We start from the raw sequence: 57671 nt of genomic DNA on the forward strand, positions 1-57671 counted from the left end.
CAGCGGGGACGCTGCCAACGTCAGGCAAAGCGCCATCCATGTTAATTTCATGATGATTATTTCCTTATTTTTCCTGCAAGTTCGTCGGATGATCAGCAATGTCTGTTTTTTTCTTATCATGGGCAGAGCCACCTCGCTGCCAGCGATGATACTTCTCCAGCCATGCCAAGATGCGTTCTGGTTTGTTCGCCTGTTTCCATACCCCGGCTGTATATTTGTTCGCTTCGCTCATCGTCGGATAAGGGTGGACGGTCCCCAGAATTTTGTTCAGACCCAGGCCATACTTCATCGCCAGCGTAAACTCTGCAAGCAGCTCACCGGCCTGGTTCCCGACGATGGTCGCGCCGAGAATGGTATCTTTCCCTTTCGGGGTCAATACCTTAATAAAACCATAGTCTTCTCCGTCGGCAATTGCGCGATCTAAATCATCAATCCCGTAGCAGGTCACTTCGACTTCTGTGCCCTGATTGGCTGCTTCTTTCTCATTGAGCCCTACGCGCGCAACTTCGGGGGAGGTATAGGTGACGGCGGGCATCACGCGATAATCAGCCTTGAATTTTTTCAGCTTGCCAAAAAGGCCATTGACAGCCGCATACCATGCCTGATGGCCAGCGGCATGGGTCAGCTGAAATGGACCGGCGACATCACCCACAGCATAAATATTGGGATATTGCGTCTGCAGATACTCATTGACTGTGACGGTTCCGCGTTCGTTAACGCCGATACCCAGTGTTTCCAGCCCAAATCCACTGACATTCGCGACCCGGCCTAAGGCGAGAATCACGGTGTCAAACGTGATTTCATGACGTTCATCCAGGGGGCCTTCCAGGATGACAAACTGTGTCGTTTCTCCCTGAGCCGTTTTTCTGGTCCCAAATTTGGTGGCTTTTTGTTTCAGTCTGATCTCGACGCCATCCTTGATCAGGCTTTGATGTACCAGAGCCGCGGCATCAGCATCTTCACGAATCAGCAATTGATCGGCCATTTCAACCAGTGTGACCTGACTGCCCAGTCGCTGAAAACTCTGTGCCAGTTCACACCCAATCGGGCCGCCCCCCAGGACCAGAAGCTGTTTGGGTTGTTCCCTGATTGACCAGAGGGTATCTGACGTCAGATAGTTAATGTGTTCAATACCTTCAATTTGCGGAACAACAGGGCGGGCTCCGGTGGCGATGACAATGTTTCGGGTGGTTATGCGTTCGCCGTTTACTTCCACTTCCCACGGCGACAAAATTTGTGCTTCTCCCTGAATGCAGTTCACGCCGAGCTTGCTGTAGCGTTCTTCAGAATCGTGCGGTTCGATGTGTCGGATAACTTGATGTACACGTTGCATCACCGCAGTGAAATCGATCTGAGGTGTGTTTGTCTGAATGCCAAACTCGGGTGCCCGGGTAATGGTGTGCATGGTGTGAGCCGCGCGGATCAGGGCTTTTGAGGGGACACAGCCGGTATTCAGGCAGTCGCCGCCCATCCGGTGTTTTTCAATGAGTGTAACTTTTGCTTTCACGGCTGCAGCGATATAGGCGCTGACCAGACCGCCGGCGCCAGCACCGATCACCACCATATTCTGGTCGAATTGCGTCGGACGTTGCCAGTGCTGATAGATGCGGTGTTGCTGAATGACACCCATGATACCTTTCGCAATGAATGGAAAAATCCCCAACAGCACCAGAGAGATCAGGACCGGCAGTGAAATCAGGCCGGACAAAGATTCAATTTCTCCTAACTGGGTACCCGCGTTGAGGTAAACCATGGTTCCGGGCAGCATCCCCAACTGGCTGACCCAATAGAAAGTACGGCCACGCATCGGAGTCAGGCCCATCAGCAGGTTGACCAGAAAGAACGGAAAGACGGGAATTAAACGCAATGTAAAGAGATAAAAGGGACCATCTTTTTCAACACCCCGGTTCACAGCAGACAGGCGTCGTCCAAACTTGTGTTGTACCCAGTCATGCAGCAGGAAGCGGCTCGCCAGAAATGCGAGTGTCGCACCCAGCGAGCTGGCAAATGAAACGACCAGCAAACTCCACCAGAAACCAAACAGCGCCGCACCCAGTAAAGTCATGACCGCAGCGCCCGGGAAGGAAAGGGCAGCCAGTACAACATAAACTGCGAAAAATAGCGTACTCGACAGTAAGGGGTGCTCAATAATGCTTGCCTGCAGGGAATGCTGGTAGGCTTTTGCTTGTTCAAGCGTGAAATAGTTGCCCAGATCGAAAGCGAACCAGGCGATAAAGGCGGCGGCAATGAAAGCCAGTAACAAAGGTTTTTTGAATCGGTTCATCGGTGCTTATCTGCTTGGTGAGTGGGCTGATCGTGTTTGGTGTCGTTTTGTTTCGGTGCCGGTTGCTGACTTAGAGGAATCGAGCAGAATGCCTGCGAAGGGACATCCAAAGCGGTATTAAACTTTGCAGACAGGTTTTGGAAACTGACTAACGCTGTCAGCTCGACCAGAGCATCTTCGTCATACCACTGTTTCAGATCATCAATCATCTGCTGAGTTACACGATTACCGGTGACTGTCATTGCTTCGGTATAGGCCAGTACTGCTTTTTCCTGAGTATCAAACAGCGGACTTTCCTGCCATTGAGTCAGGGCTTGTATTTTTTCGACTGATTGGCAGCGTTGCGCCAGTCTCATGCCATTGGCATCGACACAAAACGCGCAGTCGTTGAGCTGAGAAACACGGACGCAGACAAGGGATCGCATCACATCAGACAACGGTGATCGTTTTCTGTCTAAGTAACCAAAGAAACTGGCCACGAGGTAAAACAAGACGGGTCGGCGTCCCCAAAGTAAAGCCGGATTCAGCGGCTGTCCGAAATGGCGTTTTTGCAGCCAGAGCAGGGGACGGATTAAAATGGAGTAGCGTTTTTTTGCCGGTACACGCACTGGAAGTTCTCCGGAGAAAGCGGTTTATCATACCGACCGTTCAGATCCGGACAAATTTCAGAAATGGGGGGATTGATTTAGCTTTTGTGATCAGTTGATTGAAAGTTGTACAGTACGCGCAACCGGCTGATTGGTGAGTGAGCTGCGAGTATTGGTATCCAGCACCAGATATGTACTGGCGATGAGCTGCAACAGGGCAAGCAGGATGGTTTTGCCAATGTGATAGTTTCGATACCAGTATTTACGGGCTTTGATTTTCAGGATCAGGCCCCAGCTAATCAGCAGAATGTTGATTACAGAGGCAACCAGGCAAGAGGGAAGCAGGTTACTTTCCGTGCCGGTTGGTGTGTGCGCAAAGATGAGCAGAACGGCAGAAGGAAGCAAACTGATAAAGACCAGGTAGCGCATCAGTTTTGGCCATTTGTGGAATTTATCTTTGAAAATTGTGTCAGTCTGGCCCGGAAACGGCGTAGATGAGCGCATATGACCTCCTTTCTGATGCAAAACATACATTCTAAAGGCGGCGAAGCTGAAGAAAAGTTAACTGATGGAATTGTTATTAATGTTTGTGAGGTTTGTCTGTTTTTTACACAGCCCTGACAGGGTGCCAGGGCTAAAGCAGGTTATTTAAAGCCAGTGCAAATCGCTGCACTGGCAAAATAATCTGAATACTTAGTGATGAGCGCCAGAATTGACTTCTAGTTTGGACAGGAGCTCATTTCGACGTTGTGGGGTAATCACAGACCAGTGTTTTCCACTGACTGCGCCTTCTAACGCCCAAAGCAAATCCAGACTCAATGACTCGTGATGAGATTCCTGCAGCGCCTGAAAAGCACCGATAGCACCAACTTCAAACAGCTGATCTACAGAGTTGATGCCTGCTTTCTTGAGCATACGCTCATTGGCAAGGCGAAGATTTGGCAGATCTTTAATGCGGTTAGGGCTAGCCTGCATTTTTTTCTCTTTGTCAGCCTGTGCTGCATTAAGAGAAACTTCAGCGTGCTCCAGAATGACTTCTGGGGTTTCCCACCAGTTTTCCGGAATGGCATAGTGTTTTGTGACGACAGGAAAACCGCGTTTTTGATAAACGTACGGTTTGAGGCCAGCTTGTTTAAAGGTTTCTTCATTTTTCGCGTTAGCGCGCAGATGCAGCTTGTCGCTAACAACCAGAGCAAACATCGTTTCACCTGCGAAAATGCCAAAACCGCCAAACATTGAGCGAGATTTAATCTGGCCAAATTTCTCAAATAAACGAATTGAATCTTTCAGTAGTGGTTTGTCCATGCTTCTTTTCTCGGTTAGAAATTTCAACAAAAGAAGTCACCAAACAACGGAGCGAGGATTCAATTGTGCATAAGATTATGAGTCTTTTGTCATAAGAATGACAAAAGTGTCCCATAAACTTCACTTCATCCATCGGCAACCCCGCTACCATGAGTAATAACTTTATCACTAAGTCATTGCTTTTAGGCCGGAAGCTTTGCGTCCCATCCTTTCAGATGGTTTGCCTTGTTCGTGACTGTTTAATCATATATCAATAAGACAAATTTGATATCGATCGCACAAAAAATTGTGATACTCTTCGCAATAAAAATCGTATAAATTTTACAGAAACTAACTGATTATCCCATCAATTCCTCTGTAGCGTAGTAATATTCCATATAAACATAGCCGATATGGGTGTTTATATCGGCTGTTTATCAATATATGTAGGTTAATATCGTTTTTTATGGATGTGTTATTTTTTTGACGGAACGGCGAACCACGAGCTCAGGATTGATCTCAAAAGTCTGAAATTCATGGTTTTTATCTTTCACGCGTTCCATCAGAATTTCCACCGCAGTCTTGCCTAAACGGCGTTTTGGCTGGTGGATTGTTGTCAGAGGCGGTGAAAAGTACGGGGCCAGATCAATATTGTCATAGCCAATAATTGAAATATCATTTGGTACATTGATCCCTGCTTGTTCAAATGTACTGATTAAGGCCATTGCCATAATGTCATTGAAGCAGAAAATAGCAGTTGGACGCTCTTTCATGGCAATAAAAGCATTGGCTGCATCTACGGCAGATTCACATTCGAAATCACCTTCAATGATCCAGTTTTCATTGACCGTCAGACCAGCTTCGCTCATGGCTTTATGGAAACCTTTCAGCCGCTCACGGCAGGTAGATTTATCTTTCTGGCCGGAAAGACAACCAATTTTAGTGTGTCCATTGTCAATAAAATGACGAGTGGCAAGATAACCGCCAAGTTCTGCATTATCCTGAATATTATCTGTTTTTGGGCGTGCAGGACCCCAGTCCATGATAACCATGGGCAGATCAGGCTGTCGCTCTAACTGTTCCAGCAGTTGATCATCCAGATCAGAACACATCACCAGCAGACCATCCACACGCTTTTCAGAAAGCATGCGCAGGTAATCCTTCTGTTTGGCCAGATTACCTTCGGTGTTGCATAAAATCAGCGTATAACCGGATTTATAGCAGTACTCTTCAACGCCATGCACCAACTCGGCAAAGAATGGGTTGGTCGATTTTGTCACCAGCATGCCGATGGTGCTGGTTGTATTACATTTCAGGCTGCGCGCGACGGCGCTTGGCGCGTAGTTCAATTCTTCAACTGCCGCCAACACTTTTTTCTGTGTTGCTTCCGCTACGAAGCGGGTTTTGTTGATCACGTGTGAGACTGTGGTAGTAGATACACCTGCCATACGTGCAACATCTTTAATGGTTGCCATAATTGTTCTTCTAGTCTTCAGGCCCTGATCAGGGTCTTTTCATATTTGCCAGACGCTAAAACGCCGCTTCTCTGCGAGGATAGCGGCGGGAAATGAGTGGCTCAGGCCGAGTGGTAACAATACCTTACACCGATATGAAGTCTGACTTTCTATTGCTATTTATTTCATCGGTTAATCGCTTGCGCTCACATTCTACAAGGACTCACGCACAGTGCAACGTTTCTCTTGAAATGTGAGGGGAATCTTGATGCAGCTCAAGAATACTGGCAACTTGAAAGTTGTTTCAGTCTTTACATTGTAAGTGCTGTGCAAGGGCAACGGCTCCGCGATGCCCTTGCAGGAGGTTCAGGCTGAAAGGACGATCGGAAAGTGCCCGCGGGGGTGAGATTCGATGATCACCGGGGAACCATAAACGGAGCTGATATTCTCGGTGGTCAGGGTATGCCAGGCATCACCGTCTGCTTGTATCTTCCCCTTATTCAGCAATACCAGTCTGTCTGCGTATTCAGCCGCAAGATTGAGGTCATGAATGACCAGGATGACGGCGGCTCCTTTACGGGCCATATCTTTTGCCAGTTTCAGGCAACTGTGCTGGTGGGCAAGATCTAAAGCTGAAGTCGGTTCGTCCAGCATCAGAATGCACTGGTCTTTAGCATTGCTGAGCTGAGCCAGTACACGGGCAAAATGAACACGTTGTTTCTCGCCGCCTGAGAGGGTGGGGTACTGACGCTGGCTCAGGTGACAGATCCCAACAGCCGTCATGCATTCCCGGGTAATTCGGAGACAATCTGTGCGCTTCAAACCAAGTGGCATACAGCCAAATTCAACGACCTCCTGCGCAGTAAAACCAAAAGACAGGCTGCTGTGCTGAGGAAGTACACCCAAGTGTTTGGCCAGCAGGGATGGCTGCCAGTCGCTGTGCTTTTGACCAAAATAGTATACATCACCTTTGGCACCAATTTCGCCGCAAAGCACTTTGAGTAAAGTACTTTTACCGGCACCATTCGGGCCGAGTAAAGCTGTTAACTCTCCGCTGCGGAAACTGATGTTCAGCTGATCCAGTAACGTTTTACCGCCAAGTTGTAGTGATAAACCCTCGGCTGAAAGCACCGGTGATTGCTGTTTTTCGTGCCGGGGGCGAAGGGGGCGAACGATATGATGAATCATTGTAAACGGCCTTTTTGTTTCAGTAGCAGAGCTATAAAGAACGGTGCTCCCAGTAAAGCGGTGATGATACCGACCGGCAGTTCGGCAGGTGCGGCAATAACACGGGCCAGCATGTCGGCAACCAGTAAGATAAGTGCCCCCAGTAAAGCCGAGAGTGGCAGTAATGTTTTGTGATTCGGGCCTGCCAGCATACGGCCGAGATGCGGCACAATCAGACCGACGAAGCCAATCACGCCGGATAAGGAGACAGCGACACCCACACCAGCGGCGCAAAATAAAATCAGCAATCGTTTTAAAGACTGGACCTGAATGCCGAGATGTTTTGCTTCTGCTTCGCCCAGTAATAAAGCGTTGAGTGCATTGGATCTGCGATCAAATTGCCAGAACAGGAATGCCAGGGCAGAAAATGCCAGCGTGATGCCCGGCCAGGTAGCACCCGCCAGAGAACCCATGGACCAGAGTGACAGGTCGCGCAGCGCCTGATCGTCCGCAAAGAAATTCAGCAGTCCCAGTGCCGCACCTGAGAGTGCACTGATTGCAACACCTGCCAGCAGCATCACCGTCACGGAAGTGCCGGTCTTATCTGTGCCAAGGGCGTATACGATCCAGGTTGTCAGGGCGCCGCCAAGAAAAGCAAAAACCGGTACTGTCCCCAGCGTTAAAAGTAATGGAAAAGATGCTGCCATTGAGCTGAACAGGACAATGGCCGAAGCGGCGCCAAGGCTTGCACCGCCAGCGACCCCGATAATGCCCGGATCGGCCAGCGGGTTTCGAAACAGTCCCTGCATGACCGTGCCACAGAGCGCCAGAACTGCACCAATCGCGATACACAGCAGTGTGCGTGGTAAACGGACTTGCTGAATGATGAGTGCAATGTGCGGTGCGACATGATCCTGTCCCGGAAGCAGTGACAGCCAGACATCGGCGTAACTGATCGACATGGGGCCGACAACGATGGAAGAGGCAATGGCAAGTAACAGCATGGCAAAAACGGCGGGCAGTAAGGCAGTGGCTGGCAAACGCTGTCTGGTAAAGGTACGGCTGCGGTTCAAAGTTGTTGTCATAAGTTTACTGGCCATACAGTGTCTGATTCAGCCGCTCTGCTTCTTCGAGAGTTTTGAGGTTTAACCCGCCGATGAGTGCGGTACCATCCACTGTGATAATGGTTTTGTTTTGGCCGGCAGGTGTTGCAGCAAGCAACGGCAGTGTTTTCAGCAAGCCATCTTTGCCGCCAATTGACTGACTGGTATGCGTGCTGAGTAGGATCACATCGGGTTGCATTTCAACCATTGCTTCTGATGACAGTGGCTTATAAGCATCAATTTGGATCGCGGCTGGATTTAAACCGCCTGCGAGCTGAATCAGGGTATTTGCTGTTGTGTTGCTGCCACCGACCATTGGCGCTCTTCCGCCGTGAATGGTCAGAAACAGGATACGTTTTCTGCTTTTCTGGTTTGCAAGTCGCTGCTCAATCACAGAAATCCGATGTTGAACCTCAGCGGCTAACACTTCTGCGTTTTGTGTTTTTCCGGTCAGCTGACCGACTTGTTGAATCCGTTGCATCAGATCAGCAATGGTTTCACCTGAGTTCAGAATATCGACCTGAATGCCGGCCTGACGTAACAGAGAGAGTACTGACTCCGGGCCCATTTCTTCGGAGCCCAAAAGGTGATCAGGGGCAAGGGCAATGATACTTTCGGCAGAGAGCTGCCGATGATATCCCAACTTTGGTATGTCATCATGAACATAGGACTTGCTGGTTATATCAACAGCGACAAGTTGATCTTCTGCCCCCATCGCATAAACGAGCTCCGTAATGCCTGAACCCGCACTAATCAATCGATCGCCTGCCCAGGCAGTCGCGGCAGTCAGAAGAAAAACAGCAGAAAGTGCCGCTCGTCTCATGATAACTCCTTGTTTTTTATTTTGGGAAATTCCAGTGTTATCACCGGATGAACTAAAACGAACAATATTCATTGCGTAGAAAAGACAGTCTTCGCCTTCCCAAACAAGTTATTGCATTATAGGAAGTGATAATTATTATCGCTTGAGCATATTATCCATGGCTTTCAAATAATATCAATTATCATTTGCAAAAGAGTAAATCTCTCCTTATCATTTTATGAAATAAGATTAATTCTCATTCATCCTATAGAGAGTGATGGATCAGGAAGGAGCGCAGCGCGTGTTTGAAAAATTCAGTCTTGCGGAATTGAAAACGAAAGTCGGCACTATGCTGGAAGAAAATCCAAATCTGCATGCGGTATTGATGGCTGAAACACTGGAAGTGACGGAAGGCGAGATCATCATGGCGTTACCTGATGAACTTGTCACGCGAATCGGCGGAAATCACGCACAGTCAATTCTGGAAATGCTTCCGGAGTGGGGCGTGATGACGACAATTGTGCATTCAATGGGGTCTATCTTTGAAGTGAAGGCGCCGTTTCCGAAAGGTAAAGAAGCCCGCGGTTTTTACAATTTGATGGGAAAACCAGGTGAGATGCATGGTCATCTGAAACTGGACCGGGTATCAGATGTCGTATTGGTGAGTAAACCGATGCGCGGAAATGAAAGTTACTTCATTGGTTTTCTGGCTGAAAACGGTGAATGTATTTTTAAGATTTATCTTGGCCGTGATGAGAAACGTCAGCTCATCCCTCAGCAGGTCGAGAAGTTTAATGCATTAAAGCAAGCTTTTGTTGGAGTAGAAGCGTCATGAGCCAAGAGAAACAAGAACGACTGCAAAATCGCCTGGGCCCACAGATCCAGGAATTTCGTGAAACTTGCCAGACACTGCAATTGGCAACGGTCGATGCAGACGGTAAGCCGAATGTCAGTTATGCGCCATTCGCTCTTCTTGAAGATGGTTACTATATTCTGATTTCCCGAATTGCTCGTCATGCGCGTAACCTGCTTGAAAACCCTCAGGTTTCGCTGATGATGATCGAAGATGAAGCAGAATCAAAAGCCATTTTTGCACGGATGAGACTAACATTTGAAGCGGATGTGGTGTTGGTTGAACGTCACACTGAGCGCTGGCAGGCTGGTATTGAAGCACTGAAAGTCCGGTTTGGTGAGATTGTGGATGGGCTGAGTGGGCTGGAAGATTTTAATCTGTTCCGTCTGGAGCCGACACAAGGGTTGTTCGTGAAAGGTTTTGGTCAGGCTTTCCAGGTGTCAGGAGATGACCTGGTCGATTTTGTTCATCTGACAGAAGGTCACCGACGGATGAATGAGGACCAGGGTGTGAAATCCGCTTAATTCGTTCTGAGGTAATAAAAAAACCGGGCATTCAAGTGTCCGGTTTTTTTATGTTTGCTTCCTGTCAGCGCGCAGATTTAATCGCGGATCCCTTCAGATGACTGAGCCAGAATCCGGGCTGTGATCGCTCTGACTTTCGGCAGGCTTTGCAGGCTGGTTTGAGCCAGTTGTTTCTGTTCTTCCAGAACATCTATCAGGATATCCGCCGTCGTCAGCGGATTGGCCAGTACGACGCGGAAGACTGTGGTGATGCGTCGGTCCCACTGTTCGGGCATGAGGCGGGTCCGAGAGACAAATGATTTTCCGGATTCGCGCTGACGTTTTTGAATGTACTGGGTTAAATCGTTCAGCGCCTCATGAATGGCCTGTTTGTCTTCGTCATTCGCAATTGCCAGTGCTTTCTGGGTTTCCTGAGGCACATACCTGTAGGTCAGCAGGCAAAGTTCCGGTTCCGAAATCAGTTCAAAATCGGCATCGGCCTGAATGAGCTCAGCAAAGTAACAGGCTTTTTCAATGCTGTTATTAATTAACAGTTCGTAACCCTGACGGCTGATGATATTCAGGCTGGCAAACAGCAACATTGCCATACCGCTTCGGGAACCTTCCAGCGTGTGGCTGCCGAGGTCTTTGGAACCTTTCCGGAGAATATATTCAGCATGATGTTCAATGGCGGACATCAGGGCCGGATTTTTGAAAATCACCATGCCTGCACCCATAGGGATGTACAGTTGTTTGTGAGCGTCAATGGTGACAGAGTCGGCGCGTTCAATTCCTTTCAGGAGCGTCCGGTATTTGTTTGACATCAACGTGGCGCCACCCCAGGCAGCATCAACGTGAAAATGACAATTATGAGCCAGCGCAATATCAGCCAGTTCGTCTAACGGATCGATATTACCGGTTTCTGTTGTGCCGGCAACGCCAATAATCGCAAATGGTTTGATATTTCTGGCTTTCAGAGATTCGATGTTGGCTTTCAGATCATCGGTGCAAATTTTGTTGTTCTCGTCGGTTTTGATCGCCACCAGACATTCCCGGCCAATACCCAGAACATCGGCCGCCTTTTTCAGCGAATAATGGCCGCGTTCTGAAACCAGAATTGCCAGGTCATCATAACCGTAGTGTTTCATGGCCCGGAACAAACCTTCCTGAGCAACACCTCTGAAATCGCCATCAGGTTTCAGTAAATTATTGCGGGCAACCCATAACGCAGTGATGTTTGCGATGGTTCCACCTGAACAAAAGGCACCTAAAGAGTGTTCAGCACTGTGCATCCAGCGTTGATAGAAGGCATCGGTTTCACCATAAATCAGGTTATGGAGGATACCTAATACCTGACGCTCCAGTGGCGTAAATGCTTTGGAGGTTTCAATTTTCACCAGATTCTGGTTCAGACCAATCATGATCTTAGAGAGTGGCATCAGGAAGTAGGGCAGTGCCGACGTCATGTGACCGATGAAGGTTGGTGCTGAAGTATGCACAGACTGTGCAACCAGTTTATTCAGCAGAAAATGCGTGTGATCTGATACAAAGCAGGGCTTTTCCGGCACTGAGGCGGAGGAAAAATCCTTTTCAATCTCTGTCAGCGGCTTTTCCTGCGCAGCAATGTGCGTTTGCAAAAAGGCATTGAGGTTTTCGGAGATCTCTTTTTCGATCCGGCCCAGAGTCGAATCGGGTGCTTCTGGCACGGTAAAGATACGGTGCAGGGTCTCAAGAGATGCTTCAGCTTGTCTGTTTTCCACTGCCATAATGAATTGTTACTTTTAGTTAACGTCGGCAAATCCAGCTAATGTACTGGAAATGTGCGTGATTGTCTTGGGAAAATTCGAAAACGACACCGGACGAGGATCGCCCGGCGTGAGGAAAAATCGACTATTTACACTCAGTCGAGGCAATAGCGCTCATTTGTTGGTTGTATTCTTTCAGAGGCTTATCAATGTCATCAGGGTGTGTAAGTAACTCAGCAAATGCACTGCGCAGTTCGTAATTTTTGGGATGAGGTGCGCCCTGGCGATCTTCAAAAACTTTTTTGGCGTAATCTCCCAGAGCACCTTTCTGTTCTGAAAGTGTTTTAATATCTTGCTGGCTCAGCTTCAGCCATGATTCGATCGACTGAGACAAATCAAGATGGCTTTCATCATGGGTCAGATACCAGTCTACCGCCTCACGTTTCAGTTCAAAGTGATGCGTTCTGCCTTCAAGAAACCAGTCACCGACCTCTTGCAGGTTCGGATCTTTTTGTACGGCAAGCTGAACAAGGTTTTGATACCAGCTCAGAGAAGCATCAACATACTTGTGGTATTTCTCGCTTTCACAACTTTCTGTGGCGGCGAATACAGAAGCGGGTAATAGGGCTAATGAAAGAGCAAGAGCTGAATACTTCATGGTTTTTCCTTGAATGATTTTTAGTAATACATACCGGCACAATTGACATAAAGTACCGTGACATCAGGATTATTTGTCAAATTGTAGCGGCAGAAGCAAGCGAAAGGAAAGAAATCTTACAAGGAAACATGACCCGAGTGTAAAGAGTATGAAACATGACTCAATTCTTTGTTCTTAAAGTTAAAAGTGTCAAAAAGTTCGGGTCCGCAGGCGGGTAAAAACAAAAAGAGGCCCGAAGGCCTCTTGTCATGGTTATGCTTTATTTTTCATGGCAACGGAGATGCAGTAGGCTGCGCCTCCCCAGGTGATCCCCAGACCAAACAGCATCATGATAATAGCACCAGCTGTCATACTTACACCTCACTTCCATTTTGTGGTTTAGAGCTCACATTGATGATAACGGCAACAACGAACATAGCTGCAACCAGGCCCCAACCCAGGATCAGCAGATCAGACATTGCATAACCGCCGTAGCCCTGGTCGACTGTGTTCAACAGGTTTTTACCCAGAATAATCGCCAGCATGATCGGGCTGATGAAACGGATACAGATTTCGAACCAGATACCAATAGAAAACTCAGAAATCTTGTTAACGTAAGCCCGGATATCAGACACTTTCAGCAGCCAGCCAATCACCAGCAGCTCCACCAGGCAGCTTGCCAGCAGGGCAACGTTATTAATGAAGTAGTCCACCAGGTCAAGCAGCAGCAAACCACCGTTTGTTGCAAAGGCCATTGAAATCAGGAAGCCCAGTCCGCAGACAACGGTAGAGGCTTTCTTGCGGGACCATTTCATCTTGTCGATAACTGCAGAAGTGACGGCTTCCAGAATCGAGATGTGTGAACTCAGACCTGCCACAACCAAAGCCAAGAAGAAAACCGGGCCCAGAATGTATGGTGCAGGCAGCAGGTTAATTGCTGCAGGAATGGTTACAAATGCCAGACCAACACCGGCAGACACAACCTCAGTCAGTGGTTTTGACTGTTCTTGTGCCATGTAGCCCAGAACGGAGAAGATCAGGATACCCGCAACCATAGAGAATCCGCAGTTGATCAGTACGGTCATAAAAGCGTTGTTACTGATGTCAGATTTCTCTGGCAGATAGCTGGAGTAGGCAATCATGATGGCGAAGCCGACACTCAGGGTAAAGAAGATCTGTCCGTAGGCAGCAGACCATACTTTGGCGTCCAGAATCTTGGTGAAATCAGGACGGAACAGGTAATTCAGACCATCCATTGCACCTTCAAGGAAAATGACTCGCGCAATCAGTGCCAGCACCATGATGAACAGCAGCGGCATCATGATTTTACTGGCGCGCTCAATCCCGCCTTTCACACCGGTAAAGATGGCAGCGAAAGCAATCCCCCATGCGATGACCATTGGGATGGCAATATGCAGTTGCAAACTTCCCAGTTTGCTTGGTGAGTTGTCTCCCAGTTTCAGGTATTCACTGAAGAAGAATGCATTGGTGTCAGTTCCCCAGCTTTGTGTAAAGGCAAAGCCCATATACGAAATGGCCCAGCCAATCACAGCGACGTAGTAAACTGCAATGACAGCGGCAATAAATACCTGGAACCAGCCCAGCCACTCAAGTTTGCCTCCCAGCTTGGCAAATGCCCTTGGCGCGGCACCACGCAGTTTATGACCCAGGCTGAATTCCATGATCATGAATGGAATCCCGGCGGTCAGCATGGCGAAAAGGTAAGGAATAAAAAATGCGCCACCACCATTCTCATAAGCCATATATGGGAAACGCCAGATATTCCCCAACCCGATAGCAGAACCCACAGCAGCCAGGATAAAACCGGCTCGGGTTCCCCATTGTTCGCGTTTCATAAGTATCTCCTTATGTACTGCTATTCTCTATGAAACAGCACTATTTAAGTTTTTTATTCTAAGTATTTACTTCCTGTTGCGCAGAATTTGGATTGAAACCCCACGCAGTTGAGTTGAGATTAACCACTGATACTTACTAGCGCAATAGACAGTAACTTTTGTGCTATTGGCATTACTCAGCCTTTATTGTGGGTATTTTCCTCCGTTTTGTGAGAATCGTAAGATGTTAAGGAAATGTATAGAAGATTTAACTATGCGCGTCTTCTTATTGAGTATTTTATTTTATTTAACAAATTGGTACCTATGACTAACAAATAGTCAAAAATTAGACTTTTGCAACATTGTCACTATCAAGTTCATACACAATAATCTTTAGTGTTTTTACTCAAAATACAAAACTGATCCCAAGATTGGCCTGGTAAAAGCTGAGCCAGTCATTATCTATATTGATTTCACAGTCCTGCGTGCCTGAGTCGGTCTTGCACCGGGTGCTTGTTTTTCCATCAACACGACTTGCCAGCCATCGAGCTTCCAAACGAATTCTGATATTTGGGTTAATAAAGAAGTCGGAACCGAAGAATCCGCCACCAGAGAGTAAAACATCTTGGTTTGACCAGCTGGCATCCGTCAGGGTGCCGCCAAGGCTCAGGCCGACAAAACTGGTCAGCTTTGAGACGATGCGGTAATGGCTGCTGGCCTGGAAATGAAAAAAGGTGAAGCTGTCGTCGCCGCTGAAATTTTTGGTGCTTGTTTTCAGGTGTTGGGTTGTGAAGCCAATCCGGCCGTTGAAATCTCTTTGTTTTCCGTAGTCGCTTTCAATTGTGATGCCGATAAGGTCTGATTTCTCAGGAGAGATTTTGATTCCTCCTTTAGCATCAATGTTGTCAGGAAATGTGTAGCCCCAGTAGGGTGTGATGTAAACAGGCTGACTCGTATTGGCTTGAGCCGCTGGGAGATAAAGCTGGCTGAAAATGACAATTAAAGGTAGTAAGTATTTGTTATATAAATACATTGATTCATCCTTATGCCAGTTGGGAGAATTGTGATTATCACCCTAAAACCATGTTTTCTAAATGGTCAAAGGTTCAAGGCGAGGCTACAATTTTTAAAACAGTTGCCGTTAGGGTGGCGAAATGTGGCCTCCGTAGCGGCAGTAAATTTGGAGTTTATATGAATCATCTAACCCCTGAATTTAAAATTGCTTTAGCCGTCGCATTCATCATTATGATAGTCCTTTTCGGATTCGGATTGACGGCAATCACGCATTAATCGATATCATCACTCTGTCTATTTTTTGACTCTTACTGCCGAGCTTTGCGCTTAAATAAGAGAATAGAGGGGAGTTTATGTTTTTGCAGAGTGAGTAAGACATATGAATCACTTGCCTTTTAGCCTCGGAGACTTAGATCTCAACCTGGTTGAAACTTTTGCCGCACAGTTAACAGGCGTAAAGAAGCGAAAAATTGCTGTCGTTGTTCAGGGCGGCGGTCAACGGGGTATTTTTACAGCAGGCGTCTTTGATGCATTTCTCGAAGCGGGTTTTGACCCGTTTGAACTTTATATTGGCACCTCTGCCGGTGCTTTAAACCTTTCGTCATATATCAGCCGTCAGCATAAGTTTGGCCATGACTTCATCACAAATCTGACGACTCAGAATGAGTTTTTTAATCTTTATCAGTATCTCAGCCAGCAAAAACCGATGAATCTGGACTGGGCTTTCAGTCAAATTGAACAGGACGGACATACGCCCCTCGACATTGCGACTGCCCGTCGGGTGTTAACTTATCGCCAGGCGCTGGCCTGCGCGACTCGCAAAGATACCTTGCAGGATATTTACCTGCCAATGTACCAAGAGAACTGGCGCGATGTGCTGCGGGCGACCTGTGCGATTCCCTTACTGTATAACTTGCCGGTGAACTTACACGATCTGGAGTGGGTTGATGGCGGAGTCAGTGCTGCAGTGCCTGTGCAGGAAGCATGGAAACGGGGCGCGGAACTGGTGATTGTCATCCGCACTGAGCCATTGCAACTGCCGCAGCAAACACCCGGGGTATTTGATGACTGGCGAGAACGGATTGAACAGGCACTGCCGGAATATATAGAGCGTTTCAGCCTGAATGAGTCTCTGGATAAAGTGAAGGCGATACGTCAGGATTTCACGGACCACTTTGAGCTCTGGAAAAGCATTTGGCGGGACAAAGAGCAGGCGGGGATTCAGGCCGCTGATGCGCTGAATCAGGAGCTTTCTGAGGATAAGAAAGCGGTGAATGGTTACCGCAAGTGGCTGAGCGGACTGAACGTGGAGCGTTTCCTGTCACTGACCGGTAAACGTTCGGAAGTGCTCGATATGCTCAATAAGTATTATCAGAGCTATAAAGCCGACAATGAATTTCTGATTCATCCGCCGGAATCGTTAAAGGTGATTCAGCTGGCTCCGGAAAAAAACCTGCAAAGTAAAGCATTGCTCAGCAGCCGTCAGGACCTTGATCTGGATTATCAGCAAGGCCGTCAGGTTGGTCGCGAATTTCTTGAGTGTTTTGCTGATCTCCTCAACCGGCACACGAGTGTCAGGTAAGTCTGCGCCACATCCGGGAACGCATGACACGACCCATGTCCTTCAATCACGAATAGAAGGGCATGGGTCAGTATGCTGAAGTTGCAGGCAGGACATTTCTTTTTCAATACGGCCGGAATCTACGACGCGGAAATTCAATAATGATGGAAAAGTCATCGTATAGCAGTGCGGACAGATAGTTTGAATTTCTGATCTCATTATCATCGTATCTTTTTGCAAAAGATTCGAACGGTAAACTCCCATTCTGAAAGCATGATATGAAGTCAACTCGCTGCATGACCACACCAGATGTGTCTGAAATGACAATATTTAGTGAAATCTGATACAGTGCGCTCGTTACTCTCATCCCAAATCATGGAGGATCAATGCAACAAGGTTTCTTTATCGGCGATATGTACTGTCAGCCGCATTTTTTTCAGGTGCCGCTGAATTATCAGCAACCCAATGGTGCCCGCATTCAGGTGTTTGCCCGGGAAGTGGTTGCCCGAGATAAGCAGCACTCAGATTTACCCTGGCTGGTTTACCTGCAAGGTGGGCCGGGTTTTCCATCTCCGCGCCCGGATGCCGAGAGCGGGTGGCTGAAACGGGCCTTGAAAACATACCGTGTGTTGCTTTTGGATCAGCGTGGTACAGGGCAAAGTCAGCCGGTTCATGCACAAACATTGTCGGATCTGACGGCGCTGGAGCAGGCAGAATACCTCAGTCATTTTCGTGCTGATAATATTGTGCGCGATGCGGAAGCCATCCGTGAAGCTTTGGGCGTAAAGCAGTGGTCGCTGTTAGGCCAGAGCTTTGGCGGTTTTTGTACGCTGCATTATCTGTCTTATTATCCTGAAAGTCTGACAAGGGCGTATGTGACCGGGGGGATCCCACCGGTTTCAGGTCATGCCGATGTGGTCTACAGGGCAACATATCGTCGCCTGTTGGATAAAAACGCTGCGTTTTTCCGACGTTTTCCTGATGCACAGGTGCTGTGTAACCGGATTGCAGATCATTTGCTGGGGAACGAGGTCAGGCTGCCCAATGGTCAGCGGTTTACGGTTGAACAGTTTCAGCTGATTGGGATTCATTTGGGCCGCAGCGGCGGTGATTTAGATTTGTATTATCAGCTGGAAAATGCCTTTGTTGATGTAAACGGGCAGTCTGAGCTGAGTTACAATTTCCTCAATGCCATGCTGGCTGAGCAGTCTTATCAGACCAATCCGATCTATGCGATTCTCCATGAATCTATTTATTGCCAGCATGAAGCGTCACGCTGGTCGGCGCATCGGGTACGGGGTGAATTTCCGCAGTGCCATTATCAGTCTGGCCGGGATTTCTGTTTTACCGGTGAAATGGTTTATCCGTGGATGTTTGAGCAGCTGGAAACCCTGAAGCCTCTGCAGGAAGCCGCCAACATGCTTGCTGAGAAGTCGGACTGGCCTGCTTTATATGATGCGAGCCAACTGGCCGCAAACAAAGTGCCGCTAGCCGCAGCGGTTTACGTCGAAGACATGTATGTAGAATTTGATTACAGTCGCCAGGTTCTGGCAAACATGCCGAACAGCCGGGCCTGGATGACCAATGAATATGAGCACAACGGTCTGCGCGCTGATGGCGAGCGGATTCTCGATACCCTGATTCGTATGACTCAGGAAATACAGGATTCGCCTCATCGTTAACAGCTGACCTGGCAGGCAAGGGCAGGCTGGTATTGATGTCCTTGTATCAACGTAGATTGAGGTTGTCTTTGATGATTTTGTTATGTTATAACAACTGATTGTCGTTGACTGACGACAGAAGTCATGGGTGATGGCTGTTTTAGTGTCATAATTTTAGATATTATCAGTACACATCCATACCAGCAGCGCATTGAAGTCAGTTGTGTGATGAGCTGAGTCGGTAGATAACTGAGCAATCATCCGTCGCCAGACCATGATTGTGTGAGAGGTAATAGAACAAGATGGTAAATGTAAGGGCCAGAGTCCCCTTTAAAGTCGGTGTAAACAGCCATATCCCTGCCGATATTCTCTCTTTTGAAGGCCTTGCTTCCGGTAAAGAGCACGTTGCTCTCGTCTTTCGAAATGCGGACAAACAGAACGCGACACCGTTGGTCAGAATGCACTCAGAATGTCTGACCGGAGATGTTTTTCATTCTTCCCGTTGTGACTGCGGTGAGCAGTTAGATGAAACCATTGAACGCATGGCTGAAGAAGGCGGTATTCTGCTATATCTTCGCCAGGAAGGGCGTGGTATCGGGCTGTATAACAAGATTGATGCCTACCTGCTGCAGAGTCAGGGCATGAATACGTATGAAGCGAATAATCACCTGGGCTTTGGCGATGACTTACGTGATTTCACGGAAGCTGCACAAATGCTGAAAGCGCTCGGTGTTGAATCGATTCGGCTGATCACCAATAACCCGAAAAAAATTCAGGATCTGGAAGCTTTAGGTATTTCGATCACTGAAGTGGTGGGAACGAAAGCGCACCTGAAAGAGGGGAATGAAAATTACCTGCGTGCCAAAGCAAGCCGCGGTAAACACCGTTTCCATTTTGACTGACTCTGATGATGACCACGTTGTGAACAGCGAGCTTCTGAGCTCGCTTTTTTTATCCTGAAATCCACTGGTTTTGGATTACTTTTTCTAATCCTAATCATAATAAACTATCGTGCTGACAAACTCAGTATTTACTTGTCGTTCTGCCGGGCTGCCTATAATATCCCGCTCGAAATGTTGTCATAACGGCGCTCGTGGACGATGGTGATTTCTGAATCCATCTCTCAATCTTCTTTCAGCCCAGCCGTTTTATGATGACCTGTATTTATCATTATCTCTTCGAATTCATGTAAGGAGTGAGGTTGTGAACGGGCAATCTTATTCTGCCGGTGTGGCAAAAATACTGTTCCTGATTATCATTCTGGCAGCGGTCGGGCAAATGACCCAAACCATGTACGTGCCGGCTATTCCTCAAATGGCAGCGGCCTTCACGGTGAAACCGGCATTCTTGCAGGCTGTCATGGCGGCTTACCTGATTCCTTATGGTTTATCTCAGTTTGTATACGGGCCATTGTCGGATCGGATCGGACGCAAGCCAGTGATGCTGGCAGGCATGAGCATTTTTATCGCAGGCACTTTAATGGCGCTCTTTGCGCCGACTTTTGAGGTGTTCCTGCTGGCAAGTTTTATTCAGGGAATGGGCACTGGTTGTGGCGGAGCGATGTGCCGGACCGTGACCCGTGACTGTTATGAAGGGGCAGAACTGCACCGGGTCAACAGTCTGGTCAGTATGGGGGTTATTTTCTCCCCGCTGATTGCTCCGGTGCTGGGCGGATATTTATCCGAATCTTTTGGCTGGTCTGCCAGTTACCTGTTCCTACTGGTTCTGGGAGCGGCGGTGACGTTGATCGTCCTGAGCCAGTTCACCGAGACACTACCAAAGGAAAAGCGTCGGGTTGAGCGTGTGACGACCAGCTATAAATATGTGCTTGGAAATCGCAAGTTTCAGGGGTATGTGCTTTGTCTGGTTGCAACCTTTGCAGGATTAGCGGTCTTTGAAGCGGCAGCGGGTGTTTTACTCGGTAACGTTTTGAAATTAGATCCAACCACGGTCAGCTGGTTGTTTGTGCTGCCTTTGCCGGGATATATGCTTGGCTCCTGGCTGTCTTCACAGCTGGTCAACCGTATGGGTCAGCAACGCGTGTTGTATCTGGGACTTGCCGCACTGAGCTTCGGGGCTCTGACCATTCTGTTGCCGGGTTTGGCAGGTATGGTGACAGTCAGTTCTCTGATTGGCGGTGCGTTCCTGTATTTTATTGGCTCGGGTGTGATTTTCCCGGTAACCACGACTGCTGCGGTTGAGCCATTCCCGTACCATGCCGGTACGGCGGGAGCGGTGCTCGGCGGTTTGCAAAACCTGGGCGCTGGTATCGCAGCATTGGTGGCATCCATGCTGAGTGCAAAAGATCAGTTCAGCCTGGGTGCGATTATGGTGGCAATGGTGATGGTTGCAGTGGCCAGCCTCATTTGGGTGAGGCGCAGCCCACAGGAAGAAACCCCGGTTCTGGTGTAACTCTGCCTGTCCGGAGAATTCCCGGACTCTGACTGAAATAAAAACGGCGCTGAAATCAGCGCCGTTTTTGTATGATTTGTTTCGGACTCAGTCGCGTTTCCACAAAATGTGGCAGAACTTATGATCCGGGTCGCGGCTGATGAGCAAACGGGCGAACACGTCATCCAGTTCGTCATTTGCTTCATTGACCAGACCGATGCGTACTTCAGCATATTCTTCGCCTTCAACGGGGAAGCCGACGTGTTCTGGCCAGTCACTGCCGGTTTCGACAACTTCGGCTGCACCACGGTCATCAAATTGTGCTGTAAACAGCAGGACATCGGCGGGTTCGAGGCTGTCTTGCGCCATTTCGAGAAAAATATCGTAAGCGGCTTCGATGACATCGTCGTATGAAATCAGTTCTGAATTATTCATGTATCGGTCAATCTTAGTTCATTGGAACGCGCAGTATAACAAGCTCCATGGGGGAAAGGCTATCTGCGAGAAAGATTGATCTGCGGACAGAACCGTGAAGGCGCTGCTGATTTCAGCGGTTGAATCGCTATATCCCCATCCCTGAACGACTTTCATGCTATGATGCTGGCAGATTGAGTTGTGATTCAGGAAACAGATTTTTGGCTTCTCTTCTTCCCATTCTTGATAATCGTCAACCGTTTCAACCGGTGTTTCAGCCTTGCCTTCATGAAATGCTCCAGCATCTCAAAGTGCTGTTTAAAGGCGTTTTGCACAGTGTGTATCTGTCGGGCAGTGTGGCCCGGCGGGAAGCTGTTCCAGGCAAATCTGATTTGAATTTGACACTGGTTCTCGAACGGCCGCTGACTGAGCAGGAAAGCAGCCGGTTACACAGCCTGAGCTGGCACATTGCCAGACGGCATAAAGCCGTGACCCGAATTGATATCAGACAGGCATTGCGCAGTGAAGTGTTGTCTCTGGAAGGGATATTTCAGTGGGGCATCTGGCTCCGGCACTGCTGCATCTGTATCAGTGGACAGGATTTATCAGACAGTTTTGGTGATTTTGAACCCAGCTGGGATGCGGCAAAATCCTTCAATGGTCCGCTCGAACCCATACTCACTGAGTACCGGCAGAAAATTACGAAAACCCGCGTGATGGCGCATTATCTTGACTACTGTGAATATATCGGAAAGAAAATGCTGTGGACCGGGTTCACGCTGGTCATGCACCGGGAAAAAACACTGGCACTGTCATTGAAAGACGCGACGGCCTGCTTTCTGAAAGTTTATCCGGACAAAGCTCTGGATGCAGAGCGGGCAGCCATGCTGGCAAATCGCACCCAGGTCCCTAAAAAAGCGACGCTCTTTTTGATGCAGCATTTTGGTCTATGGCTGGCCGAAGAGTGGCAGAAAATTGAACGTAAGATCGGCTGATCCAACAGACAGAACGCAGATGAATTCAAGTTTTACCCGCCAGAGCCAGCAAGATGCAGGTTTCGTACTGACCCGTCAAAGCAGAGATGTCCGCGGACAAACGCAAATTACACTCTGGGTAAAGACAGAGCAGGGCCCTTGTCAGCTGATTGTGGAAGCGGACAAACCGGTTTGTTTCATTTCAGCCACGGATCAGCCACGGGCACAGGAAGTTCTGGCGCAACAGAGTGTGATGGTCACCTGGCGAACCCTGGAGATGCAGAATTTTCAGCATCAGACCATGTCGGCCTGCTATACCCCGACGATCAGTGCCGGCTTGCAGGTGGGAACTTTGCTGGCTGCGGAAGGCATCCGGGTCTACGAAGATGATATTCGTCTGGCCGATCGCTATTTAATGGAACGCTTTATCCGGGGAGGAATTGCTTTTACGGGGCAGATGACCACCAGAAACGGGTATCGGGAATTTCATCAGGTGAAAGCCAAAGCGGCGGATCATCAGCCTTCGCTTTCAGTGGTGTCGCTGGATATCGAGTGTTCCGAAAAAGGCATTTTGTATTCCGTCGGTCTGCACAGTGACTCGGACAGCAGGGTGATCATGGTGGGTCAGCCCGCGAGCCCGGATGAATCTGCGCTGGCTTGGATTCAGTGGGTCAGTGATGAAAAGGCCTTACTGCTTGCGCTTCAGGATTGGTTTACGCAGTATGATCCGGATGTGATCATCGGCTGGAGTGTGATTGATTTTGACTTCCGTCTGCTGATGAAGCGGGCTGAGTGGCATAAACTGCCGTTTCGTATCGGCCGCGGTCAGCAGACCCCGCACTGGCGGCAGTCCAGCCAGAATCCGAATTCAGGCTTTATCTCGATTCCGGGCCGGGTTGTGATGGATGGCATTGATACCCTGAAGACCGCAACGTATAACTTCCGTTCCTGGTCGCTGGAATCTGTGTCTCAGGAGCTGCTGGGTGAAGGGAAAGCCATTCATAATGTGTACGACAGAATGGCTGAAATCAATCAGATGTTCCGTGAAGACAAAGTTTCACTGGCCCGTTACAACTTGCAGGACTGCAAACTGGTCACCCGGATATTTGAGAAAACCCATTTGCTGGCGTTTGCGATAGAACGAAGCCGTCTGACCGGGGTGGAGCTCGACAGAGTCGGAGGCTCTGTTGCAGCGTTTACCAATTTGTATCTGCCTCAACTGCATCGTGCCGGGTATGTGGCGCCGAATCTGGAAAGTGAAAACTGGATTGCGAGCCCTGGCGGCTATGTGATGGATTCCAAACCGGGCCTGTATGATTCCGTACTGGTGCTGGACTTTAAATCGCTGTATCCCTCCATTATCCGTACCTTCCGGATCGATCCGATGGGGCTGGTTGAAGGCTTGCTGCTGGAAGAAGGCAAGGCGGATGATCAGGCGATTGCCGGTTTCCGGGGCGGTCGTTTCCATCGTGAGAAACATTTCCTGCCGGAGATGATTGAAGCACTCTGGGCGGCCCGGGATCAGGCGAAACGTGACGGTGAAAAAGCATTTTCTCAGGCCATCAAAATCATCATGAATTCCTTCTATGGCGTGCTGGGTTCTTCCGGTTGCCGATTTTTCGATCATCGTCTGGCTTCTTCAATCACCATGCGGGGTCATGAGATCATGAAAATGACCCGTGAGCGCATCGAGGAACAAGGGTTTGAGGTGATTTATGGAGATACGGACTCAACCTTTGTGTCGCTGAAGAAAGCACACAGTGGTGAAGAAGCGGATGCGATTGGTCACAGGCTGGTGACGGAGATGAATCAATGGTGGACCGCGTATCTCAAAGAGACCTATCACCTGGAATCAGCGCTGGAACTGGAATATGAAACGCATTACCACAAATTTCTGATGCCAACGATCCGGGGACAGGAAACCGGCAGCAAAAAACGGTATGCCGGTCTTGTGATCCGGGATGGTGTGGAAGAAATGGTATTTAAGGGACTGGAAACGGTTCGCACCGACTGGACGCCGCTGGCGCAGGAATTTCAGCAGACGCTGTACCGTAAGGTTTTTCACCAGGAAGATGTCGAAGAATATGTACGCCAGTATGTTGAGCAGGCCGGGCAGGGACTGTTTGATGACAAGCTGATTTACCGTAAAAGGTTACGACGTCACTTATCTGAGTATCAAAAAAATGTCCCGCCTCATGTGCGTGCTGCACGCCGGGCCGATGAAGTAAATCAGCAACTGGGCCGACCGCTTCAGTATCAAACCGGCGGATGGATTGAATATGTGATCACAACGCATGGTCCTGAACCCGTGGAAGCCAGACAAAGTCCCATTGATTATGACCATTACATTGAGAAACAGCTCAAACCAATCGCGGACGGGATTCTGCCTTTTATCGGCCGGCATTTTGATGACATCATTGCCCCGCAGCTGGGGCTGTTCTAAATCAGATTTTCTTTGACCGCATACGCAGTCAGTTCAGCGGTAGAACTCATGTTGAGTTTATGTTTGATATTCTGGCGATGGGTTTCTACCGTACGGGTACTGATCCCCAGTTCCTGAGCGATCTTCTTACTGCTTTTACCTAAAGCAACCAGCCTGAGAATGGTTTCTTCCCGGCGGCTGAGCGCTGTGACTGCCATTGCGGCAGGCGCTGACTGTTCGATGGGCGCAGAAAACAACGTCTCAGCCACCAGACGACAAAAATAACTGCCTCCCTGATGAACGGCTTCAATTGCCTGGACCATTTCTTCCGCGGAGACTTCTTTGAGAATGTAACCGCTGGCCCCGGCCTGCATCACCTGAAGAATATACTCCCGGTTATCGTGCATGGTCAGGATCAGCACTTTGATGTCCGGATAATCGCGCCGGAAGAAACGGGTCGCTTCAATACCGTTCATTTCCGGCATGCTGATATCCATCAGAACGACATCAGGCCGGTGCCGGGCAGCCTGTTTCAGCGCTTCGGCGCCGTTTGCAGCGGTTGCCACGACTTCAATGTTGGTTTCGTTGTCCAGCCTGGCTTTAAAGCCTTCCATGACCACCTGGTGATCATCAACCAGTAACACCTGGATCTTTGCCATAACTTTCTATTCCCTGAAGCGGAAGGTTGACCAGAATTTCCGTGCCTTCACCGGGTTCACTGCTGATATCCAGTTCACCGCCCAGAAATTCCAGTCGCTCCCGCATATTACGAAGGCCAATGCCCTTGCCATTCATGGCTTGTTGAACATGAAAACCCACACCATGATCCCGGATGATAAACTGCAGGTTTTTCTGAATTACGGATAATGTCATCTCAATCCGGTCTGAGCGGGCATGCTTACTGATATTCACCAGAGATTCCTGTGCCACACGATACAGCGTTGTCATCACATCTGTGGGTAATGTCAGTGACCCGAGCTCCAGAGCGTGACTGACCTGAATGTCAGTCGATGCAGAAAAGTCATTCAGCAGATGCTCCAGTGCAGCGGCCAGCCCAATATCATCCAATGAACTGGGCCGTAAATTGTGTGAAATTCGTCTTAATTCGGAAATTGCCTGCAAAATAGCGTTTTCACTTAAAGCCCGGTGACTCAATGCCTGCTCAACATCAGACTGAGTCATTTTGTCTTTCAGTAACTCAAGGTGGCACTTTCCTGATACCAGCAGCTGATTGACGCCGTCATGCAGTTCCCGGGCAACGTGCTTTTTTTCCTCTTCCTGAAACATCACGGTTTTATGAGCCAGCTCTTTCAGCCGACTGTCGGCCAGCCGGTGTTCATGCAGGTTAATCGCAAGGGTTGTGATCAGAATGAGTAAAGTCGTGATGGCAACCAGCACGATCACGGAAATGAACGTCGTCCGGATATTGGCTTGTACGCTTTGTTCAACCCGTGTCATCTGGTGGGCAACATCTTCAATGTAGAGCCCTGTGCCCACCATCCAGTGCCATTTAGGCAGCCAGGCAGCATAGCTGAGTTTAGTGACAACCTGATCGCTTGATGGTTTATGCCACAGGTACTGATGAAAACCTCCGCCTGATTTGGCAGTGTTGATCAGTGCCCGAATCAGGTAATCCCCATTCTTATCCTGCAGATCCAACAGGTTTTTGCCGACCAGTTCAGGCAGAACCGGGTGCGCCAGATTGGTTCCGTTTTCGTGGTAGACGAAAAAGTAGCCATCGTCGCCGTAGCGGAGATCGTTCAGTATCCGTTTGACTTCGGTCTTGGCTTTTTCATCATCGGGTCCGGCGTTGTGATAGAGATGGTGGATGCTGTCGAGTGCCAGATCCACCGTATCTTTCAGAGCCTGCTCTTTTGCGGCAATCAGGTTTGCCCGAAACGTCGCGATTTCTTTCTGACCAAGAGATTGTGCCTGATGAATCGCGATCCAGCTGATGGCAGCACTGATCAGCAGTAAGGGGAGGAGCGTGAGAAGAATCAGCTTCACTTTCAGTGGCATGGTTACCAGCACCTGCTTGGTCAGCGGTTTTCGGGATGCCCTGAATGTTAACAATTTGTATACAGGAACAAAGAAAAAAGGTGGCACTTTGTGAGAAAAGTGCCAGCCAGCTCTATATTTGTCTGTTTTCATGGATGGTTACAGGCCGTAGAAGCCCGGGAAGAGCAACACTGTCGCTAAAATCAGGATCTGAATTGAAATAAAGGGCAATACGCCTTTGTAGATGTCCCGGGTCGATATGCCTTCAGGTGCCACGCCTTTCAGATAGAACAGACTGAAACCAAATGGCGGCGTCAGGAACGATGTTTGCAGGTTCATCGCAACCAGAATCGCGAACCAGAGCATGTTGATGCCCATGGTATCGGCGATGGGTGCCAGAATCGGCACGACGATAAAACAGATTTCAACAAAATCGATAAAGAAGCCCAGAATCAGAATGATCAGCATGGTGAGGATCAGGAAGCTCCATTGCTCACCCGGCAAAGCCATCATCCATTCTTCGACCAGATAATCCCCGCCGGTATAGGTAAAGGCCATGGAGAAGGCGGTCGCGCCCAGCAAGATACCAAAGACCATGGCGGTGACTTTAACGGTTTCGAATGCGCTGTCGTACAGCATGCGCCAGGAAAACTGGCGATAAAGGACGGAAAGAACGACTGCACCTATGCCACCCAGCGCTGCAGATTCAGTCGGGGTTGCAATACCTGCAAAGATGGAGCCCAGCACCACGATAATGAGCGCCAGCGGTGGCAGTACCGCTTTCAGGGCAATGAAGATTTCCTGCTGGCGGGATTGGTTGGGATCTCTGTCCATCGGACGTGCAGCTTCCGGATTCAGCCAGCTGTATATCACGATGTAAACAATATACGCCAAGACCAGCGCAATCCCGGGCCAGATCGCTGACTGAAACAGATCACCGACCGGAATACCCAGCACATCGCCTAACAGGATCAGCACAATCGATGGCGGAATGATTTGTCCCAGTGTCCCTGAAGCACAGATGGTTCCGGTTGCCAGTCCTTTGCTGTACTGATATTTCATCATGACCGGCAGAGAAATCAGACCCATGGCAACGACAGAAGCGCCGACAACCCCGGTTGAGGCTGCCAGCAAGGAGCCAACCAGTACCGTGGAAATCGCCAGTCCACCGCGCACGCTGCCAAAGAGTTTCCCCATGGATTCCAGCAATTGTTCGGCAAGGCGGGTTTTCTGCAAAACAAGGCCCATGAACACAAAAAGCGGTACGGCCATTAAGACCGTGTTTTGCATGATACTCATGATCCGAAAAGGCATGAAGGCAAAGATTTCAGGACCTTCAGCCCAGATCCCGAACAGCAGGGCAATCCCGCCAAAAGTAAATGCCACAGGAAAGCCCAGCAGAAGTGCAAACAGGGCGACGACGAACATAATAATACCAACCACGGAACACTCCTTATTTTGCGTGGGACAGGCTTGGGTTAACCAGGCGGTTGATGTTGTGGAGGATCATCCCGATCCCCGAGATCGCCATGAACAGGAAAGAAATGGGAATCATGCTTTTAATCAGCCATCGGAAGGGCAGGCCGCCCGGGTCGCCACTGGATTCACCGAGCGCATAGGACTCTTTGGCAAAATCAATGCCGTACCAGAACACCATCAGACAAAAAGGCAGCAGAAAGAAAACAGAGCCCAGCAAATCGATGATGGCGCAGGTTTTCGGACTGAAGCGCTCGTAGAACACATCCACACGCACGTGTCCGCCGGCTTTGAGTGCAAAGGGAACACCCAGCAAGAAAACCGCGGAGAATAAATGCCATTCCATTTCCTGCATTGCGATAGAAACGGAATTAAAGACATAACGCATGATCACATCATAAAAGACGTTGAACATCAGAATGATAAATAAGGTGCTGGCAATCCAGCCAAGCAGATCGGAAAACCGGTTGATGATTTTCTCAAAGGCTAACAGGCTTCGCATAAGGACTCCGTTGCGAGGCAACATATCTGAAAAAGACAAATGCGCCGGAACTTCCGGCGCATCGACTCGTATTATTCCTGTTGAGCCTGACTGTCGAGGTAAGCTTTATCGGCAATCAGGGTCCATTCACGGGCTTTCTTCAGATAAGCCGCTTGTGATTCCAGGATTTCTTTCGCCAGCGGATCTTTTGCTGCCTGCTCAGCCAGCAGCTCGTCATTGGCTTTGCGGATTGCCGCCATGACATCATCCGGGAAGTGCATCACCTTGATATTCGGATATTCTTTTTTCATGGTTGACCAGTTTTCTGCACTGGCATGGGTGTTCAGAATATACATATCGTAGGCAGACAGGCGCATCGCAACGCGCAGAATTTCCTGAAGATCTTCTGGCAGGCGCTCCCAAGAGCGTTTGTTGACTAAGAATTGCAGCTCAGTGGCCGGTTCATGCCAGCCGGTGTAGTAATAAGGGGCGATTTTGTGAAAACCCATTCGCAGGTCCAGACCCGGGCCGACCCACTCCAGCGCATCAATGGTACGACGCTCCAGTGCTGTATAGAGCTCACCGGGGGCGATATTGGTCGGGCTGGCTCCCAGTTTGGCCAGAACTTCACCCGCAAAACCAGGAATACGCATTTTCAGACCTTTCAGGTCATCAACGGATTTGATTTCTTTCTGGAACCATCCCCCCATCTGAACGCCCGTGTTTCCGCCGGGGAACGACAGCAGATTGTGCGGGCCGTATACCTTTTCCATCAGTTCCATACCACCGCCGTGGTAGAACCAGGCGTACTGTTCAGCGGCAACCATACCGAATGGCATCGTGGAGAAATAAAGGGTGTTCGGTACTTTGCCTTTCCAGTAATAAGAAGCGGAGTGGCCGATGTCATACTGACCGGCTTTGACCATATCAAACACACCGAACGGCGCTTTGTGTTTGTTCGCGGAATCAATCCGGATCTGCAGGCGGCCATTGGACATTTTCTCAGCCATTGCCGCCATCGCTTTGGTGGTATCCCCGAAAATCGGGAAGTTTGCACCCCAGGTTTCAGCCAGTTTCAGGCGATAGACTTTTTCTGCGGAATAAGCGGCGGTACTGGAAAGTAAAACCGCAACAGTGCCGGCGGCAACCAGCGCGTTGCGTACAGTGCGTTTTACCAGACTCATGTTTCACGTCCTCATTTTTATTGTGATAGCGGGATAAACCCTATGCATTCAAAGCATTAAACAAAGGATAGGCGTGAACAAGCGCAATAACACGGAGGGTTAAAGATGCCCCGACAGGATTTGTAAGACTAAGGTATTAAGTACTTTTACGAATATCATCGGTATCGCACCGATAAGGATCTGTTTTTCAAAGAAGAAAAGTATGTCAGGCCAGTCAACTGATGCGGTGATTACGTATGATGGGCTGTTCGTGATTTTGTTAATTATTTGTAATGACTGTGAAGTGGCTCACTGATGAAACGCTGTGCTCAAAGGCTGAATCAGCGACAGATCGGTGGGAAAGCGTACTGGTATTCAAACCATGAACTCGTTACTATCTCAGTGTATATTTATTGATCAGAATCAAAGATTGGGGGCTGAGAATGGAGCAGTTAGATTTCTTTACGATCCCCAGTCCGTGTATTGGTGTTTGCCAGGCCAATAATCGGGGATACTGCAAAGGGTGTCTGCGAAGCCGGGAAGAGCGATTCCACTGGCAGGAAATGAATAATGACCAGAAACGCCATGTCATTAAACTGTGTAAGCAGCGGTATCAGCGATTGCTCAGATGGAAGCGGGAACTGGAAGCGGGAGTTGCCCAGGAAGCTGACAATCCGCAACAAAGCTTGTTCTGATGGCTGTTTCAGGTTCCGAGATACAAAAAAAGCGCCTTGAGAGGCGCTTTTTCTTCAGCGTTTTCAGCCAGACCGCAATTAGATGCGGATGAAGTCCATGTGCTGAACTTTTGGCTTGAATGGGTGACGCTGGATGTCTTGTGGCTTAACGTTCACTTCTTTACCGTCGATAACCAGAGTGATTGCTTCGTAGAACGCAGCTTTGTCCATTTGGTTGATCACGTCATCGTGGTTCAGTTCGATAGAAACTGGCGCTTCTTCGCCACCGTAGATGATTGCAGGGAACTTGTTAGCGTGACGCAGGCGGCGGCTCGCACCTTTACCCAGGTCAGAACGTACTTGTGCTTCAAATTTCATGATATTTACTCTTAATTGAGTGAATGAAAAGGTATTCCGTAATGCGACCTTACTGAATACCGTCAAATCGAGCGCGGATACTAGCACCCATCCATCAAACTGACAAGCATATTTCTTTCAAGCGCTTTCTGAGGTGTTAAAAAGCCAGCAATCGTTCAGCGATCTGTACGGTAGGCCCCTCAAGACCCTCCTTGTTGAAAGAGATCAATAAATGCGAATAGATCTTATTTCCGGTTGAATCTGTGATCCGGATAACAATGATATTGATAGTAATTATCATTTGCTTTTGTATAATCCGTTCCAGAAAATCATCTCACTGATAAAAGAATTGATAGCAGGGAATATGAATCATAAAAAGTTGTCACTGATTGCCAGCGCTGTTTTGCTGGCACTTTCACCTACATTGCATGCTCAGGAAAAAACGTCGGCGGCTGATGAAATGATTGTTGTGACCGCATCGCGGCTGGAAGCCACACAACAAGAGAAAACACGTTCGATTGACGTGGTTGATCAGAAAAAGCTGGCTGAAATCCAGCCGACTTCAGTCGCAGATGCACTGAAATTTGAACCCAATGTTTCTGTGGTCGGCGGCAATGTACCGGGAAATCAGTCGGTGAACATTCGTGGCTTACAGGATAATAAAATCCTGCAGGTCGTTGATGGCAACCGCCAGAACTTCAGCTTTGACCACAGACCATCTTATTTCCTGGATCCTTCTTTGCTCAGTGAAGTGAAAGTGATTAAGGGCCCGATCAGTTCCCTGTATGGCTCCGGCGCAATTGGCGGCGTGGTGATTCAAAATACGATCAATGCTGCGGATATTGTTGATGGTCAGGGGCTGGGTGGCCGAATTAAAACCGGTTATCAGGACAATGGGGATGTCTGGACAAACGCTGCTGCGATTGCCAGTCAGTCTGACCGCATCAATTGGCTGCTGGCCGGAAGCACACGTGACACGGGTGCAATGGAGCAGGGTAACGGTCACAAACTGTACGGGACTGAGTCGAAAGATACGACAGGTCTGGCGAAACTGAACTGGCAGGCAAATGCAGCCAATCGCCTTGGTCTCAGTCTGCGCTATTCTGATCGAGACGGACACCCGCCGGTTGTGGGCTCGACCGATCCTGCTGCGGCTGACACACTGATTGATCGTGATACGAAGGATCAGAATATCACCCTGAGTTACAACCTGAACCCGTCGAGCGAGCTGATCAATCTGGACGTCAGTGTTTACCATAATCTGTCCGAGATCTCTGAAACCGCCACCACGGGGAACGGGAAAGATCTGAGTAAGATCACCACGCTCGGCTTTAAAGTGACGAACCTGTCGAAGGCAGGGGATGTTCAGCTTTATACCGGGCTTGACGGCTATCAGGATAAACTGAATGCCAAACGAGGCGAAGGAGAGCAAGGACGTCCGACACCCCCGGACGGTGCTGAAACCACAACACTGGGTGCTTTCGCTTATGTGAATTATGCACTGACGAACAGCATTGGCCTGGATGCCGGCTTACGTTACGACACCTTTACCTCTGAAGCGGATGGTTATCAGGACAACGACGAATCCGCGCTGTCACCTTCTGCCGGTATCAGCTGGCAGGCCGCTTCCTGGATGCAGTGGTCTTTGCGATATGATGAGGCATTCCGTGCACCGAGCACCACAGAACTCTTTACCGACGGCACTCACTTTACGATGTTCAGCATTCCGGGGATTGGGCCGGTTACGAACACCTTCATTCCAAACTCGGATTTGAAACCCGAGAAAGCGAAGAATATTGAGTTGAAAGGTCAATTTGATTTCGAAAACCTGCTGGCTGAAGACAAGCTGAGCCTGACAGCTGCGGTTTTCCGCAATGAGGTGAAAGATTTCATCAATCTGGAAGTTGACGTACCCGGTAATCAGGCAATGATGGGTTGCATCATGGGAAGTGGCTCAGGGATTGGTTGTGCCGGAACGAGCCGTTCTGTCAACGTGGATCGTGCAGAACTGGAAGGTTATGAACTGTCGGCGGTTTATCAGATTGAAAATCTGACGGCGGGTCTGTCTTATGGCCAGACACGCGGTAAAGATAAAGCAGATGGCTCATGGCTGGAGAATGTCCCGGCTGACAAATGGGTCGCTCAGCTTGAATATGGTTTCTGGCAAATTGATACCAACGTTGGTACACGGGTGATGTTTGTCAGCGATCAGGACCGTGTGAAAGAAGGTGAGACTTATCAGGGTTATCAAACGGCGGATTTCTATGCGAGCTGGGAGCCGATGTCGAGTCTGGATGGCCTGAAAGTCGATTTCACCGTCGCGAATGCGTTTGATGAAAACTATCGCATTGCATGGAATCAGGTCTATCAACCAGGGCGTTCTTTCCGACTGTCGGCGCAATACACTTTCTAAAATATATGAATATCTGTTTGTGATTCAAAGCCGCACTCTCGTGCGGCTTTTTTGATTCCGTTTCCTTTGTGAGCTGATGACCCGGTTCAACTAAGGCGGCATCACAGTATTTACGGTGCTTGATGTTTTACGGCGATTGATGAATTCATTTCATAAGGGTGTTTGGCTTTCTATGATTATGGGGACGGAATGCTTCGTTAGAATGGTTGGGGAATTCCTTTATCGCGCTCTCAATTTCATCAAGTCCATTACCAATATGAATAAAAACGATAACGATCTGCTGGCGTTTGTGACCGTCGCTCGTGAAGGTAGTTTGACAAAGGCGGCCGTGCTGCTGGGTGTGTCTCAGTCCGCGTTAAGTCACGCCGTTCGGGGTTTAGAGCAGCGGCTGGATGTCCGGTTACTCAATCGCACGACGCGAAGTGTATCGTCAATCGAAGCGGGTGAACGGTTGATGAACGCCATTGCGCCAAAGCTTTCTGAAATTGATCAGGAGCTGGAGCTGATCAACGAGTTTAAGCTGCGTCCCGCAGGAACCATTCGCATCACGGCTGCTGAGCACGCAGTGAATACCATTTTATGGCCTAAAGTTCGCGAACTGCTGCTCGAATATCCGGAAATCAACGTTGAAATCAGCGTCAATTATGGTCTGGTCGATATTGTGTCTGAACGCTTTGATGCGGGCATTCGTTTAGGGGAAAGTCTGGATCAGGACATGATCGCAGTTCCCATTTCTCCGCAATTGCGAATGGCGGTGGTTGCTACGCCGGAATACTGTAAAAAGCCCGGTAAACCGCAAACGCCGGGCGAACTGGTCAATCACAACTGTATCAACATTCGTTTGCCAACCTACGGCGGGGTGTATGCGTGGGAATTCGAGAAAGGCAGTAAAGTCATCAATGTGAACGTCAAAGGCCAGATGGTCATGACCAGCTCACAGGGGCGTCTCGAAGCGTCGTTGGCTGGCCTTGGGGTGACCTACATACCGGAAGATCTCGTGCAAACTCATCTCGACAGCGGCCGACTGGAACGTGTGCTGGATGACTGGTGCGCACCCTTTGACGGCTATTACCTTTACTACGCCAATCGTCAGCTTTCATCTCCGGCCTTTAAGCTGCTGGTTGAGGCACTTCGCTACCCGCGGGAATGATGAACGCAATGAATCGGATGTCAGAATTGATGTTTACCCCCGGTTCTGGCTCAGATTGCTCGCTGATTTAGTTCACGCTATCTGCTGGTGGAAAAAACGCGAGCATCCTTGGCCGCGCGCGAGGTGTGTCTCGGCCAAGTGGAGGATGTCATGCCCGGTTGCGGGAGCGTTTGGTCCAGAGCAGCAGGGCGCTGATTGCAGTAAACAGCGCGATAATCCAGGTCATGGTCCACGGCGTCCCGTCCCGAAAATGGGCCAGTAACAGAGTGAAAATGATGCCGCTGCCGTATTGCAGCGCGCCGATCACGGCTGATGCTGAGCCTGCATGGCTCTCGACTTCATCCAGAGCCGCAGCCGTTGATGAAGCGGCAATGATGCCGTTCATGGAAAAGAAGACAAATATCGGCACGACGATCATCCAGATCCCGCCCATCTCCGCTTTCACTGTGACCACCATGACCGCAATACTCAGAGTGGCAACCAGTGTGGTCGCTTTGAGCAAGCTCTCAAGGCGAAAACGGTGCACCAGACGACGGTTTACAAAGCTCAACCCCATCAAACCGAGAATATTCACCGCGAACAGCCAGCCGTAGTGTTGATGTTCGACGCCGTAATAATCGATGTAAACAAATGGAGAGCCGGTAACAAACGCGTACGCTGCCATATAGTAAAAGGTCAGGCTCAGGGTGTAGCACATAAAGGGTCGATTTTTGAATAACTCAACATAGTTGCCAAAGGCTGAGCCGAGTGAGGCCTTCGCTCGCTTGTCGTGACTGAGGGTTTCCGGCAGCAGGAACAGCGAGAAAAACATCAGGGTTCCAATCACAGCAAGCAGCCAGAAGATGGCGTGCCAGGTGCTGAATTTGATCATCTGACCACCGAGCAGCGGCCCGATGATGGGTGCGACTGCCATGATAATCACCAAAGTCGACAGCATGTGCGCTGCTTTACTGCTGGTGAATAGATCACGAATCATCGCGCGGGCAAGCATCGGCCCGGTACACGCACTGAGCGCCTGAAAGACGCGTCAGAAAACGATCTGCTCAATGCTTTGGGACAGCGCGTAGCCGACTGAGCTAATCACAAATAACACCATCCCGATAAAGAGCGGAATACGGCGCCCGATGTGATCGCTGATTGGCCCCCAGACAAGCTGAGCAATCGCAAAGCCAATCAGAAAGCCCGTGACGGTGGGTTCTGCATCGCCCTGTAATTCCGTTGCCATTGTTGGCATGGCCGGAAGATAAATGTCTGTAGACAATGAGGTAAACGCCATGAATGCCCCGAGAATCAACATGAAAAGAATGCCAGAGGCCACCGAGGGACTTTCTGAAAGAGAAACTGTGCTGTTCATAGCGTCCACATAAAAGTTGTTCAAACGGGAAGGTAAGGAAGAGATTAGCAAAGAACGATTCATTGAATAATCGGCTTAAACATAATGAGTTTATGAAAAAAACTCATGAATCGTATGAACGTGTTGCGGGTATGCGGCAGTCAGCGTGAGGGTACCTGAAGAACAATCAGCCCATCGCATTGCCCGACAGGCTCACTTCAGGAGATATCTGCCTCACGCAGCGCCTTAATGTCTTTTGAAGGCGGTGCACCGAACAGGCGGCTGTATTCACGGCTGAATTGGGATGGACTTTCGTATCCAACGCGGAAGGTTGTCGCCATGGCGTCGAGATTTTCAGTCAGCATCAATCGACGCGCTTCACTTAAACGCAGTTTCTTTTGAAATTGCAGCGGCGTCATGGACGTCATGGCACGAAAGTGAGTGTAAAACGCTGATTTACTCATCCCGGTGTATGAGGCCAGTTCACTTACGCTCAGTGGTTTCACAAAGTTGTTTTTCAGCCAGTCGATGGCTTTTGAAATCTGATGACTGTGACTGCCTGCGGTGACGATTTGATTCAAACGTCCGCCTTGTTCGGAAGTCAGTAAGCGATAGAAGATTTCTCGTTTGATCACCGGGGCGAGAATTTTGATGCTTGCCGGTTCATCGAGCAGTGCCAACAAACGAACAAAAGCATCCAGCAGAGGCTTGGACAGTTCACCGACAGCAATCCCTTTGTGCGCTTCTTTGCCTGGGTTAAATGACAATTCACTGTCGACGATCAGTTGTGAGATCTCTTGAAGGTCGAGTTCCATCACCAGGCCAAGATAAGGCGTGTCCGGACTGGCTTCCATGATGTTGGCGATGATCGGGAGATCGACTGAGGAAATCAGGAAGTGGTTCGCATCATAAACAAAGCTGTCCTCACCGAGTATCACCCGCTTTTTACCCTGTGCAATCAGGCAAATACTGGATTTGTGCGTATAGCTTGTTGGTGGAGTCGGTGTTTTCCAGTGACTCAGACGAACACCCGGAATAGCCGTATCAAACTGATTGGTATTCCGGGTCCATTGCTCGATTTGCCGGGCGAAGGTCAGGGTTGCTGTTGCCATGGAATTTGAATGGTCCATCGAGGCTCCACATGTGACTCAAGCGGTCATGTCGTTGCTGCAAGATGCTGTCGTTATAACATTATCTCGGTGTATGTAAAGAATATCAGGCAAGATACGATTTTGCTTTCAGTCTGCGTGACCGCTGATATGTGCACCGTCATTAATGCGAAAATCTGAATGAGTTCGAATAAAAATACTTTATTTATCAGTATCTTGATTGTTTTTTCTTGGCGATGTCAGTCTGTCCGGTACATTGTCCTAATTTCCCCGGATAAAAAGTGAATTGGAAAAATGGGCAAGAATTAGCGTTGAATAGGCTAACGACATTTCGCACTTCGGGCGTAAATTTGTTTCATGGTTGGGTGACATTTTCCAAAGTGAAGTCCTGAACTGGGAGGAGTGAGAGCAGGTCACTACAGCTAAACTGGCTGGATTGCACAGGCAAGTTTGTCAGGCGTCAATAGCCAGCGATAAGCGCATGATTACGTTGCCTTAAATGCAGCCGACGTCCTGAATACGGTGCTGAATTCAGCCTGTTTTCCCATTTGAATTGCAAATGCCACAAAAGAGAATTATTGGAGCTGATGATGAGTCATGAAATAAAAAATTTGATCCCGGAAGAGCTGAAAGCGGGCGTATTTAAAGGTCATGGTATTTTTGATTTTGGTGAAGAGAACGTTGCCTACGCGGATTATTTTACCGGCACCAGCTATCTGGCTCTGCTGAATAAGCCGGGGCTGATCGTAGCGAACGTCACGTTTGAGCCGGGCTGTCGCAACTTCTGGCATATTCATCATCTAGGAGGACAGATATTGCTCGTGACGGGCGGCCGTGGCTGGTACCAGGAAGCGGGTAAAGCGGCCCGTGCGCTTCATCCTGGTGATGTTGTTCATATTGCACCGGGCACCAAACACTGGCACGGCGCGGCGAAAGACAGTTGGTTTGCGCATGTCGCGATTGAAATTCCGGCGGAAGGTGCCAGCAATGAATGGTGTGAACCCGTGTCAGACGAAGAATATAACGCACTGAACTAAAGCGTTTATCGGGATTATTCGTGAGCGACTGCCTTGGATATTCTCAGTATTAATTTTTCATCAATATCAGGTATTCACTTGGAAGTCTGAAACCGGGCTTTTGGGATTTCTGTTGCCTGAATTTCTTCAATCACTTCATTCAGGCGCATCTTATGCCAGCGATCGATAATTATATTTTCACGTTAAGTGACGCGGTGACACGCGAGTCAGTGTCCTATAAAAACCGTTATGGCGTGACGATTTCAGCGGATCTTTATCGGCCAAAATCTGTAAGCGATCTGGCAACCTTGCCAGCTTTGATTGTTGGGGCACCTTACGGTGGCGTGAAAGAGCAGGGGCCTGGTGTTTACGCCAATGAAATGGCACAGCGCGGTTTTACGGTTCTGACCTTTGACCCGTCGTTTAATGGTTACAGTGGCGGTGAAGTTCGCCACCTCTCTTCTCCGGATCTGTTTGTGGAAGATTTCAGTGCAGCCGTCGATTTTATCGGGACTCGTCCGTTTGTTGACCGCCACAAAATTGGTGTGATTGGCATTTGTGGCAGTGGCAGCTTTGGTTTGAGTGCAGCTCAGGTGGACCGCCGTATCAAAGCCGTTGTGACCGTCAGTATGTATGATATTTCCCGCTACCATGCGAAAGGCTTTCATGATGCGCTGACTGATGAAGAGCGAAACGGCTGGCTGGATATGATTGCCGAACAGCGTTATGCAGAATTTACCGGTGCTGCCCCTGCGATGACACCGCGGGGTGCACCGATGGATATTGGCAGTGAAACCGATGAAATCGGCCGCGAATTTGGTGCGTTTTATTCACGTCCGCGTGGCTACCATCACAACTCAATCACTCAGTTTACGATGAGCAGCGCGCCGTCGTTCATCAATTTCGCGCTTTTGAATCACCTGCAGTGGATCTCGCCGCGTCCAATTCTGTTCGTGATTGGCGAACATGCACACTCACGATATTTCAGTGAAGATGCTTTTGAAATGGCAGGTGAGGCAAAAGAGCTGCTGGTGATTCCTGGCGCAAATCATGTTGATCTGTATGACAAAACGGATCTGATTCCTTTCGACAAACTCGAACGTTTCTTCAATGGGGCATTCCACTAAGTCAGCGTCTGCGCCAGCTTGATGCTGGCGATTCACTTGATTGATGACACTTTGTTTGCATTGATGTTTTGATACTGGTCAAGATCAAACAACTTATCCCTTATGGCCCAGAAGCGACCGCTTTTACGGGCAATAATGATTTCCGGCGGACGCAGCCGGTGTTCATTGCCGGCAACCTTGGTTGGGGCCGTCTCAGTAAACGGACGATGGCGGTCAACCAGATGCGGATTGATGAACTTCTTCAGGAATTCGGTTTTCTGGGTTTTGTTCGTCAGTTGCCAGGTTTCACTGATATGACCATCGTCTTCACTGAAATAGGTCACTTTCAACTGAGGCTTGCCATACTGGTTTTTCCCGGCTTCCAGCTTCATCTCCGTGCATTTCATGATCATGGCGTCTTTCAGCTTTAAAGCATCTCTGAGCTTTTTATCCGGATCGACCATGACAGCATCGCACTGATGGCAGCGTCGCGCTGCAATGTCGTTGTCTGCACCGCATTCTTCACAGAACTTGGCCCGAAAGCGGTAGCCGCATTCCTCCCGTTCGCCGTCATCGTCCTCAAAGTAACCCTGACAGCGACGGCCATAGTGTTCAATCAAAAAGCCAGCCGGGTCGAGTTTGCCCCAGAAGCTGTTTTTGAAGCCGCAGGCCGGGCAGGGCACCATGATCACTTCGCTGCTGCTGTCCGGTTTGGGATCGCCGACTTCCGGTTGATACAGGTCGTAGCAGTTCCCGGCATACTCCAGAACCAGGCAATCTGTTTTGCCTTCAGCAAGGCGCAGACCGCGGCCCACAATTTGCTGATACAGACTGATTGATTCCGTCGGACGAAGAATAGCAATCAAATCGACATGCGGTGCATCAAACCCCGTGGTGAGAACCGACACATTGACCAGATACTGAATTTGCTGATTTTTAAATGCATTGATGATGCGATCCCGTTCTTCCAGCGGCGTGTCTCCGACAACCAGTGCCGCGTTTTCTTCGGCCAGATAACCCATGATTTCTTTGGCATGGTTGACCGTCGAGGCGAAGATCATCACGCCTTTCCGGTCTTTGGCGTAATCAATCACCTGTTCAATAATCATCGGGGTTGCCCGGGAAGATTTCGCAATCACAGCATCCAGATCCGATTCCCGGTAATGGCCGTTACTGGCCGGTTTCAGGCCGGAGAAGTCATAGCCGATCACGGCCATATCCATGATTTTGGGTTCTGTCAGGAACCCTTCGTCCAGCAGGTAACGGATAGGCAGTTCAAAGATGCAGTCCCGGAAAAATCGCTCCTGCTCGGTACGAACCTGACCCCGGGTGTGATATTTGTAAATCCAGCCCATGCCCAGACGATAGGGCGTTGCGGTCAGCCCCAGAATCTTGATCCCTGTGTTGATTGACTGCAAGTGTTTGATCACCCGCTGATAGGCACTGTTTTCATCGTCCGGCACCCGGTGACATTCATCGATGACCAGCAGGGAGAATTCTGCGTCAAACTGGTCAAGACTGTTGACCATCGACTGGACCGACGCAAAAACCACTTGCTGATCGGTTTCTTTACGACCCAATCCTGCAGAAAAAATGGAAGCTTTTAAACCGTAGCTTTCGTATTTTGCGTGGTTCTGTTCGACCAGCTCTTTGACGTGGGTCAGCACCAGCACCCGACCGCGCGCAATTCGGGCTAATTCTGCGATCACCAGACTTTTACCGGCACCGGTGGGCAAGGTCAGGACGGCAGGCGTGCTGTGCTGACGAAAGTAGTGAACCGTGGCTTTCACACAGTCCTGCTGATATGGGCGAAGTGTATACATGAATTTGATTCGGTTGATGAACAGCGCCGGGGGAGTTTAACGGCTTTGAACTGTGGGAAACAAGTGTCAGGGCGGTTGTAACATCAGGGCCCGGAATTGCGGGCCCTGCGAATGGTTGTGTTCATGAAACGACATTGATGAAGCTTCATGAAGTTATGTTCACGAAGCCATGTTCAGCGGTAGTTTCGTTGGTTTGATGGTTTTGGTCATCATGCAGAACTGGCGCCGCGGGATAAAATCGTGTTTCTCGTAGAAACTGCGGGCTCCTTTGTTCCCGATATTGACTTCGAGTGTCAGTGCATGTACGCCCGCTTCAGCACAATGGGCTTCAATTTGCGGCATCAGCTCAGTCCCGATCCCTTGCTGACGCCATTCGGGTCTCAGGTAGAACTGGTCGATGAGTGCAATCCGGCCGCCGTATTCAAGGCTGAAGCTGTAGCTCAGGATGATATGACCGGCAATCATTTGATTGCCATTGTCGTTCACTTCAATGAACCAAACCTGGCCCAGTTCCGGATTGTTGAGTATTTGGTGAACTGCCTGTGTCGTTTGCTCGCGCTTTTGCGGCAGGACTTCATATTCAAAGAGTTCCCCAACAAGTGTAAGCAACATGTCTGCAGAAGACAGGCCAGGCGCTACAAGTGAGATGTTCATAAGTCAACCTTAGTTGTTCGGTGTTGTCATGACATGGTCGTAATTCGCTTCAGGTGTTTATACGGATAACCCATGTCTTCTGTCTATAAGTGAAGACCGTGAAAATGGATAAATGTTCTACTTTTTGAGCTTAGTGGCAGTTCAGATAATGCGATGTAAAAATTTGTGATCAGGGGTTGCAATTAGTGATACCCCTTCAGAGAAGGCTGAGGACAGGTATCTATCGTACAAATCTTTCAGAATTGAGTATCTTCAGGTGACTTGGGTATATAATGGCGGTTTTGCAACACTTGGAGCCAGCCATGCGGCTTGATAAGTTTTTGAGTACGGCCTTGGGAATTACGCGCAAAGAAGCCGGTAAGTTATTAAAAGATAAAAGAATTGAAGTGAATGGCGACGTTGTCCGGAATGGGGCGGTGAAAATCACCCCAGACTGTGATGTTGAATTTGATGGCCGTTCGCTGCATATGACGGGCCCGAAGTATTTCATGCTGAATAAGCCTCAGGGGTATGTCTGCTCACACGTCGACGATTTTAATCCGACAGTTTTTATACTGCTCGACGAAGTCAGCCCTGAAAAACTGCATGTGGCCGGTCGTCTGGATGCCGATACCACCGGCCTGGTGTTGCTGACAGATGACGGTCAGTGGTCACACAGGATCACGTCTCCGCGTCATGTGTGTGAGAAAGTGTACTACGTGGAAACGGCTGATCCGATCCCGGAATCTGCGGTCACCGAGTTTGCGGAAGGGGTTCAGCTTCGCGGCGAAAAAGAACTGACGCGCCCGGCAAAACTGGAAATTCTGGGCGAGCGAGAAGCGCTGATCACGATTTCAGAAGGCAAATACCATCAGGTGAAGCGGATGTTTGCGGCGATTGGCAACAAAGTTGAGGCGCTGCACCGTGAAAAAATTGGCACTGTTGAGCTGGACGAAGCGCTGGAGCCCGGCGAATACCGGCCTTTAACCGAAGAGGAAATCGCCAGCTTTTGACAGAAGTGCGAATAATCGGAATAAAAAGAAAGACGGCGCTGACGATCAAACAGATATCAGCGCCGTTTTTGTATGCAGCGGGGCGGAATTGTCAGGAAAGGCTCAGTTTTCCCGATTACTTGCCGCAGATTGCACCGTTGATTCACAAATTGTAAAACTTCACTCTCAGGCAATAACTGTGGTTTTCGGTGGCTCAGTTTTGACCTGTCTGCCGATGTGAGTCACAATTTTTTGCTAGTATACCTAAAAAAGAAAGTTATCATTTCCTGTCAGGAAAGATTCGCGCAGCGAAAATTGTCGTACAATCACTTTCTTTCCCCTTTATCTACTAATAAGTGGTTTATGAGTAAATCTGACAGTCCTGGTCTGAGTTTTTCCTTAATTTTGATTCTCGGTGCAATCGCAGCATTAACGCCGCTAGCCATCGATATGTATTTACCCGCAATGCCAACCATTGCGAAAGATTTGGCTGTCACTCCAAGTGCTGTGCAGGTCACGCTCACGGCTTATACGGCAGGTTTTGCTATCGGCCAGTTGATTCATGGCCCCTTATCAGACAGTTATGGTCGTCGTCCTGTTCTGATTATTGGCGTTGTGCTGTTCGCGCTGGCGGCAGTGGTCAGTGCGGTGAGTCATGACATTACTGAACTGACCTGGATTCGTGCCGCACAGGGTTTCGCGGGAGCATCCGCCGCGGTGATTATTCAGGCGCTCGTCAGAGACATGTTTGAACGTGAAGAGTTTGCCCGAACCATGTCTTTTGTGACGCTGGTGATGACGGTAGCACCTTTGGCAGCACCCTTGATCGGTGGTTATCTGTCGGTCTGGCTGGGCTGGCGTTCAATCTTCTGGTCACTTGCGCTGTTCTCGGTCATTGTGATTCTGGCGGTGATGAAGATGATTCCGGAAACTCTGGCGCCTGAAAAACGTCTGCCGTTTCATCTCGGTTCCACGCTCAGAAACTACGCGAGGATGTTAACATCTGCTCCGGCATTGGGTCTGGTTGTCAGCAGCGGGTTCTCGTTTGCAGGGATGTTTGTTTTCCTGACCGTCGGTTCATTCGTTTACATCGATCTTTATCATGTCAGCACTGAAAATTTCGGCTATCTGTTTGGTCTGAATGTGGTCTGTCTGATTGTGATGACCACACTCAATGGCAAACTGGTCCGTAAAATGGGCTCGCATTTTATGCTTCGCCTGGGTCTGAATGTACAGCTGATTGCTGGGGTCGGGTTGATTGCCGGTCAGGTCTTTGAGCTGGGGCTGTGGGGCGTTGTTGTACCTGTGATGCTCTTTGTCGGTGCGATCTCTACAGTTGCCAGTAACTCAATGGCCTGTTTATTAGCCAAATATCCGCATATGGCAGGTACGGCATCGTCTCTGGCTGGTACAATGCGCTTCGGAACCGGTACGGTTGTGGGCGGTATTGTAGCAATGATGCCGGACACATCTGCATGGCCACTGGCTGGGACGACCGCCGCCTGTGCGGTGCTTTCGTCACTGTTCTACTGGGCGCTGTCGAAAGATGCCTGATTGTCGTAAGTAATCGTCAAGAAAAGAAATATATGGCTGAGTTTTATCAAGAGCTGCACCAACTGGTGAGTGATGGTCTGTCTGAACTAGATGGCTCTGTCGCTGCCGGAAAAACACCGAATAACCCGGTGAGTGAAACACATTTTTTAAGTGCCTGGATTACCAGAGTGATTAAGCAGCAGCGATATGATCACTGTGTTGCGAAAACGCTGCTTGCCTGGCAGCAACAGGCCCGCAGTCTGGGTAAACAGGCGCAATTGAAACAGAAATTTGAGCATATCCGATGGACCCTGTCTGGTGTTCAGACTGAAAGCGGGCTGAATCGTCCGGTGGATTCCGATGGTGTGCATGCGTTTTATCAGGCGCTGGAAGCTGCCGGGTGGATGGTCACAACGGGTTATGAAGTGAACCGCAAAGTGACGCATCATACCGATGGTCAGGCTTCTCTGGTGGTTTGTGCAACACAGGCAAAGGCGGCATTCAGTGAAGAGGGTGTGCTGATCAAGCCGCTGTCGGTGTATGTCCGGGGGAACAGCCAGCAATGTATCGATCTGGCTTATGAGAACGGATTGTTGCTGTATAAAGTGACCGATTATAAATCTTTGGTGAAATACCATGGTGAATATATTCTGCAGCCGGCGAATGCTGGCAGTCATCTGCCGGAATTGCCCACCTTGTCCCGGGATTGATGATTGAGAAAATACAGCCGAAAGGCTGTATTTTTTTATGGGTCAACAGGATGTTTCAATTCAGTTTCAAAGAAGAGTGAGTTGTTTGATGATATTGAAAAAAAGCAAGTAAATCAGTGCGTTTTAGCTTGTGATTTCAACAGTTCAACATAAAATTGTTTCCGTTTTCAGCATTTTTCCGACCGGTTATCCATCATGAGAATCTCTTCCTCCGCGCCAGCGTTTATCGACGGCGCTTTTGTTCGTCGCCTGATGGCAATCGCTTTTCCGATTGCTTTGCAAATCATGTTGTTTTCCAGCCGGAGTCTGGTGGACATTCTGATGCTGGGTCAGCTCAATGAGCTGGATGTTGCAGCAATCGGTATTGCGGGCAGAGCACTTTTTGTCGTGACAATCATGCTGTTTGGTGTGACTACCGGCGGCGCAATGCTGGCCGCCCAGTACTGGGGCGCCGGAAATCAGCATGGCATGAAACAGAGTGTGGCACTGACTATGCTCATGACAACGATTGTGGCTGTGTGTGCTGCGCTGATTTTCGGGTTGATGCCTGAGCAGGTGATTGGTCTGGCGACGCACGATGCGGAAGTCATCATGCGGGGGGCTGAGTATCTGCAAATTACGGCCATCAGTTTGTTTGCAGTGTCATGGGGCAGCAGCGTGTCTGTGGGGCTGAGAGCCATGCATCAGCCCAGCATCAGCACATTCTTCAGTGCCGTGGGGATTGCCCTGAACCTGTTTTTAAACTGGGTTCTGATTTTCGGTCATCTGGGGATGCCTGCTTATGGCATTGCCGGTGCAGCCTGGGCAACAGCCATCAGCGGGCTGGTCGAAATTGCGCTGCTGTTTGGTTATCTGCACCTGAAAAAGCATATTGTTGCATTTGAATGGTCCGTTTATCCGGAAGTCATGAATGCCGCCCTGATCAAACGTTTTCTGAAATTGTCGTTGCCTACAACTCTGAATGCACTGGCATGGTCGGGTGGTATTTTTATGTACCATGTGATTATCGGTCAGTCGGGTGTGGATGGTCTGGTCGCATTGTCGGTCATGACCCCGATTGAATCGCTGGCGCTGGCGATGCTGATCGGTATTTCCAACGCTTCAGCAGTGCTGATTGGAAATCAGCTTGGCGGAAACCAGATGGAGGCAGCGTACCGTCAGGCTTGGGCTGTATCGGTCATCAATCTGGCCTGTGCTGTGGTGATTGCAGGATTGATGCTGCTGATCCGCGATCCGATTTTAAACCTGTTTGCTGCAATGACCCCGGAGACCCGGGCGCTGACGGAAAACTTCTTCCTGATTTTCTGTGCCGGGATGATTGTGAAAAGTCTGCCGATGACGATGATTGTCGGTGTCCTGCGGGCTGGCGGTGACATGCGGTTTTGTTTTTATCAGGATCTGGCGGCGCAATGGGTGATCGGGATTCCGCTGACGGCATTTTGTGCATTGGTCCTGAAACTGCCGCTGGAGTGGATATACGCCATGCTGATGCTGGAAGAGTGCGTGAAAATTATCGGTTCAGTGATTCGGATCCGTTCCAAAGCCTGGATGAATAACCTGGTGGCAAACGAGAGTCAAAGTACGCCAGCCTGACATCCTGTCATGTTCATGAATGAAGCGAAAACAGCCTGCATGATGCATGATGCAGGTTGTTTTGTTTTTTGGGGTTTTAATTCTGAATGCAGCGCCTTGAAGTCATCGCAGGTTTCACATTCGCGTGTAATTTTTCATTCACATATTTCCTGCCGGCAGAATCAGCTTTCCATTTCAGACATTTCACTGTTGTGTGATGCGCACTTTATTGTCCTTTTATTGATTTATCGTCTATTGAATACTGGCGACATGGATTCAGTGAATTCTGAGTGTGATGGATCAGAGTTTGTGCTGAAGAAACAGCGGTTTGAAGTGTTTTTGGGGTTGCGGCCTATACTGAGCCTATAGACCTCAGGGAAAGCAGCAGTGCTTCCTGAAAACAAGGCTTCCTGAAAATGGCGTCATCCGTCACCACTGGCCATTTCAACATCAATCCAGAGTCAGTATTGAACAGGGGAAAATCATGAGTCAGACGCATGAGCTTTATGTGATCGATATGGGGATCGATACGCACCAGGAGCCGGTGGCGTATATGCGGAGCGATTGTCATATCTGCCGAGCAGAAGGTTTTACGGCCAGTAGCCGGGTTCTGCTGACTCATGGCAAAAACAGCATCATCGCCACCCTGAACGTGGTGGACGATAAGGTACTGCCCCCGAAAAGTGCCGGTTTATCTAAAATCGCCATGCATCGCCTGAATGCGATTGATGGTGTTGCGATCCAAGTTAGTCATGCGCCGGTGAATACCTCACTTGCAGCGGTCAGGAAAAAGATTTTTGGTCATAAACTCAGTCATCAGGAGATTCAGGATGTCGTTGAAGACATCAGCGCTCACCGTTATTCGGATATAGAAATCGCCAGTTTTCTGAGTGTGTGCGCAGGGAGCCGCCTTGATGTCGATGAAATTATCGGCCTGACGCAGGCCATGGTGACATGCGGCAAGCGGCTGTACTGGCCGGGTCAGACCAAAGTCTTTGATAAGCACTGCATTGGCGGCTTGCCGGGCAACCGGACCTCACCGCTGGTGGTTTCTGTTATCAGTGCGGCGGGGCTGACGATTCCGAAAACGTCTTCACGCGCGATTACATCCCCGGCAGGGACGGCCGATACGATGGAGGCGCTGACCACCGTGAATCTCGATCTGGCGGACATTCAGCGCGTAGTCGCAAAAACGCATGCCTGTCTGGCGTGGGGAGGGGCGGTTAATCTGAGTCCGGCGGACGATCTGCTCATTCGCATTGAACGTGTGCTGGATCTGGATGGGGAAGGACAGCTGATTGCCTCTGTTCTGTCGAAAAAAATAGCCGCGGGTTCGACCCATGTTGTGATTGATATTCCTGTGGGTCCCACAGCTAAAGTCCGCTCTCAGCAAGATGCGGATCGGCTGGTTTCATTATTTACCCGGGTCGGAGAAGCTTGCGGCATTCACATCCGTTGTCTGATCACCGATGGCAGCCAGCCGGTGGGAGCAGGAATCGGTCCGGTCGAGGAAGCGCGTGATGTACTGGCGGTGTTACAGTGCAGCGACACCGCGCCGCAAGACCTCAGAGAACGCGCTTTATTCCTGGCGGCACATCTGTTTTCGATTGCTTTTGATGAGGACTACGAAGCGGGGCTCACAAGGGCAACATCGATTCTGGATGAAGGCAAAGCCTGGCAGCAGTTTCAGCGAATTTTGGCTGCGCAAGGCGGGATGAAAACTCAGCCGCAAGCTCATTTTCAACATACGGAAACGGCGCATGTGAAGGGAAGACTGGTTGCGATTGATAACCGGCAACTCTCCCGTCTGGCAAAACTGGCCGGGGCACCGGCTACACCTGCAGCCGGGGTGCGACTGCATAAACGGGTAGGCGACAGAGTGGAACATGGTGATCCGTTGTTTACCTTGTATTCGAATACCGCCGGAGAGCAGCAATACGCCATGTCGTATTATCGTCAGTCGGAAATTTTTACCATCGAGGCCGCGAAATGAGTGACAGAGTAACGCCGAATGCAGAAGCACCATGGGTGTTTTCCCTGCAACCACATCCGCTACTTGAACCGCTGACCGTTGCATTGGATGCACAGCCAGGTCATCTTGAATCCCGGCAGTTTCCCGACGGTGAGTTTTATCTGCGGGTATGTTCAACCGTTGAAAACAGGCGTTGTGTCGTCGTTGCTGATTTGTCGCATCCGGATGAAAAGTATTTACCGCTGATCTTTTTGCTGGAAACACTGCGTGAACTCGGGGCGTCTGAGGTCGGATTGATCGCGCCCTATCTGAGCTACATGCGGCAGGATTGCCGGTTTGCAGACGGCGAGGCCATCACATCGCGGATATTCGCGCAGTCTTTGTCCCGGCATATTGACTGGCTGGTGACGGTTGATCCGCATCTGCACCGTTATCATACCTTAGACGAAATTTATACAGTGCCCAGTCGGGTGGTGCAGGGCGCACCCGCGCTTGCACAATGGCTGACGACAAAGAACAATCTGCTGCTGGTTGGTCCGGACAGTGAAAGTGAGCAGTGGGTCTCGAGCATCGCCGGGTTCAGTCAGCATCCTTATGTGATTGGCGAGAAGCACCGATTCGGCGATCGGCATGTTGAAGTGATTTTGCCGGATATCGAAGTATACCGGGACAGAACTGCCGTCATTATTGATGATGTGATTTCCAGCGGTCAGACAATTTTGCAGTGTGTACAGGCGCTTCAGTCCCGCGGAATCGACAAGATTCAGTGCGTCGCAGTCCATGGTATTTTTGCCGATGATTCAGACAAAGCGCTGATTGTCGCCGGGCTCAGTCAGTTGGTGACAACCAATACCGTTCCGCACCCGACGAACGCGATTGATATCACCCCGCAGTTGCTTCCTGCTGTGATTGAGCTGTTGCAACGGACGCAAAATACGGGCTGAGACGATTTCAACAGAGACAGCCAAAACGAATACCGGCCTCACGCTTCGGTGTAACTTTTTATTCACGTATTTCCTGGCGATAGAACCAAGGTTTCATTTTCATGAAACCGAAGTACGGCTTGAGTATTTAAATTGTCCTTCTTCAGATTCCTTGTCTATTCATGATGCACTGTCGGCATGCTTTGCTGGCTGCATTTATCGTCATGACATTTCTGTTCACCTGTCATTCGTCATCTGTGATTGACTGACAATTCAAAGAAGGACTTTCTCCATGGGAACAGCTGCCGCAAGTAATAAACTGCAATACGGATATCCGACGCCGGGGCCACAGAGCCCGACCGGACAAAAAGTGATGGATCATGTCTTTTTCCTGTCGAATGCCGAATGGAAACAGGCCCGGGAAGAAAATGATTATGATTTTGTCGTGATCGGCACGGGTTTCTGTGCGTTGGCTTTCGCCGAGCGTGCCCTGAAGAATAATCCCTTCGCCCGGATTTTGATGATCGAACGTGGCCCGTTCTTTTTACCTGAGCATTTCCAGAATCTGCCACTGCCGTTTAAAAATACTTTAGGCGGATTGTCGGAAACATTCCCCTGGACAATGTCGGCCAAAAATCAGTTGGGACAGGCAGGAACCATTCACTGGCAACATGGCATGGTGCCCTTCTTTGGTGGGCGTTCTACCTTGTGGAGTGCCTGGTGTCCGAGACCCAATGATGAGGAGTTTGCCGGGTGGCCGCAGGAAACAATTGATGCGGCCAGAAGGAATTTCGACTCGGCTGAAATCCTGCTCAGAGTCCAACCGGCTGATCAGATTGATGCGGGCCGCAGTAAAGCTGAGCAGGCTTTTATTGCGGATAACCGCCCGGTGTACGGTGAGCTGCAACGAACGATTCAGCAGTTACTTGAACAGTCCGGTACTTCAGTGAACGGTATTTACCGCACGGAAGCTGCACCGCTGGCTTCGGCATCTGAAAGGGTGAACGGTATCGATTTCCAGAAGTTCTCGACACCGGGAAGTCTTCTGGAACTGGCTGAAGTTCAGGCCGCGCGCAGTAAGGCCGGAACGGGCGCAAAACTGGATATCGTGACAGACTGCATTGTTGAGCAGATTATTCAGCAATCAGTAGATGGCATGCCGCAAGCCACAGCGCTGCAAACTTCCCGAGGTGTTTTACCGCTGGGATCGGCACAGCTGATCCTCGCTATGGGTACATTGCCGCCAACGACCTTGTTGCGAAATTCATTCCCGGATTATCCCGGACTGGGCGATCGTTTCTCTGCGCATTTTATCAGCTCGATTGTTGCACGCGTGCCGAAGGCAGATCTGGATCCAAACGGTGACTGGGGTAATCTGGAATTAGGCGCCTGCTACGTGGCTGGTGTTGCGAACAACAGTTTTGAACAGCAATATCATATTCAGTTGTCGGCACTGTCGGATGAGAACCCGATTGTGAATTCAGCCACTGCGCTGCGGTATATGCCGGATGTGGTGGCGACAGCTTCGATGGCGCAATTGTTGTCCTCCAAAGACTATGTGGTGTTTGTTTGTGCCGTGCTGGGCGAACTTGATTACACCAATCCGGGCAGCTGGTTCAAAGGCAATCCGGAGGATCGCAACATCACCACCAACTCGCTGCTTCAGATTGAAGAAAACGGGAAAGACAAAGAAACCTGGACCGCAATGGACGAGGCCACCTTCGGTGTTCTGGAAACTGTGCTCTCCCCGAAAGGCAAAGAAGCGGTGCAATACTGGCATGGCGCTCCGGATGAAGGAGACTGGACTTCGGTTCGTCCCGGTTCAACCGCCATTCGTGTTGATGCCCCGGTCCATGAAAGTTCGACCCTTCACATTGGTACTCAGCCAGACGCCCCGGTTGATTTGAACTACCGGTTCAAAGGCGCCAACAATGTGTACGTCACCGGTGGCGCACTCTGGCCACAGGGCGGCTCCTGGAACCCGACACTCACCATGGTCGCACTAGCGCAGGATCTGGCAGATAAGTTGTCCGGGAAGTAGTTGACCACTGCAACTATTCATATGACAAAGCCTTGGCATAAGTCGGGGCTTTTTTAATTTAATCAGTATCTTATATCATTGTTCCTTTTATGTTATCGGCGCTTTTCTCGTTCTAATAGACTCACTTTATGCACCTTAGAATCTCTCCATGGTCCATATATGGTTCATCGCATGTCGATTCTGTGTGCGAGGGAATCCTAATCAATCCAACAAACTTCGGTTAGTGCAAAGTTGCAAGCTAGTACCGCCAAAGGCTTTGAGCGTGAAGAACCATGGTGACTTTACGGTGCTATGGGGTTTTGGTTTGCTTGATATGGGGTAACTGATCGTTTTGATGGATAGTCGAAAAGTTGTTTTGCGATCGTTGGCTTTGAGGTTTGTGTTGTAAATGCCTTGGGGATATTCATTAACAAGTAATCACGCTCTGGCTTATGGTGATTGATATCTGTTTAATCAATCACCAACTAAGTAACTATTGAAACTCCTTGCTTCGCTAGATTGTATTCCCTAAACGAAGTAATTCTTTCAGCAAGCAAATATAGCTGCTCTAAGCTCGCTGAGTGACGATTAGAGTATCTTCTGATGGTAAACGTCCAGGATGAGTGTGTCGGTGTAGCCGGGTCTGAGTCACATGTCTTGGGTTGGGGATCTATGCGAAATATAGGATCTAAACCCCTCGCTATCTTCAGAGATTGTATGATTGCGCGGGTGTAGTGGGATGAACTACAAGCCGAGTGTGGGATAGGGATTTTATTATTCATATGTTACGACTTGAGCGTACAGTCCATCTGCTAGTTTCGTAACTTGCAGTTGGACAAAAGATAAGACCTGACTCCGCGCCTCCCTTGGCTTGGACGGCTATGCGTCCAAACGATCTAAAACCTTAAACTATTTGTGTTTTTTTTAAGCGCAGGGTATATTTTGAACAATTGTTACTTTAACTTATTGATATTGTTGGCAATAAGGTGGTTAAGGCTTAGATGTTGAACTCAGAATGTATACAGCTTGATTCTTCAAGATCGTTGCACGTCATAGAAATTGAATCGATAACAGAAGATATAACGAAACTATTGGATAAGTATTTTGTTTCGATTTGTGAAGGTGATTCGGATAGCGAGATTAGCTTAGTTAAGAAAAGGCTGGCAAAGTTTCTTGAAACAAAAAACGAAGAAACACAAATGGGAGCTGTTGCTGAGTTCTTTGTTCATCTTTACTTGAATCAACTTAGCTTCAAGCAAGAGTTTCTATTTCTCAATTTAGAAGAAAACTCAATAAAGAAAGGTTTTGATGGTTTATTTTCAAAAAACTCTGAAACATTTTTAGTCGAAAGTAAATCCGGTACGATCTTAACAAAGGACATTAGTCATAGAAAAAAATTACACACAGCATATACAGATTTGAAAAATTATGTGTCGGGTAAGAGCGAGAAGGGAAAGAACAACCCTTGGAGAAATGCTTATAACCATGCTAGTCATTTGGATGTGTGTACGGAGAAAGGAATAAGAAAAAAGATAGCAAAACTTAGGGATCTGTATGATATGGGTAAGTATACAGATATAAAAGATTACAAAATAATCCCTTGCTCTACAATTTTTTTAAACTCTGTTTGGAATGATGATGAAAATTCAAAAATATTATTAAGTCATGATTTTTTAAAGAAATATGACTGTGTAACATTAGATGCAATATGTATATCAAAAAAGAGTTTAGAACTGTTTAAAGAATATTTGGGTGAATAATTTGGCAATTTCGTTTAGTTGGCTTAAAGATGATGATAAGTTTTTCTCTTCAATGAAAAAAATGTCATTAAACACTCCTTTGAATGCTGAGGAAATAGAGTATTTGCTTAGTTGTGCAGTGCTTTTTATTGAAGAGTATCATAAGGATAATCGTAAGCATTTATATTTTGAATTAGCTTATTTTATTGTGTTGAAAAGTGCAATTAATAATCATGAATACGAACCATTACTGGATGTAAGTTCTAATTTTGGCTTATACCCAATATCAAATTATATTACAAAGCACAATCTTTATAGCGGTAGTCTCTCTTCTGAATTTAGTCTTTTATATCAATTAAGTAAGTTTGAATACAATAGTATTATTGAAACATATGAACAAAGAAGCTCTAGATTACAACTGGTCAATAGTGACGTTGAGGAAAATTGTTATATTGCACCAACATCTTTTGGTAAAAGCTCTCTTATTACAGAGATTATAAGAGAGAAAAATCTTAGTAAGGTAGCTATCATTGTTCCAACTAAGTCACTTTTAATACAGACTTACAAACTAATAAAAAACAATTTCTCTAATAGAAATATCATATTCCACGATGAGATGTATGATGGTTCAGATAGTTTTATTTCGATATTCACACAAGAAAGAGCATTAAGACTTTTAAAAGATGAAAGCATTTCATTTGACTTGTTAATTATTGATGAAGCTCATAACTTATTTAGCTATGATTCTAGAAGCTTACTCTTAACTAGACTTATTAGAAGAAATAGGAAAAGAAATCGCAATTCAGTAAATTACTACCTTTCACCGTTAATTTCTGACTCTAATAATCTTAAAGTTGAAAGTGAACAAGAAATATTTGAAAAGAAAATTATTAGTAATATTAAAGAGGCTGATATATACGAATATAAAGAGTCAGGTGAAGTCAGGAAGTATAATCGCTTCTTAGATGTTTTCTTTGAGTCAGGGCGTAGTGATAATTACCTTAACTATATAATTGAAAATAGTAAGGAAAAAAATTTCTTGTACCTTCGAGCTCCTAAGAGAGTAGAAGAGCTATCCATACTTCTTGATTCAAAGCTAGAACACATTGGCTCCCCTAGTTTGATGGAGCTTTCAGATGTAATCTCAATGAATGTTCATAAAGATTTTTATTGTGTTGAATATATCAAGAAAGGGTTGGTTTATCTCCATGGGAAATTACCTGATTTAATAAAGGAATATTTGGAGTTTAAATTTTCTGAAAATAAAGAAGTCAAATATGTAGTTGCTAATTCTGTTATACTAGAAGGTGTTAATTTACCTGTTGATAATATGTATATAATGAATACTAATTCACTCGATGGTAAGTCTCTCACCAATCTTATTGGCAGGGTTAATCGATTAAATGAAGTATTTGATGATGAAAGGAAGTCTCTAGACAAACTTCAACCTAGTGTTCATTTTGTTAACTCTGAAGATTTCAACCGTAGAGGTGGAAATATGGAGAATCAAATTAGAAAGCTAAAAAGTGGAGTGTTTAAAGATAATCTAGAAAATCCACTTTTAGTAAATTTTGATATAGATAAAATGAAACTGGATCTTGAAAAGGCTAAGGAAGGTTCTAAAATAGAAAGAGTTCTAACTCTAGAAAAAAAATTGGCTGAATATCAAGAGGTTAAAGAAACGGAAGATTTTCTTGTAACCAGTGAGTTAGATATCAAAAACCGAGTTAAAAGAATTCTGCTTGAGTCTGACATTCTATCTGTTTACTTTAGTTCTGGAGAAATGATCGATAGACTGTCGAATAAAGTTGACAGCATATCACAACACCCTGAATGGGATGAGTCTCATATTATAGATAAGGTTTATTTGTTCTTTATTCAAGGTTTGGAAAGCTATATTTTTAAAAAGGACTTTCTGCGTTTACAGCATGACAAAGCGAGAGATTTCTACAAAATGTTTACTGGGAATCTCCATCGACTAAGTTTAAAAGAACATATATCAGATACCATTGGTTATTTTCAAACTATTAAGTACTTGCCGCAAGGAAGAGAATTTTATATTGGGGATTCTTATGGAGAGGTTGGAAAAATAAATTATGATGGTAAAGTTGGAAAGTCTGTATATTTAGATCTTGCTACCAAATCAAACAAAGAGCTTGCTAATATTGCTTTAGTTAAAATAAAAATAGAGAGCGACTTTGTTTCATATACACTAAATAATTTTATTAATGTGATGTATGACTTAAATCTTATTCCTGAAGAAGAATATGAGATTTATATTTATGGAACTACAAATAAATCTAACTCTGAATTTGTTAAGTTGGGTTTTAGTGGTTCTTTGATAAATAAGCTGGATCGAGACAGGCAGATGGAAAATTTATCTATCAATGATCATGGATTGGTGGAATACAATGGAAATTTTGTTAACTATATAAAATCTCAGGATGATCTTATAAAGTTTGAAATAAGTAAATTTATAGATATATAGTTTTATTAATAAGAGGTTGGCTATTATGGTGTTAACCTCTTATAAATTTGTTAGTAACCGCTCCTCGAGTTGAAATGATAAACCAGCTTAAATACTGAGGGTGTTCATAGTTCTGTGTCAGCGTAAGTCATAGCTCCACATATTGAACGGCACTGTCTGAGATGTAAACCGCAGTTAACTTAGAGTAGTGCTTTTGTATCATATTAACACTGCTGCCATAGGTGTAACCCTCCCCTGTACTACACTTACCCCAGACATTTCGCTTGAAACCACCTCAGTTTCAGACGGATAAGTCATCTTTTTATTTCCGTTGACCCTGTTTGACCGAACGCCTTTGACCGGAGTGAACCATGGCTGATCTTTTTGGGTTTGATGCGTTTTCACCGAAGCAAATCGCTGAAAAGGTGGACAATGTCGGCGTGATGAAAGCGCGTTTGCCACTGTTGTCGATGGTGATGCTGGGGGTGCTGGCAGGGGCGTTTATTGGCTTAGGCGCGCTGTATTTTGTGCTGATCAAGTCGGATGCGAATCTGGGGTTCGGCACCAGTCAGATGCTGGGAGGCGTGGCATTTTCTCTGGGCTTGTTGCTGGTGGTGGTTGCCGGGGCTGAGTTGTTTACCGGGAATAACTTGCTCGCGATGGCCTGGGCAGATCAAAAAATCACGACGGCAGAGTTGCTGAAAAACTGGCTGGTGGTGTGCGGTTCGAACTTTGTCGGAGCCGCGGGGCTGGCGGTGTTGGTGTATCTCTCTGGGCATACTTCGCTGAATCAGGGGAAGATTGCGGAGTGGTATCTTCAGATTGCGGCGGCAAAATGCAGCTTGCCATTTTGGACCGCTTTTTTCCGCGGGGTACTGTGCAATATTCTGGTGTGCATGGCGATTTGGATGGCCATGGCCGGACGGAGTGTGGTGGATAAGGCGATTGCGATTGTTTTTCCGATCTCTGCCTTTGTTGCGGCCGGATTTGAGCACAGTATTGCGAATATGTTCTTCATTCCGCTGGCGATGCTGATTCAGACCTTTTCGGATACGGCCACAGGGACAGATTCTGTCACCTGGATGGGGTTTATCGGGAATCTGATCCCGGTCATTCTGGGCAATCTGGTCGGGGGAAGTGTACTTGTTGGTCTGGTTTATTATGTGATTTACCTGAGAAAACCCGCTTCAGGCGCTGAAAAGCCTTAATTCATCTGGCTATACGCGAAAGCCAAAAGTTGAGACAGAGAAATGGCCGACCACCTCAAGTCACACGGACCGGGATTGCTATACTGAATGCCAGAACCCGCTGTTGGATTGTGCATGACCATGGCTTCTTCAATCGTGAAAACTGTCTGTCCTTTTTGCGGCGTTGGCTGCGGGATCAATCTGAAAGTTGACGCGCAGGGAAATCTGGCGGGCGTTGAACCGCAACGCAGTCATCCTGTCAGTCGCGGCAAGTTGTGTGAAAAAGGCTGGAGCACGGCCTATGCTATCCGGCCGGATAACCGGATTACCGAGCCTTTAAAACGTATTCATGATCGTTTTTATCCGGTGAGCTGGGATGAGGCACTGGACACTATCAGCGAGACCTTACAAGACATTCTGGCAGAATCCGGCCCTGAGTCGGTGGGTGTGATCAGCAGCGCCCGCGCCACCAATGAAGATAACTATGCTGCCCAGAAGTTTGCCCGTGCCGTCCTGAAAACCAACAACATCGACCATTGCGCCCGGATTTGTCACAGTCCCACAGTGGCCGGACTCAAGCAAACGCTGGGTTCCGGGGCGATGACCAACAGCACCCAAGATATTTTTGAAACCGAGCTGATCGTAGTGATCGGCGCGGATCCGACTGAAAATCACAGTGTCTTTGGTGGACAGATTTTTGAAGCGAAGCAGCGCGGGGCGAAGCTGGTGGTGATTGATCCCCGCGTCACCCGGCTGGCGAAAGTAGCGGATATTCATGTTCAGCTCAAACCGGGCAGTAATATTGCGCTCATCAATGCGATGCTCCATGTCATCCTCGAAAAAAATCTCCAGAATCAGTCTTTTATCAGCCAGCGGTGTGAGGGATTTGACGCGCTGGCCCGGAATGTCGCAACCATCACGCCGGAGTCGGTTGAATCCTGTACCGGCGTCAGTGCTGATGTGATCCGTCAAACCGCGATGCTTTACGGACAGGCCCAGAGGGCCATGATCCTGTACGGGATGGGGATTACCCAGTTTGTCAGCGGTACCCAGAATGTGATTGCGTTGTCGAATCTGGCGCTGGTTTGCGGACAGATCGGCCGTCCCGGGACCGGAATCAATCCGTTGCGGGG

The 57671-nt window shown here is 48.4% G+C and carries 48 protein-coding genes, 1 pseudogene and 1 riboswitch (2 of these 50 cut by a window edge); of the genes and pseudogenes, 24 read left to right on the plus strand and 25 right to left on the minus strand.

All coding sequences use genetic code 11. The features are described from left to right. The 9 genes from L4174_RS07440 to L4174_RS07480 all read right to left on the minus strand — a co-directional run. A protein-coding gene (locus tag L4174_RS07440) for an ABC transporter substrate-binding protein (RefSeq protein ID WP_256549377.1) crosses the window boundary here: on the minus strand, positions 1-51 show its beginning. 1140 nt of this gene lie to the left of the window's left edge; the window shows 51 of its 1191 coding nt (coding positions 1-51); the start codon lies at positions 49-51; its stop codon lies beyond the left edge, outside the window. 13 nt (positions 52-64) lie between these two features. Continuing rightward, complete coding sequence (locus L4174_RS07445) at positions 65-2284, minus strand: FAD-dependent oxidoreductase (protein ID WP_248139981.1); 2220 nt, start codon at positions 2282-2284, stop codon at positions 65-67. Beyond that, positions 2281-2892, minus strand: a complete 612-nt coding sequence (locus L4174_RS07450) for a carboxymuconolactone decarboxylase family protein (RefSeq protein WP_248139983.1) — start codon at positions 2890-2892, stop codon at positions 2281-2283. Before L4174_RS07450 ends, L4174_RS07445 begins: the two co-directional genes overlap by 4 nt. A gap of 90 nt (positions 2893-2982) precedes the next feature. Next, positions 2983-3375 (minus strand): hypothetical protein, encoded by a 393-nt coding sequence (locus L4174_RS07455; protein ID WP_248139985.1) that lies wholly within the window; start codon positions 3373-3375, stop codon positions 2983-2985. Between the two features lie 189 nt (positions 3376-3564). Then, on the minus strand, positions 3565-4176 hold the full coding sequence (locus L4174_RS07460; RefSeq protein WP_248139987.1) for a TfoX/Sxy family DNA transformation protein: 612 nt from the start codon (positions 4174-4176) through the stop codon (positions 3565-3567). A gap of 131 nt (positions 4177-4307) precedes the next feature. Further along, a riboswitch (cyclic di-GMP riboswitch) is annotated at positions 4308-4411 on the minus strand. Positions 4412-4619: 208 nt separating this feature from the next. Beyond that, positions 4620-5630 carry an HTH-type transcriptional repressor PurR gene (gene purR, locus L4174_RS07465; protein ID WP_248139989.1) on the minus strand — a complete coding sequence of 337 codons (1011 nt, stop codon included), beginning with the start codon at positions 5628-5630 and terminating at the stop codon, positions 4620-4622. 345 nt (positions 5631-5975) lie between these two features. Further along, positions 5976-6797, minus strand: coding sequence for a heme ABC transporter ATP-binding protein (locus L4174_RS07470; protein ID WP_248139991.1), 822 nt, complete (start codon positions 6795-6797; stop codon positions 5976-5978). After that, a complete protein-coding gene (locus L4174_RS07475; RefSeq protein ID WP_248141631.1) occupies positions 6794-7780 on the minus strand; it encodes an iron ABC transporter permease in 987 nt (328 codons plus the stop codon). The genes L4174_RS07470 and L4174_RS07475 overlap by 4 nt, the downstream gene beginning before the upstream one ends. Before the next feature lie 85 nt (positions 7781-7865). After that, positions 7866-8702: a hemin ABC transporter substrate-binding protein gene (locus L4174_RS07480; protein ID WP_248139993.1), complete on the minus strand. Its 837-nt coding sequence runs from the start codon at positions 8700-8702 to the stop codon at positions 7866-7868. Positions 8703-9030: 328 nt separating this feature from the next. Here L4174_RS07480 and hutX point away from each other — a divergent pair, with 328 nt between their 5' ends. Both hutX and hutZ read left to right on the plus strand, forming a co-directional pair. After that, the gene (hutX, locus tag L4174_RS07485; protein WP_248141635.1) at positions 9031-9516 is read left to right on the plus strand and encodes a heme utilization cystosolic carrier protein HutX; all 486 of its coding nucleotides are present in this window, start codon (positions 9031-9033) and stop codon (positions 9514-9516) included. Further along, positions 9513-10058 (plus strand): heme utilization protein HutZ, encoded by a 546-nt coding sequence (hutZ, locus tag L4174_RS07490; protein ID WP_248139995.1) that lies wholly within the window; start codon positions 9513-9515, stop codon positions 10056-10058. The genes hutX and hutZ overlap by 4 nt, the downstream gene beginning before the upstream one ends. A 77-nt stretch (positions 10059-10135) precedes the next feature. On the opposite strand, the gene panP is transcribed toward hutZ, so the two are convergent. The 5 genes from panP to L4174_RS07515 form a co-directional block, all read right to left on the minus strand. After that, on the minus strand, positions 10136-11803 hold the full coding sequence (panP, locus tag L4174_RS07495; RefSeq protein ID WP_248139997.1) for a pyridoxal-dependent aspartate 1-decarboxylase PanP: 1668 nt from the start codon (positions 11801-11803) through the stop codon (positions 10136-10138). Positions 11804-11927: 124 nt separating this feature from the next. Then, complete coding sequence (locus L4174_RS07500; protein WP_248140017.1) at positions 11928-12440, minus strand: hypothetical protein; 513 nt, start codon at positions 12438-12440, stop codon at positions 11928-11930. Between the two features lie 252 nt (positions 12441-12692). Then, positions 12693-12791 carry a MetS family NSS transporter small subunit gene (locus L4174_RS07505; protein WP_211648342.1) on the minus strand — a complete coding sequence of 33 codons (99 nt, stop codon included), beginning with the start codon at positions 12789-12791 and terminating at the stop codon, positions 12693-12695. A 2-nt stretch (positions 12792-12793) separates the two neighbouring features. Next, positions 12794-14275, minus strand: coding sequence for a sodium-dependent transporter (locus tag L4174_RS07510; RefSeq protein ID WP_248140019.1), 1482 nt, complete (start codon positions 14273-14275; stop codon positions 12794-12796). Positions 14276-14660: 385 nt separating this feature from the next. After that, positions 14661-15287, minus strand: a complete 627-nt coding sequence (locus L4174_RS07515) for a hypothetical protein (protein WP_248140021.1) — start codon at positions 15285-15287, stop codon at positions 14661-14663. 360 nt (positions 15288-15647) lie between these two features. Here L4174_RS07515 and L4174_RS07520 point away from each other — a divergent pair, with 360 nt between their 5' ends. The 4 genes from L4174_RS07520 to emrD all read left to right on the plus strand — a co-directional run bounded on the left by L4174_RS07520 (position 15648) and on the right by emrD (position 20902). After that, positions 15648-16850 carry a patatin family protein gene (locus L4174_RS07520; RefSeq protein ID WP_248140023.1) on the plus strand — a complete coding sequence of 401 codons (1203 nt, stop codon included), beginning with the start codon at positions 15648-15650 and terminating at the stop codon, positions 16848-16850. Positions 16851-17215: 365 nt separating this feature from the next. Next, on the plus strand, positions 17216-18511 hold the full coding sequence (locus L4174_RS07525; RefSeq protein WP_248140025.1) for an alpha/beta fold hydrolase: 1296 nt from the start codon (positions 17216-17218) through the stop codon (positions 18509-18511). A gap of 281 nt (positions 18512-18792) precedes the next feature. Further along, positions 18793-19392 carry a GTP cyclohydrolase II gene (ribA, locus tag L4174_RS07530; protein WP_248140027.1) on the plus strand — a complete coding sequence of 200 codons (600 nt, stop codon included), beginning with the start codon at positions 18793-18795 and terminating at the stop codon, positions 19390-19392. Between the two features lie 301 nt (positions 19393-19693). After that, entirely contained in the window at positions 19694-20902 is a 1209-nt protein-coding gene (emrD, locus tag L4174_RS07535; RefSeq protein ID WP_248140029.1) for a multidrug efflux MFS transporter EmrD, read from the plus strand. A gap of 87 nt (positions 20903-20989) precedes the next feature. Here emrD and L4174_RS07540 read toward each other — a convergent pair whose 3' ends face one another. Further along, positions 20990-21316 (minus strand): HI1450 family dsDNA-mimic protein, encoded by a 327-nt coding sequence (locus L4174_RS07540; RefSeq protein ID WP_248140031.1) that lies wholly within the window; start codon positions 21314-21316, stop codon positions 20990-20992. 200 nt (positions 21317-21516) lie between these two features. Between L4174_RS07540 and L4174_RS07545 the strand changes: the two genes are divergently transcribed. Both L4174_RS07545 and L4174_RS07550 read left to right on the plus strand, forming a co-directional pair. Next, positions 21517-22290, plus strand: coding sequence for a nucleotidyltransferase domain-containing protein (locus L4174_RS07545; protein WP_248140033.1), 774 nt, complete (start codon positions 21517-21519; stop codon positions 22288-22290). 19 nt (positions 22291-22309) lie between these two features. Then, the gene (locus tag L4174_RS07550) at positions 22310-24712 is read left to right on the plus strand and encodes a DNA polymerase II (protein ID WP_248140035.1); all 2403 of its coding nucleotides are present in this window, start codon (positions 22310-22312) and stop codon (positions 24710-24712) included. On the opposite strand, the gene L4174_RS07555 is transcribed toward L4174_RS07550, so the two are convergent. The 5 genes from L4174_RS07555 to L4174_RS07575 form a co-directional block, all read right to left on the minus strand. Further along, positions 24709-25350, minus strand: coding sequence for a response regulator transcription factor (locus tag L4174_RS07555; protein WP_248140037.1), 642 nt, complete (start codon positions 25348-25350; stop codon positions 24709-24711). The genes L4174_RS07550 and L4174_RS07555 overlap by 4 nt on opposite strands. After that, positions 25322-26710: a cache domain-containing protein gene (locus tag L4174_RS07560; RefSeq protein WP_248140039.1), complete on the minus strand. Its 1389-nt coding sequence runs from the start codon at positions 26708-26710 to the stop codon at positions 25322-25324. The genes L4174_RS07555 and L4174_RS07560 overlap by 29 nt, the downstream gene beginning before the upstream one ends. 138 nt (positions 26711-26848) lie before the next feature. After that, the gene (locus tag L4174_RS07565; RefSeq protein WP_248140041.1) at positions 26849-28132 is read right to left on the minus strand and encodes a TRAP transporter large permease subunit; all 1284 of its coding nucleotides are present in this window, start codon (positions 28130-28132) and stop codon (positions 26849-26851) included. Positions 28133-28142: 10 nt separating this feature from the next. Continuing rightward, entirely contained in the window at positions 28143-28667 is a 525-nt protein-coding gene (locus tag L4174_RS07570; RefSeq protein ID WP_248140043.1) for a TRAP transporter small permease subunit, read from the minus strand. 71 nt (positions 28668-28738) lie between these two features. Beyond that, positions 28739-29830: a TRAP transporter substrate-binding protein gene (locus L4174_RS07575; RefSeq protein WP_248140045.1), complete on the minus strand. Its 1092-nt coding sequence runs from the start codon at positions 29828-29830 to the stop codon at positions 28739-28741. Between the two features lie 422 nt (positions 29831-30252). On the opposite strand from L4174_RS07575, the gene L4174_RS07580 reads away from it, so the two are divergent. After that, the gene (locus L4174_RS07580; RefSeq protein ID WP_248140047.1) at positions 30253-30504 is read left to right on the plus strand and encodes a DUF1289 domain-containing protein; all 252 of its coding nucleotides are present in this window, start codon (positions 30253-30255) and stop codon (positions 30502-30504) included. Positions 30505-30582: 78 nt separating this feature from the next. On the opposite strand, the gene rplY is transcribed toward L4174_RS07580, so the two are convergent. Continuing rightward, positions 30583-30861: a 50S ribosomal protein L25 gene (gene rplY / locus L4174_RS07585; protein ID WP_036752233.1), complete on the minus strand. Its 279-nt coding sequence runs from the start codon at positions 30859-30861 to the stop codon at positions 30583-30585. 343 nt (positions 30862-31204) lie between these two features. Here rplY and L4174_RS07590 point away from each other — a divergent pair, with 343 nt between their 5' ends. After that, positions 31205-33253, plus strand: a complete 2049-nt coding sequence (locus L4174_RS07590) for a TonB-dependent hemoglobin/transferrin/lactoferrin family receptor (protein ID WP_248140049.1) — start codon at positions 31205-31207, stop codon at positions 33251-33253. 256 nt (positions 33254-33509) lie between these two features. Then, entirely contained in the window at positions 33510-34403 is an 894-nt protein-coding gene (locus L4174_RS07595) for a LysR family transcriptional regulator (protein WP_248140051.1), read from the plus strand. A 148-nt stretch (positions 34404-34551) separates the two neighbouring features. On the opposite strand, the pseudogene L4174_RS07600 reads toward L4174_RS07595, so the two are convergent. Beyond that, positions 34552-35820: pseudogene (locus L4174_RS07600) on the minus strand (multidrug effflux MFS transporter). 134 nt (positions 35821-35954) lie between these two features. After that, positions 35955-36866, minus strand: a complete 912-nt coding sequence (locus tag L4174_RS07605) for an AraC family transcriptional regulator (protein ID WP_248140053.1) — start codon at positions 36864-36866, stop codon at positions 35955-35957. A gap of 569 nt (positions 36867-37435) precedes the next feature. On the opposite strand from L4174_RS07605, the gene L4174_RS07610 reads away from it, so the two are divergent. Further along, on the plus strand, positions 37436-37882 hold the full coding sequence (locus tag L4174_RS07610; RefSeq protein ID WP_248140054.1) for a cupin domain-containing protein: 447 nt from the start codon (positions 37436-37438) through the stop codon (positions 37880-37882). Positions 37883-38034: 152 nt separating this feature from the next. Beyond that, on the plus strand, positions 38035-38988 hold the full coding sequence (locus tag L4174_RS07615; RefSeq protein ID WP_248140056.1) for an alpha/beta hydrolase: 954 nt from the start codon (positions 38035-38037) through the stop codon (positions 38986-38988). A gap of 32 nt (positions 38989-39020) precedes the next feature. Here the strand turns inward: L4174_RS07615 and L4174_RS07620 are convergent, their stop codons facing one another. Continuing rightward, positions 39021-40790: a DEAD/DEAH box helicase gene (locus tag L4174_RS07620; RefSeq protein WP_248140058.1), complete on the minus strand. Its 1770-nt coding sequence runs from the start codon at positions 40788-40790 to the stop codon at positions 39021-39023. Between the two features lie 159 nt (positions 40791-40949). Continuing rightward, the gene (locus L4174_RS07625; protein ID WP_248140060.1) at positions 40950-41444 is read right to left on the minus strand and encodes an N-acetyltransferase; all 495 of its coding nucleotides are present in this window, start codon (positions 41442-41444) and stop codon (positions 40950-40952) included. Positions 41445-41746: 302 nt separating this feature from the next. Here L4174_RS07625 and rsuA point away from each other — a divergent pair, with 302 nt between their 5' ends. From rsuA to fdhF, 11 genes are all read left to right on the plus strand, one after another. Then, on the plus strand, positions 41747-42436 hold the full coding sequence (gene rsuA, locus L4174_RS07630; protein ID WP_248140062.1) for a 16S rRNA pseudouridine(516) synthase RsuA: 690 nt from the start codon (positions 41747-41749) through the stop codon (positions 42434-42436). Positions 42437-42778: 342 nt separating this feature from the next. Next, entirely contained in the window at positions 42779-43969 is a 1191-nt protein-coding gene (locus tag L4174_RS07635; protein WP_248140064.1) for a Bcr/CflA family multidrug efflux MFS transporter, read from the plus strand. A 32-nt stretch (positions 43970-44001) separates the two neighbouring features. Then, positions 44002-44658: a DUF2913 family protein gene (locus L4174_RS07640; RefSeq protein ID WP_248140066.1), complete on the plus strand. Its 657-nt coding sequence runs from the start codon at positions 44002-44004 to the stop codon at positions 44656-44658. A 195-nt stretch (positions 44659-44853) separates the two neighbouring features. Next, complete coding sequence (locus tag L4174_RS07645; protein ID WP_248140068.1) at positions 44854-46251, plus strand: MATE family efflux transporter; 1398 nt, start codon at positions 44854-44856, stop codon at positions 46249-46251. A 463-nt stretch (positions 46252-46714) separates the two neighbouring features. Continuing rightward, positions 46715-48223: a thymidine phosphorylase family protein gene (locus L4174_RS07650; RefSeq protein WP_248140070.1), complete on the plus strand. Its 1509-nt coding sequence runs from the start codon at positions 46715-46717 to the stop codon at positions 48221-48223. Beyond that, a complete protein-coding gene (locus L4174_RS07655; RefSeq protein WP_248140071.1) occupies positions 48220-49146 on the plus strand; it encodes a ribose-phosphate diphosphokinase in 927 nt (308 codons plus the stop codon). Before L4174_RS07650 ends, L4174_RS07655 begins: the two co-directional genes overlap by 4 nt. Positions 49147-49417: 271 nt before the next feature. Continuing rightward, a complete protein-coding gene (locus L4174_RS07660; protein WP_248140072.1) occupies positions 49418-51166 on the plus strand; it encodes a GMC oxidoreductase in 1749 nt (582 codons plus the stop codon). A 1070-nt stretch (positions 51167-52236) separates the two neighbouring features. Beyond that, a complete protein-coding gene (locus L4174_RS07665) occupies positions 52237-52905 on the plus strand; it encodes a hypothetical protein (RefSeq protein WP_248140073.1) in 669 nt (222 codons plus the stop codon). Then, complete coding sequence (locus tag L4174_RS07670) at positions 52898-55372, plus strand: DEAD/DEAH box helicase family protein (RefSeq protein ID WP_248140074.1); 2475 nt, start codon at positions 52898-52900, stop codon at positions 55370-55372. Before L4174_RS07665 ends, L4174_RS07670 begins: the two co-directional genes overlap by 8 nt. A gap of 350 nt (positions 55373-55722) precedes the next feature. Further along, the gene (locus L4174_RS07675) at positions 55723-56559 is read left to right on the plus strand and encodes a formate/nitrite transporter family protein (protein WP_248140076.1); all 837 of its coding nucleotides are present in this window, start codon (positions 55723-55725) and stop codon (positions 56557-56559) included. Positions 56560-56673: 114 nt separating this feature from the next. After that, positions 56674-57671, plus strand: the 5' portion of a protein-coding gene (gene fdhF, locus L4174_RS07680; RefSeq protein ID WP_254589128.1) for a formate dehydrogenase subunit alpha. 1099 nt of this gene lie beyond the right edge of the window; the window shows 998 of its 2097 coding nt (coding positions 1-998); it begins with the start codon at positions 56674-56676; its stop codon lies off the right edge, out of view.

This window comes from Photobacterium sp. CCB-ST2H9 (assembly GCF_023151555.2).
GTDB lineage: Bacteria > Pseudomonadota > Gammaproteobacteria > Enterobacterales > Vibrionaceae > Photobacterium.

Coding starts and splice junctions, on each gene's coding strand:
- L4174_RS07445 (WP_248139981.1), bottom strand. CDS start 2,284: ATGAACCGATTCAAAAAACCTTTGTTACTGGCTTTCATTGCCGCCGCC.
- L4174_RS07455 (WP_248139985.1), bottom strand. CDS start 3,375: ATGCGCTCATCTACGCCGTTTCCGGGCCAGACTGACACAATTTTCAAA.
- L4174_RS07460 (WP_248139987.1), bottom strand. CDS start 4,176: ATGGACAAACCACTACTGAAAGATTCAATTCGTTTATTTGAGAAATTT.
- purR (WP_248139989.1), bottom strand. CDS start 5,630: ATGGCAACCATTAAAGATGTTGCACGTATGGCAGGTGTATCTACTACC.
- L4174_RS07470 (WP_248139991.1), bottom strand. CDS start 6,797: ATGATTCATCATATCGTTCGCCCCCTTCGCCCCCGGCACGAAAAACAG.
- L4174_RS07475 (WP_248141631.1), bottom strand. CDS start 7,780: ATGCTGTTACTTGCCATTGCCTCTTCCATCGTTGTCGGCCCCATGTCG.
- L4174_RS07480 (WP_248139993.1), bottom strand. CDS start 8,702: ATGAGACGAGCGGCACTTTCTGCTGTTTTTCTTCTGACTGCCGCGACT.
- hutX (WP_248141635.1), top strand. CDS start 9,031: ATGCTGGAAGAAAATCCAAATCTGCATGCGGTATTGATGGCTGAAACA.
- hutZ (WP_248139995.1), top strand. CDS start 9,513: ATGAGCCAAGAGAAACAAGAACGACTGCAAAATCGCCTGGGCCCACAG.
- panP (WP_248139997.1), bottom strand. CDS start 11,803: ATGGCAGTGGAAAACAGACAAGCTGAAGCATCTCTTGAGACCCTGCAC.
- L4174_RS07500 (WP_248140017.1), bottom strand. CDS start 12,440: ATGAAGTATTCAGCTCTTGCTCTTTCATTAGCCCTATTACCCGCTTCT.
- L4174_RS07505 (WP_211648342.1), bottom strand. CDS start 12,791: ATGACAGCTGGTGCTATTATCATGATGCTGTTTGGTCTGGGGATCACC.
- L4174_RS07510 (WP_248140019.1), bottom strand. CDS start 14,275: ATGAAACGCGAACAATGGGGAACCCGAGCCGGTTTTATCCTGGCTGCT.
- L4174_RS07515 (WP_248140021.1), bottom strand. CDS start 15,287: ATGTATTTATATAACAAATACTTACTACCTTTAATTGTCATTTTCAGC.
- L4174_RS07520 (WP_248140023.1), top strand. CDS start 15,648: ATGAATCACTTGCCTTTTAGCCTCGGAGACTTAGATCTCAACCTGGTT.
- L4174_RS07525 (WP_248140025.1), top strand. CDS start 17,216: ATGCAACAAGGTTTCTTTATCGGCGATATGTACTGTCAGCCGCATTTT.
- ribA (WP_248140027.1), top strand. CDS start 18,793: ATGGTAAATGTAAGGGCCAGAGTCCCCTTTAAAGTCGGTGTAAACAGC.
- L4174_RS07540 (WP_248140031.1), bottom strand. CDS start 21,316: ATGAATAATTCAGAACTGATTTCATACGACGATGTCATCGAAGCCGCT.
- L4174_RS07550 (WP_248140035.1), top strand. CDS start 22,310: ATGAATTCAAGTTTTACCCGCCAGAGCCAGCAAGATGCAGGTTTCGTA.
- L4174_RS07555 (WP_248140037.1), bottom strand. CDS start 25,350: ATGGCAAAGATCCAGGTGTTACTGGTTGATGATCACCAGGTGGTCATG.
- L4174_RS07560 (WP_248140039.1), bottom strand. CDS start 26,710: ATGCCACTGAAAGTGAAGCTGATTCTTCTCACGCTCCTCCCCTTACTG.
- L4174_RS07570 (WP_248140043.1), bottom strand. CDS start 28,667: ATGCGAAGCCTGTTAGCCTTTGAGAAAATCATCAACCGGTTTTCCGAT.
- L4174_RS07575 (WP_248140045.1), bottom strand. CDS start 29,830: ATGAGTCTGGTAAAACGCACTGTACGCAACGCGCTGGTTGCCGCCGGC.
- L4174_RS07580 (WP_248140047.1), top strand. CDS start 30,253: ATGGAGCAGTTAGATTTCTTTACGATCCCCAGTCCGTGTATTGGTGTT.
- rplY (WP_036752233.1), bottom strand. CDS start 30,861: ATGAAATTTGAAGCACAAGTACGTTCTGACCTGGGTAAAGGTGCGAGC.
- L4174_RS07590 (WP_248140049.1), top strand. CDS start 31,205: ATGAATCATAAAAAGTTGTCACTGATTGCCAGCGCTGTTTTGCTGGCA.
- L4174_RS07595 (WP_248140051.1), top strand. CDS start 33,510: ATGAATAAAAACGATAACGATCTGCTGGCGTTTGTGACCGTCGCTCGT.
- L4174_RS07605 (WP_248140053.1), bottom strand. CDS start 36,866: ATGGACCATTCAAATTCCATGGCAACAGCAACCCTGACCTTCGCCCGG.
- L4174_RS07610 (WP_248140054.1), top strand. CDS start 37,436: ATGAGTCATGAAATAAAAAATTTGATCCCGGAAGAGCTGAAAGCGGGC.
- L4174_RS07615 (WP_248140056.1), top strand. CDS start 38,035: ATGCCAGCGATCGATAATTATATTTTCACGTTAAGTGACGCGGTGACA.
- L4174_RS07620 (WP_248140058.1), bottom strand. CDS start 40,790: ATGTATACACTTCGCCCATATCAGCAGGACTGTGTGAAAGCCACGGTT.
- L4174_RS07625 (WP_248140060.1), bottom strand. CDS start 41,444: ATGAACATCTCACTTGTAGCGCCTGGCCTGTCTTCTGCAGACATGTTG.
- rsuA (WP_248140062.1), top strand. CDS start 41,747: ATGCGGCTTGATAAGTTTTTGAGTACGGCCTTGGGAATTACGCGCAAA.
- L4174_RS07635 (WP_248140064.1), top strand. CDS start 42,779: ATGAGTAAATCTGACAGTCCTGGTCTGAGTTTTTCCTTAATTTTGATT.
- L4174_RS07640 (WP_248140066.1), top strand. CDS start 44,002: ATGGCTGAGTTTTATCAAGAGCTGCACCAACTGGTGAGTGATGGTCTG.
- L4174_RS07645 (WP_248140068.1), top strand. CDS start 44,854: ATGAGAATCTCTTCCTCCGCGCCAGCGTTTATCGACGGCGCTTTTGTT.
- L4174_RS07650 (WP_248140070.1), top strand. CDS start 46,715: ATGAGTCAGACGCATGAGCTTTATGTGATCGATATGGGGATCGATACG.
- L4174_RS07655 (WP_248140071.1), top strand. CDS start 48,220: ATGAGTGACAGAGTAACGCCGAATGCAGAAGCACCATGGGTGTTTTCC.
- L4174_RS07660 (WP_248140072.1), top strand. CDS start 49,418: ATGGGAACAGCTGCCGCAAGTAATAAACTGCAATACGGATATCCGACG.
- L4174_RS07675 (WP_248140076.1), top strand. CDS start 55,723: ATGGCTGATCTTTTTGGGTTTGATGCGTTTTCACCGAAGCAAATCGCT.